Annotated in this window: 62 protein-coding genes and 1 other RNA gene (1 of these 63 running past the window's edge); 60 read left to right on the top strand and 3 right to left on the bottom strand. The window is 26.5% G+C overall.

The genetic code is table 11. The features are described from left to right. The 28 genes from HZY83_RS00825 to rpsI form a co-directional block, all read left to right on the top strand. Window positions 1-897, top strand: partial view of an RluA family pseudouridine synthase gene (locus tag HZY83_RS00825; protein ID WP_179942219.1) — the 3' portion only. It extends 3 nt beyond the left edge of the window; only the last 897 of its 900 coding nucleotides appear in the window; its start codon lies off the left edge, out of view; it ends in the stop codon at window positions 895-897. Between the two features lie 106 nt (window positions 898-1,003). Next, entirely contained in the window at window positions 1,004-1,870 is an 867-nt protein-coding gene (gene fba, locus HZY83_RS00820; RefSeq protein ID WP_179942218.1) for a class II fructose-1,6-bisphosphate aldolase, read from the top strand. Window positions 1,871-2,052: 182 nt separating this feature from the next. Continuing rightward, complete coding sequence (locus tag HZY83_RS00815) at window positions 2,053-2,856, top strand: TlyA family RNA methyltransferase (protein ID WP_179942217.1); 804 nt, start codon at window positions 2,053-2,055, stop codon at window positions 2,854-2,856. Between the two features lie 8 nt (window positions 2,857-2,864). Further along, complete coding sequence (recN, locus tag HZY83_RS00810; RefSeq protein ID WP_179942216.1) at window positions 2,865-4,571, top strand: DNA repair protein RecN; 1,707 nt, start codon at window positions 2,865-2,867, stop codon at window positions 4,569-4,571. After that, window positions 4,564-4,983 carry a YlbF family regulator gene (locus HZY83_RS00805; RefSeq protein ID WP_179942215.1) on the top strand — a complete coding sequence of 140 codons (420 nt, stop codon included), beginning with the start codon at window positions 4,564-4,566 and terminating at the stop codon, window positions 4,981-4,983. Before recN ends, HZY83_RS00805 begins: the two co-directional genes overlap by 8 nt. Next, window positions 4,983-5,864 carry a ribosome small subunit-dependent GTPase A gene (gene rsgA, locus HZY83_RS00800; protein ID WP_218925288.1) on the top strand — a complete coding sequence of 294 codons (882 nt, stop codon included), beginning with the start codon at window positions 4,983-4,985 and terminating at the stop codon, window positions 5,862-5,864. Before HZY83_RS00805 ends, rsgA begins: the two co-directional genes overlap by 1 nt. A 2-nt stretch (window positions 5,865-5,866) precedes the next feature. Beyond that, on the top strand, window positions 5,867-6,511 hold the full coding sequence (gene rpe / locus HZY83_RS00795) for a ribulose-phosphate 3-epimerase (RefSeq protein WP_179942214.1): 645 nt from the start codon (window positions 5,867-5,869) through the stop codon (window positions 6,509-6,511). Window positions 6,512-6,513: 2 nt separating this feature from the next. Next, a complete protein-coding gene (locus tag HZY83_RS00790; RefSeq protein WP_179942213.1) occupies window positions 6,514-7,149 on the top strand; it encodes a thiamine diphosphokinase in 636 nt (211 codons plus the stop codon). A gap of 13 nt (window positions 7,150-7,162) precedes the next feature. Further along, window positions 7,163-8,011, top strand: coding sequence for a sulfite exporter TauE/SafE family protein (locus HZY83_RS00785; RefSeq protein WP_179942212.1), 849 nt, complete (start codon window positions 7,163-7,165; stop codon window positions 8,009-8,011). Continuing rightward, entirely contained in the window at window positions 8,012-8,359 is a 348-nt protein-coding gene (locus HZY83_RS00780) for a DUF1634 domain-containing protein (RefSeq protein WP_179942211.1), read from the top strand. A gap of 160 nt (window positions 8,360-8,519) precedes the next feature. Beyond that, window positions 8,520-9,899 (top strand): cytochrome ubiquinol oxidase subunit I, encoded by a 1,380-nt coding sequence (locus tag HZY83_RS00775; RefSeq protein ID WP_179942210.1) that lies wholly within the window; start codon window positions 8,520-8,522, stop codon window positions 9,897-9,899. A 1-nt stretch (window position 9,900) separates the two neighbouring features. Further along, on the top strand, window positions 9,901-10,929 hold the full coding sequence (gene cydB / locus HZY83_RS00770) for a cytochrome d ubiquinol oxidase subunit II (protein ID WP_179942209.1): 1,029 nt from the start codon (window positions 9,901-9,903) through the stop codon (window positions 10,927-10,929). A 3-nt stretch (window positions 10,930-10,932) separates the two neighbouring features. Beyond that, window positions 10,933-12,639, top strand: a complete 1,707-nt coding sequence (gene cydD, locus HZY83_RS00765; protein WP_179942208.1) for a thiol reductant ABC exporter subunit CydD — start codon at window positions 10,933-10,935, stop codon at window positions 12,637-12,639. Then, complete coding sequence (cydC, locus tag HZY83_RS00760; protein ID WP_179942207.1) at window positions 12,639-14,357, top strand: thiol reductant ABC exporter subunit CydC; 1,719 nt, start codon at window positions 12,639-12,641, stop codon at window positions 14,355-14,357. The genes cydD and cydC overlap by 1 nt, the downstream gene beginning before the upstream one ends. 145 nt (window positions 14,358-14,502) lie before the next feature. Next, window positions 14,503-17,328 (top strand): excinuclease ABC subunit UvrA, encoded by a 2,826-nt coding sequence (gene uvrA / locus HZY83_RS00755; RefSeq protein ID WP_179942206.1) that lies wholly within the window; start codon window positions 14,503-14,505, stop codon window positions 17,326-17,328. Window positions 17,329-17,465: 137 nt separating this feature from the next. Beyond that, a non-coding RNA gene (gene ssrS, locus HZY83_RS00750) (6S RNA) lies at window positions 17,466-17,659 on the top strand. Window positions 17,660-17,793: 134 nt separating this feature from the next. Next, complete coding sequence (locus HZY83_RS00745) at window positions 17,794-18,561, top strand: tRNA threonylcarbamoyladenosine dehydratase (RefSeq protein ID WP_179942205.1); 768 nt, start codon at window positions 17,794-17,796, stop codon at window positions 18,559-18,561. Between the two features lie 102 nt (window positions 18,562-18,663). Beyond that, window positions 18,664-19,029: a helix-turn-helix domain-containing protein gene (locus HZY83_RS00740; RefSeq protein ID WP_179942204.1), complete on the top strand. Its 366-nt coding sequence runs from the start codon at window positions 18,664-18,666 to the stop codon at window positions 19,027-19,029. Window positions 19,030-19,080: 51 nt separating this feature from the next. Then, on the top strand, window positions 19,081-20,076 hold the full coding sequence (gene comGA, locus HZY83_RS00735; protein ID WP_179942203.1) for a competence type IV pilus ATPase ComGA: 996 nt from the start codon (window positions 19,081-19,083) through the stop codon (window positions 20,074-20,076). Window positions 20,077-20,131: 55 nt separating this feature from the next. Continuing rightward, window positions 20,132-21,097, top strand: a complete 966-nt coding sequence (comGB, locus tag HZY83_RS00730; protein WP_370520020.1) for a competence type IV pilus assembly protein ComGB — start codon at window positions 20,132-20,134, stop codon at window positions 21,095-21,097. 13 nt (window positions 21,098-21,110) lie between these two features. Next, window positions 21,111-21,452: a competence type IV pilus major pilin ComGC gene (gene comGC / locus HZY83_RS00725; RefSeq protein WP_179942202.1), complete on the top strand. Its 342-nt coding sequence runs from the start codon at window positions 21,111-21,113 to the stop codon at window positions 21,450-21,452. After that, window positions 21,427-21,864 (top strand): prepilin-type N-terminal cleavage/methylation domain-containing protein, encoded by a 438-nt coding sequence (locus HZY83_RS00720; protein WP_179942201.1) that lies wholly within the window; start codon window positions 21,427-21,429, stop codon window positions 21,862-21,864. The genes comGC and HZY83_RS00720 overlap by 26 nt, the downstream gene beginning before the upstream one ends. Continuing rightward, window positions 21,854-22,132 carry a type II secretion system protein gene (locus tag HZY83_RS00715; RefSeq protein ID WP_179942200.1) on the top strand — a complete coding sequence of 93 codons (279 nt, stop codon included), beginning with the start codon at window positions 21,854-21,856 and terminating at the stop codon, window positions 22,130-22,132. Before HZY83_RS00720 ends, HZY83_RS00715 begins: the two co-directional genes overlap by 11 nt. Further along, window positions 22,119-22,610 carry a prepilin-type N-terminal cleavage/methylation domain-containing protein gene (locus tag HZY83_RS00710; RefSeq protein WP_218925287.1) on the top strand — a complete coding sequence of 164 codons (492 nt, stop codon included), beginning with the start codon at window positions 22,119-22,121 and terminating at the stop codon, window positions 22,608-22,610. Before HZY83_RS00715 ends, HZY83_RS00710 begins: the two co-directional genes overlap by 14 nt. Continuing rightward, window positions 22,570-22,794 (top strand): hypothetical protein, encoded by a 225-nt coding sequence (locus HZY83_RS00705; RefSeq protein WP_179942163.1) that lies wholly within the window; start codon window positions 22,570-22,572, stop codon window positions 22,792-22,794. The genes HZY83_RS00710 and HZY83_RS00705 overlap by 41 nt, the downstream gene beginning before the upstream one ends. Before the next feature lie 222 nt (window positions 22,795-23,016). Then, the gene (gltX, locus tag HZY83_RS00700; protein WP_179942198.1) at window positions 23,017-24,474 is read left to right on the top strand and encodes a glutamate--tRNA ligase; all 1,458 of its coding nucleotides are present in this window, start codon (window positions 23,017-23,019) and stop codon (window positions 24,472-24,474) included. Between the two features lie 154 nt (window positions 24,475-24,628). Continuing rightward, complete coding sequence (gene rplM, locus HZY83_RS00695; protein ID WP_179942197.1) at window positions 24,629-25,066, top strand: 50S ribosomal protein L13; 438 nt, start codon at window positions 24,629-24,631, stop codon at window positions 25,064-25,066. A 17-nt stretch (window positions 25,067-25,083) separates the two neighbouring features. Further along, on the top strand, window positions 25,084-25,476 hold the full coding sequence (gene rpsI / locus HZY83_RS00690) for a 30S ribosomal protein S9 (RefSeq protein ID WP_179942196.1): 393 nt from the start codon (window positions 25,084-25,086) through the stop codon (window positions 25,474-25,476). Window positions 25,477-25,743: 267 nt separating this feature from the next. Here rpsI and HZY83_RS00685 read toward each other — a convergent pair whose 3' ends face one another. Then, the gene (locus HZY83_RS00685) at window positions 25,744-26,127 is read right to left on the bottom strand and encodes a rhodanese-like domain-containing protein (RefSeq protein ID WP_179942195.1); all 384 of its coding nucleotides are present in this window, start codon (window positions 26,125-26,127) and stop codon (window positions 25,744-25,746) included. 90 nt (window positions 26,128-26,217) lie between these two features. Here HZY83_RS00685 and HZY83_RS00680 point away from each other — a divergent pair, with 90 nt between their 5' ends. From HZY83_RS00680 to HZY83_RS00670, 3 genes are read left to right on the top strand one after another with little or no spacing between them, the layout of a single operon-like run. After that, complete coding sequence (locus HZY83_RS00680; protein WP_179942194.1) at window positions 26,218-26,976, top strand: TrmH family RNA methyltransferase; 759 nt, start codon at window positions 26,218-26,220, stop codon at window positions 26,974-26,976. Window positions 26,977-27,030: 54 nt separating this feature from the next. Continuing rightward, window positions 27,031-27,981 carry a magnesium/cobalt transporter CorA gene (corA, locus tag HZY83_RS00675; protein ID WP_179942193.1) on the top strand — a complete coding sequence of 317 codons (951 nt, stop codon included), beginning with the start codon at window positions 27,031-27,033 and terminating at the stop codon, window positions 27,979-27,981. Window positions 27,982-27,990: 9 nt separating this feature from the next. Beyond that, complete coding sequence (locus tag HZY83_RS00670; protein WP_179942192.1) at window positions 27,991-28,194, top strand: DUF1146 domain-containing protein; 204 nt, start codon at window positions 27,991-27,993, stop codon at window positions 28,192-28,194. A 58-nt stretch (window positions 28,195-28,252) separates the two neighbouring features. Here the strand turns inward: HZY83_RS00670 and HZY83_RS00665 are convergent, their stop codons facing one another. Beyond that, window positions 28,253-28,873 carry a LexA family protein gene (locus HZY83_RS00665; RefSeq protein ID WP_179942191.1) on the bottom strand — a complete coding sequence of 207 codons (621 nt, stop codon included), beginning with the start codon at window positions 28,871-28,873 and terminating at the stop codon, window positions 28,253-28,255. A 371-nt stretch (window positions 28,874-29,244) separates the two neighbouring features. On the opposite strand from HZY83_RS00665, the gene gpmA reads away from it, so the two are divergent. Both gpmA and HZY83_RS00655 read left to right on the top strand, forming a co-directional pair. After that, window positions 29,245-29,931 carry a 2,3-diphosphoglycerate-dependent phosphoglycerate mutase gene (gene gpmA / locus HZY83_RS00660; protein WP_179942190.1) on the top strand — a complete coding sequence of 229 codons (687 nt, stop codon included), beginning with the start codon at window positions 29,245-29,247 and terminating at the stop codon, window positions 29,929-29,931. Between the two features lie 2 nt (window positions 29,932-29,933). After that, entirely contained in the window at window positions 29,934-30,686 is a 753-nt protein-coding gene (locus HZY83_RS00655) for a hypothetical protein (protein ID WP_179942189.1), read from the top strand. Window positions 30,687-30,733: 47 nt separating this feature from the next. Here the strand turns inward: HZY83_RS00655 and recD2 are convergent, their stop codons facing one another. After that, window positions 30,734-33,064 (bottom strand): SF1B family DNA helicase RecD2, encoded by a 2,331-nt coding sequence (gene recD2, locus HZY83_RS00650; protein WP_179942188.1) that lies wholly within the window; start codon window positions 33,062-33,064, stop codon window positions 30,734-30,736. Between the two features lie 169 nt (window positions 33,065-33,233). On the opposite strand from recD2, the gene HZY83_RS00645 reads away from it, so the two are divergent. The 27 genes from HZY83_RS00645 to HZY83_RS00515 all read left to right on the top strand — a co-directional run. After that, window positions 33,234-34,019, top strand: a complete 786-nt coding sequence (locus tag HZY83_RS00645) for a Nif3-like dinuclear metal center hexameric protein (protein WP_179942187.1) — start codon at window positions 33,234-33,236, stop codon at window positions 34,017-34,019. Window positions 34,020-34,031: 12 nt separating this feature from the next. After that, complete coding sequence (mntR, locus tag HZY83_RS00640; protein WP_179942186.1) at window positions 34,032-34,421, top strand: transcriptional regulator MntR; 390 nt, start codon at window positions 34,032-34,034, stop codon at window positions 34,419-34,421. Window positions 34,422-34,438: 17 nt separating this feature from the next. Continuing rightward, window positions 34,439-35,371, top strand: coding sequence for a thymidylate synthase (locus HZY83_RS00635; RefSeq protein WP_179942185.1), 933 nt, complete (start codon window positions 34,439-34,441; stop codon window positions 35,369-35,371). A 15-nt stretch (window positions 35,372-35,386) separates the two neighbouring features. Further along, window positions 35,387-35,872, top strand: a complete 486-nt coding sequence (locus HZY83_RS00630) for a dihydrofolate reductase (RefSeq protein WP_179942184.1) — start codon at window positions 35,387-35,389, stop codon at window positions 35,870-35,872. Window positions 35,873-35,877: 5 nt separating this feature from the next. After that, on the top strand, window positions 35,878-36,711 hold the full coding sequence (locus tag HZY83_RS00625) for a DegV family protein (RefSeq protein ID WP_179942183.1): 834 nt from the start codon (window positions 35,878-35,880) through the stop codon (window positions 36,709-36,711). A gap of 17 nt (window positions 36,712-36,728) precedes the next feature. Next, window positions 36,729-36,992: an IreB family regulatory phosphoprotein gene (locus tag HZY83_RS00620; RefSeq protein ID WP_179942182.1), complete on the top strand. Its 264-nt coding sequence runs from the start codon at window positions 36,729-36,731 to the stop codon at window positions 36,990-36,992. 9 nt (window positions 36,993-37,001) lie between these two features. Continuing rightward, window positions 37,002-37,427: a Holliday junction resolvase RuvX gene (ruvX, locus tag HZY83_RS00615; RefSeq protein ID WP_179942181.1), complete on the top strand. Its 426-nt coding sequence runs from the start codon at window positions 37,002-37,004 to the stop codon at window positions 37,425-37,427. Window positions 37,428-37,452: 25 nt separating this feature from the next. Further along, complete coding sequence (locus HZY83_RS00610) at window positions 37,453-37,758, top strand: DUF1292 domain-containing protein (protein ID WP_179942180.1); 306 nt, start codon at window positions 37,453-37,455, stop codon at window positions 37,756-37,758. 6 nt (window positions 37,759-37,764) lie between these two features. Then, on the top strand, window positions 37,765-38,901 hold the full coding sequence (gene mltG, locus HZY83_RS00605) for an endolytic transglycosylase MltG (RefSeq protein ID WP_179942179.1): 1,137 nt from the start codon (window positions 37,765-37,767) through the stop codon (window positions 38,899-38,901). 172 nt (window positions 38,902-39,073) lie between these two features. After that, on the top strand, window positions 39,074-40,294 hold the full coding sequence (gene clpX / locus HZY83_RS00600; protein WP_179942178.1) for an ATP-dependent Clp protease ATP-binding subunit ClpX: 1,221 nt from the start codon (window positions 39,074-39,076) through the stop codon (window positions 40,292-40,294). Between the two features lie 12 nt (window positions 40,295-40,306). After that, window positions 40,307-42,610 (top strand): endopeptidase La, encoded by a 2,304-nt coding sequence (lon, locus tag HZY83_RS00595; protein ID WP_179942177.1) that lies wholly within the window; start codon window positions 40,307-40,309, stop codon window positions 42,608-42,610. Window position 42,611: 1 nt separating this feature from the next. Beyond that, complete coding sequence (yihA, locus tag HZY83_RS00590) at window positions 42,612-43,202, top strand: ribosome biogenesis GTP-binding protein YihA/YsxC (RefSeq protein WP_218925286.1); 591 nt, start codon at window positions 42,612-42,614, stop codon at window positions 43,200-43,202. 326 nt (window positions 43,203-43,528) lie between these two features. Then, complete coding sequence (gene asnS, locus HZY83_RS00585) at window positions 43,529-44,815, top strand: asparagine--tRNA ligase (protein WP_179942176.1); 1,287 nt, start codon at window positions 43,529-43,531, stop codon at window positions 44,813-44,815. Continuing rightward, window positions 44,815-45,348, top strand: a complete 534-nt coding sequence (locus HZY83_RS00580) for a DnaD domain protein (protein ID WP_179942175.1) — start codon at window positions 44,815-44,817, stop codon at window positions 45,346-45,348. Before asnS ends, HZY83_RS00580 begins: the two co-directional genes overlap by 1 nt. Next, window positions 45,332-45,979 (top strand): endonuclease III, encoded by a 648-nt coding sequence (gene nth, locus HZY83_RS00575; protein ID WP_179942174.1) that lies wholly within the window; start codon window positions 45,332-45,334, stop codon window positions 45,977-45,979. The genes HZY83_RS00580 and nth overlap by 17 nt, the downstream gene beginning before the upstream one ends. Before the next feature lies 1 nt (window position 45,980). After that, the gene (lspA, locus tag HZY83_RS00570; RefSeq protein ID WP_179942173.1) at window positions 45,981-46,430 is read left to right on the top strand and encodes a signal peptidase II; all 450 of its coding nucleotides are present in this window, start codon (window positions 45,981-45,983) and stop codon (window positions 46,428-46,430) included. Between the two features lie 140 nt (window positions 46,431-46,570). Beyond that, window positions 46,571-46,894: a YlxM family DNA-binding protein gene (gene ylxM, locus HZY83_RS00565; RefSeq protein ID WP_179942172.1), complete on the top strand. Its 324-nt coding sequence runs from the start codon at window positions 46,571-46,573 to the stop codon at window positions 46,892-46,894. A gap of 10 nt (window positions 46,895-46,904) precedes the next feature. Further along, window positions 46,905-48,260 (top strand): signal recognition particle protein, encoded by a 1,356-nt coding sequence (gene ffh, locus HZY83_RS00560; RefSeq protein WP_179942171.1) that lies wholly within the window; start codon window positions 46,905-46,907, stop codon window positions 48,258-48,260. Between the two features lie 3 nt (window positions 48,261-48,263). Continuing rightward, a complete protein-coding gene (gene trmL / locus HZY83_RS00555; protein ID WP_179942240.1) occupies window positions 48,264-48,740 on the top strand; it encodes a tRNA (uridine(34)/cytosine(34)/5-carboxymethylaminomethyluridine(34)-2'-O)-methyltransferase TrmL in 477 nt (158 codons plus the stop codon). Window positions 48,741-48,764: 24 nt separating this feature from the next. Further along, the gene (locus tag HZY83_RS00550; protein WP_179942170.1) at window positions 48,765-50,408 is read left to right on the top strand and encodes a formate--tetrahydrofolate ligase; all 1,644 of its coding nucleotides are present in this window, start codon (window positions 48,765-48,767) and stop codon (window positions 50,406-50,408) included. Between the two features lie 102 nt (window positions 50,409-50,510). Further along, complete coding sequence (locus HZY83_RS00545; RefSeq protein WP_179942169.1) at window positions 50,511-51,341, top strand: energy-coupling factor transporter ATPase; 831 nt, start codon at window positions 50,511-50,513, stop codon at window positions 51,339-51,341. Beyond that, entirely contained in the window at window positions 51,317-52,201 is an 885-nt protein-coding gene (locus tag HZY83_RS00540; RefSeq protein ID WP_179942168.1) for an ATP-binding cassette domain-containing protein, read from the top strand. Before HZY83_RS00545 ends, HZY83_RS00540 begins: the two co-directional genes overlap by 25 nt. Further along, on the top strand, window positions 52,194-52,979 hold the full coding sequence (locus HZY83_RS00535; RefSeq protein ID WP_179942167.1) for an energy-coupling factor transporter transmembrane component T family protein: 786 nt from the start codon (window positions 52,194-52,196) through the stop codon (window positions 52,977-52,979). Before HZY83_RS00540 ends, HZY83_RS00535 begins: the two co-directional genes overlap by 8 nt. A 14-nt stretch (window positions 52,980-52,993) precedes the next feature. Then, window positions 52,994-54,019, top strand: coding sequence for an L-threonylcarbamoyladenylate synthase (locus tag HZY83_RS00530; RefSeq protein ID WP_218925284.1), 1,026 nt, complete (start codon window positions 52,994-52,996; stop codon window positions 54,017-54,019). Between the two features lie 18 nt (window positions 54,020-54,037). Continuing rightward, window positions 54,038-54,985 (top strand): glycosyltransferase family 2 protein, encoded by a 948-nt coding sequence (locus tag HZY83_RS00525; protein WP_179942166.1) that lies wholly within the window; start codon window positions 54,038-54,040, stop codon window positions 54,983-54,985. 16 nt (window positions 54,986-55,001) lie between these two features. Then, window positions 55,002-56,564 (top strand): glycosyltransferase family protein, encoded by a 1,563-nt coding sequence (locus HZY83_RS00520; protein WP_179942165.1) that lies wholly within the window; start codon window positions 55,002-55,004, stop codon window positions 56,562-56,564. Next, a partial coding sequence (locus HZY83_RS00515; protein WP_179942164.1) for a leucine-rich repeat domain-containing protein occupies window positions 56,545-57,671 on the top strand: 1,127 nt, incomplete at its 3' end. The genes HZY83_RS00520 and HZY83_RS00515, both read left to right, overlap by 20 nt.

Genomic DNA, 57,671 nt, shown 5'->3' with positions numbered 1-57,671 from the left:
GAATTAAAAACAATTGTTTATAATAAAGATGCTAGTATAAGACTTGATAAATTTTTAATATCTGAGCTTAGTGATACATCAAGAACTAATATACAAAATTTAATTAGTCAAGGCTATATTTTAGTAAACGATAATAATACAAAAAGTAATTATAAACTTAAATTTAATGACAAAATTACAATTCAATTCAAAGAACCTGAAGAATTAGATGTAAAAAAAGAAAATATAGAAATTAATATTGTTTATGAAGATGATGATTTATTAATTGTAAATAAAGAAAAAGGAATGGTTGTACATCCTTCTGTAGGGCATAAAAATGGAACTTTAGTTAATGCCTTAATGTACCACGTTGATAAGTTATCAAGTATAAACGGTATAATAAGACCAGGAATAGTACATAGAATAGATAAAGATACATCAGGGTTGTTAATAGTTGCTAAGAATGACAAAACGCACATAAAATTATCTGAAATGATAGCTAATAAAGAAGTAAAAAGAAAATATTACGCATTAGTGCACGGAAATATAAAACATGATTACGGGACAATTGATGCACCAATAGCTAGGAATCCTCGCGAAAGAAAAGAAATGGCTATAATAGATGAAGGAAAAAAAGCAATCACTCATTTTAGAGTAATAGATCGCTTTGAAAAATTTACTTTATTAGAATGTGAGTTAGAAACTGGGCGTACTCATCAAATAAGAGTACATATGAAGTATATAGGATATCCATTAGCAGGAGATTTGGTTTATGGTCCAAGAAAAACATTAGATACTAATGGACAGATGCTTCATTCTAAATCATTAGAATTTGTACATCCAATAAGTAATAAATTAATTAATATAGAAACAGAACTACCTAATTATTTTAATGAAATATTGAAAAGATTAAGTTAATTGAAAATAACTTCATCTTTTTTATAAAATTTATATTTATTTTTTTCTTATTTTGTAGTATTATATATTATATAGTGCTATACACATATTAAGGAGGATATATAAAATGGTATTAGTACCCGCAAAAGACATGCTTGTAAAAGCAAGAAAAGAAGGATATGCAGTAGGTCACTTCAATATTAATAACTTAGAGTGGACAAAAGCTATTTTAGAAGCAGCTGAAGAAGCTAAAAGTCCAGTAATTTTAGGTGTTAGTGAAGGTGCTGCTAAGTACATGACAGGTTTTAAAACTGTAGCTGATATGGTTAAAGCAATGGTAGAAAGTATGAATATTACTGTACCAGTTGCCTTGCACTTAGATCACGGATCATATGAAGGAACAAAAGCAGCTATTGAAGCTGGATTTAGTTCTGTTATGTTTGATGGTTCACATTATCCATTTGAAGAAAATATTGAAAAATCTAAAGAAATGATTGCTTTAGCTCATGAGAAAGGTTTATCAATAGAATGTGAAGTAGGATCAATAGGTGGAGAAGAAGACGGAGTTATCGGAACAGGAGAATTAGCAGATTCTAAAGAATGTCAAATTATGGCAGAATTAGGAATAGACTTCTTAGCTGCTGGTATTGGTAATATTCACGGAAAATATCCAGAAAATTGGGCAGGATTAAGCTTTGAAACTTTAGAAGAAATATCTAAAGTGACAGGAGGTATTCCATTAGTATTACATGGTGGATCAGGTATTCCAACAGAACAAATTCAAAAAGCAATCTCTCTAGGAGTATCAAAAGTTAACGTTAATACAGAGTGTCAATTAGCTTTTGCAGAAGCTACTAGAAAATATATTGAAAATGATGGAGATTTAAAACCTAAAGGATTTGACCCAAGAAATCTACTTAAACCAGGATTTGAAGGAATTAAAGCAATGGTTCATTCAAAAATTGATATTTTTGGATCAAGAAACAAAGCATAATATAATGATTAAATGTAAAAGACTATTCGTAAGAATAGTCTTTTTTATGTTTTACTTAAATAAATATATTTTATATAAGATAATACAGTTAATTTAATAATTACTGTTCCACAGTAAATACATATAGATAAAAATATTTTATTATGATAAAATAAAATTATTAAATAATAAAAGAGGTATTTATGGGAAAAGAAAGAGCAGATATTCTTTGTATAAATCAAGGTTTATTTGAGTCTAGAGAAAAAGCAAAGAGAGCTATAATGGCAGGTATAGTTTATAATGATTGTAATAGAATTGATAAACCAGGTGAAAAAATAGATACTAATGTAGAATTACGTATAAAAGGAAAGAAAATGCCTTACGTAAGTAGAGGAGGATTGAAATTAGAAAAAGCTATAAAAGAATTGAACTTTAATGTAAAAGATAAAGTTATTTTAGATATTGGGTCATCTACGGGAGGATTTACGGATTGTGCTTTGCAAAATGGTGCAAAATATGTTTATGCTCTTGATGTAGGAACAAACCAATTAGTGTGGAAATTGAGAACAGATTCTAGAGTTAAAGTTATGGAAAAGACTAATTTTCGTTATTGTAATAAGGAAATGTTCCCGATGCCTGTAGAAAGAGTATCCATCGATGTTTCATTTATATCATTAACATTAATTTTGCCAACGTTAGCAGAAATTATTGAAGAAAATGGAGAAGTATGTGCACTTATAAAACCTCAATTTGAAGCAGGACGTGAAAAAGTAGGAAAAGGTGGAATAGTTAGAGATAAGCAAGTTCATTTTGACGTAATAGAGAAAATATACCTATTTGCCAATAGTTTAGGTTTTAGTGTGAAAAATCTTACATTCTCTCCTATTACAGGAGGAGAAGGAAATATAGAGTACTTAATGATATTAGAATATACAAAAAATAATATTTCAAATAAAGAAATAGATATAAAAAAAATAATTGAATTATCAAATAAACATTTCAAATAGGAGATTATATGTTAATACAATTAAATATAAAACAATTTGGTATTATAGAGAATGCTACTTTGGAATTGGGAAGAGGATTAACTGTTTTGAGTGGAGAAACTGGAGCAGGAAAATCTATGCTACTAGCTGCTATTTCTCAATTATCAGGACAAAGAACTTCTACTTCATATATAAGGCACGGAGAGGATAAAGCAACTGTAGAAGGTATATTTGATTTTCCAAGTAATGATAACTTGACTAGAATATTAGAAGAGTTAGATATAGAAATAGATGAAGATGTAATTATTATTAGAAGAGATATTTATAGTAGTGGAAAAAGTGTTTGTAGAGTTAACAATACAATAGTAAATTTAACGACATTAAAAAATATCACTTCATACTTATTAGATATTCATGAACAACATGATAATCAAATATTATTAGTTGAAAAAAATCATATAGCATTATTAGATTCTTATGGAAAAGATAATTTATATACTACTATGAGTAGCTATAAAGAAAAGTATAAAGAGTATAAAACTATTACAGAAAAAATAAATATACTTAAGAATCAAGAAAGTGAAGTATTACAAAAAATTGATTTTTTAAAGTATCAATATGAAGAAATAGATTCATTAGAATTAGAAAAAGATGAGGATATTTCACTACAAGAAGAAATAGATTATTTGCAAAACTATGAAAAAATAAATACTATAACATATGCAATATCAGAAGATTTATCTAGCGACTATGGAGTTCTTACATCTTTGTATAATATTAAAGAGAATTTAAACAAATTAAGTAAGTATAATAATAACTTTGAAGAAAAAAGCGAAGAAATAACTAATTTATATTATATTTTAGAAGATTTACAATATGATTTATCTAGATTCAATAATCATATAGAATATGATGAAAACAGGCTAAATGAAGTAGAATTTAGATTATCAAAAATAAAATCATTAGAGAAAAAATATTCAAAATCTTTAAATGAATTAATTTTATTTAAAGAAAACATAAAACAAGAACTTTATGATTTAGAGAATTACGAAGAAAATGTTAGTCACTATATTGAAAATCAATCTAAACTAGAAGCAGAACTTAAATTATTAGCGGATAAATTAACTAATATTAGAAAAGATGTTGCAAAAGAATTAGAAACAAAAATTCAAGAAGAATTGAAATTTTTATGTATGGAAAAAAGTATTATAAAAATTGATTTTAAAGAAAAAGATTATTCTAATGACGGAAAGGATAATATTAAAATACTTATAAGTGCAAATTATGGAGAACCTTTAAAATCATTATCAAAAGTTGCTTCTGGAGGAGAATTGTCTAGAATAATGTTAGCACTAAAAATTATTTTTTCTAGTAGTATAGATGCTATTTCTATAATATTTGATGAAATTGATACAGGAGTTAGTGGTAGAGTTTCGCAACGTATGGCGGAAAAAATGTATCAGTTAGCTGTTAAATCACAAGTTTTATGTATATCTCATTTACCTCAGACAACTTCACTTGCTGATAATAACTTATTAATAATTAAAGAAGTTGTTGATGAAAGAACTATATCTACAATAAAAGTTCTGACTTCCAAAGAAAAAGTAGAAGAAGTAGCTCGTATGATGTCTGGAACTACAAAAACTAAATTATCTTTACAGCATGCTTTGGAAATGGAAGAAATATCTAATTTTACTAGAGAAGAGATAACTAAGAGGGTGCTTAATTATGACTAATTATTTAGATGTATATGACGCTTTAGATGAATTTCTAAAAAAAATATATAAATCTGAATATTATAATGACTATATTAATGCTATGAGAAATTATAATAAAAATAAAGTGGCATTAGAAACTTATAATAAAATTTTGAAAATAAAAAAAAAATTAGAATTAATAAATGCAAAGTATAGTATTTACAGTATAGAATATATAGAGAAAAATAAGCAATATAATGAATTAAAGAAATATTTCTATGACATACCGGAAGTTATTCAATTAAGCAATACAGAAAGAAAATTACAAGATATTTTAGATGATATAATTGACTCAATATCAAGAAATTTTTCTAATAATATAGAGATTAAACAGAGTGATATTTTATCGAGAAATTGTATAGCTTGTAACTGTAATATTAAAGGAGAATAATGATAGAAGAAACAGGAAAAATTATTAAATCGTTAAGTGGTTTTTATTATATATTATTAGAAAATGGAGATATTATTACCAGTAGAGCTAGAGGAAACTTTAGGAATAATAACATTACACCTTTAGTAGGAGATATAGTAAATGTAAAAATTGAAGATGACTCTATTGGCTATATTACGACTATAAAAGAAAGAGATAATGAATTATTAAGACCTAAAGTTGCTAATATAGACTATAATGTAATTGTAACATCTGTAAAAGATCCAGATTTTTCTAGCAAGCTTTTAGATAAAATGGTAGTTTTAGCGGAGTATAGTTCAGTACCTAGTATTATAATCTTTACTAAATTAGACCTTTTGTCTGATGAATATTTGAAAAAATTTAACTCTATTATGGATTATTACAAAGAAATAGGGTATGTTGTACTAACAAACTCTAGTGAAGATATAGCTAAATTTAAAACTATTGTTAGTAATAAATTTATTTCTATTTCAGGGCAATCAGGAAGCGGAAAATCTACATTTATTAATAATTTATCCAATGGTGTACTTAACATAGAAACAGCAAAAATTTCAAAAGCTTTAGGAAGAGGTAAACACACTACAAGACATACAGAATTTCATAAAATAGATGATTTTTACATTGCTGATACACCAGGATTTTCATCTTTAGATATTACTTTTATATATAAAGAAGATATTAAATACTTGTTCAAAGAGTTTAGTGCTACAAATTGTAAATATCAAACTTGTAATCATATTGATGAGCCAAGTTGCCAAATAAAAATAGAGTTAGAAAATGATTGCAATAAATATTTCGATAGATATGAAAATTATAAAAATATGTTTAATGAAAAAAAAGAACAAAAAAGGAGATATTAATTATGAAAAAGATATTACCGTCTATTTTATCAGCAGATTTTGCTAATTTAGAAAGAGATATCAAAAATATGGAAAGCTTAGGAGTAGATTATTTTCATATAGATGTTATGGATGGGAATTTTGTTCCTAATATATCCCTAGGTTTTCCTATTATAGAATCAATAAGAAAAATTTCTAATAGTGTATTTGATGTACATTTAATGATAAATAATCCAGAACTTTATGTAGAAAAGTTCTGTGATATAGGTGCTGATATGGTATCTTTTCATATCGAGACAACAAACCATGCTGATAGAATATTACAATTAATAAAGGACAAAGGGAAAAAAGCTGGAATAGTTTTAAATCCACATACACCTATTAATTCAATAAAATACTTATTACATAAAGTTGATTATGTGTTAATAATGACAGTAAATCCTGGTTTTGGAGGACAAAGGTTTATTCCAGAAATGTTAAATAAGATAAAAGAATTAGATACTATTCGTAAAGAAAGTAACTATACGTTTTTAATAGAAGTAGATGGAGGTATAAATATTCAAACATCTAAAAAATGTAGAGAAGCGGGAGCAGATCTTTTGGTGTGTGGATCGTTTCTATTTGGTGCAGAAAATAAAGAGAATACTTTAAAAGAGTTATTGAAATAGTTATGGATAGATTACAAGTAACAGAATTGAATTTAATGTTTGGTGGCTTAGCTCCTAAATTTTTACCAAAAATGAAAAATTGGTGTGCAGTAGATTCAGGATTAGATTATTTATTACATAATGGTATAACTCCTCTAGCAGTTTATGGAGATTTTGATTCTTTAACTTCTATTTCTATATTTGATAGCAAAAATATTATATTTAGAAAAAAACATAGTCAAAATTTAACAGATGGAGAATTTGCTTTAGAAGAAATTATAAAAGATTTTCCTAATATACAAAAAGTTACAATTTATGGTGCAACAGGGAAACGTCTTGATCATTTTTATGGAAATATGCTATTACTTAATAATCCTAAGTATAAGCAATTAAATTTAACTATAATAGATGACAATAATTATATGTATGTAGTACAAAAAGGTAAACATGTTATTAAAAATAAAATATCTTATAAGTATATATCTTTTGTTCCTATCTATGAAAATACTATTATAAATATAAAAAATGCTAAGTATAATGCAGAAATTTTAACTCTATCACTTATTAGGCCTAGTGCAACGAGTAATGAGTTTGTGGAAAGTAAAGATATTGAATTAATAACTAATAAAGAATGTTTAGTAATTTATGCTAAGGATTAGCAAGGAGAATAGAATGACAGATATAATCTATTTAATAATATTATCGTGTTTTGCAGGATTTATAGGTTCACTAATAGGATTAGGAGGAGGATTGATAATTACTCCTGTTCTAACAATTTTATTTGATATAGACATAAAATATGCTATAGGTGCTAGTATAGTTGCAGTAATTGCAACAAGTAGTGGGGCAGCTGTTGCATTTGTGAAAGATGGTTTATCTAATATGAAAATAGGACTGTTTTTAGAAATATTTACTACGATAGGAGGAGTTATTGGAGCAATAGTTTCTGGAATTTTCTCATCTAAATATCTATATATATTTTTCTCTTTAATTTTAGCTAATGCTTTTTATGGGATGTTGAAGAAATCTGGAATAATAAAAAAAATAAATGTTAAAGATGAAAAAGTAGAAAATGATAAATATTCTGAAAAATTAGGTTTTGCTTCTCATTATTATGATAAAGCAGAAAATAAAAATATAGAATACAATGTAACTAATGTACCGCAAGGTTCATTGGTTATGTTTGGAGCAGGTTTAGCAAGTGGCTTGTTGGGGATAGGTAGTGGAACTTTTAAAGTTATAGCATTAGATAATTATATGAAATTACCTATTAAAGCAAGTACAGCTACTAGTAATTTTATGATGGGAGTAACTGCTTGTGCTAGTGCTTTAATATATTTCTTTAATGGGACTATAGATCCTTATATTGTTGGTCCGGTTGCCCTAGGTTCTTTAATAGGTTCAAGAAGTGGTGCTATAGTTATGCAAAATATTAATGCAAAATATACTAGATTAATATTTCTACCAATTTTATTGTTTACCGTTATAAATATGTTTCTAAAAGGATTGGGGGTAATATAGATGAATAATGATATTATGGCTAAAAGAATATCTTTTGTCTTAGTAACAGGGGTAATAATTAGTTCTATTTGTATAATTATAGGAATAATTTTGTCTATTATAAATAATGATTTTACATATGATTTGGAGCATTATGATTTTAAAATATTAAAATATGATTTAATTAATTTTGATGCTAGAGCATTTTTAATGCTAGGGATATTTATTCTTATTCTTACTCCTATTATTAGAGTATTTTGTATGTTAATACAGTATTATATTGAGAAAAATTATACTTATATTTCTATATGCTTTATAATATTAATAGTACTAGCTATAAGCTTATTTTTAGGGGCAACTCATTTGTAAACAGAAAATGTGTCTAAAGTGTGTCTGTTTGATGATTGTTTTTCTAAAATATACTTAAAATAAGTTATTTTTATTTATTATTACACTACAATATATTACAATTAAAGTGTAATAATTTTTTTATTTATTATTTAATATAAATTGTAAGGAGGAAATTAAAGTGGATTTATTATTACTTTCTAGGTTACAATTTGCTGCAACAACAATATTTCACTTTTTCTTCGTACCAATAACTATCGGTATGGTATTTTTAGTTGCTTTATTTGAAACAATGTACGTTAGAACAGGTGATGAACATTATAAAAGAATAACAAAATTCTTTGGACATTTATTTTTAATTAACTTTGCAGTAGGTGTAGTAACAGGTATTTTACAAGAATTCCAATTCGGTATGAACTGGTCTGAGTATTCTTCATTTGTAGGTGATGTTTTCGGACCTTCATTAGCAGTAGAAGCATTATTAGCATTCTATTTAGAATCTACGTTTATTGGAATTTGGATTTTCTCATGGGAGAAAATTAATAAGAAATTACATGCTATGTGTATATGGCTAGTATCTATAGGTACTATTTTATCAGCATTCTGGATCTTATCAGCGAACTCGTTTATGCAACGTCCAGTAGGGTTTAAAATAGTTGAAAATGATGTAATTGGTAAAAAAGCAGAGATGATTGATTTCTGGGCAATTATTACAAACAGCTACTTGTGGAATCAATTCCCACACGTAATAGCTACATCATTGACTATAGGTGCGTTTTTAATCGCAGGTATAGCATGTTGGAAAATTAGTAGAAAACATGAAGTTACAATGTTTAGAAAAGCTTTTAAAGTTTCTATAGTTGCGGGTCTTATTGGATCTGTAGCATTATTATGGAGTGGACACTCTCAAATGCAATATTTGGTACGTGAATACCCAATGAAAGTTGCTGCAGCTGAGGCACTTTATGAAGATTCTTCTGATCCAGCACCATTTACAGTTTTAGCTAAAATTAATGAAAAACAACAATCATCAGAGCCAATTTTAGAAGTGCCAGGATTGCTAAGCTTTTTATCATATGATAAATTTGAAGGATCTTTAAAAGGAATGAAAACCTTACAAGCAGAAATGGATGAAAAATATTATCCTGTAGTAGGAGAACATTTAAATTACATTCCTGAAGTCACATTAATATTCTATACATTTAGATTAATGTCAGGAGTAGGTACATTATTATTCATATTAGGATTAATTGGTACTTATTATGCATTTAGAAAAAATAAAAATGAAAGCAAATGGTTCTTAAAAGTTATGCCATGGACTATATTATTTGCAGAATTAGCAGCTGCATCAGGATGGATTATGGCAGAGATGGGACGTCAACCATTTATAATATTTGGCTTAATGCCAACTAGTGTAGGAGTTTCTCCTATATCAGCTAATTCAGTACTATTCTCGTTAATTGTATTCTGTGCATTATATACAATTTTAGGGTTAGCACAATTTATCTTATTTAGATATATGATGAAGAAAAAAGAATCAACTGTAGAGGAGGTAATATAGTATGGATTGGTCAGTAGCATTACCCAATATATGGTTTATTTTAATAACAGTATTATTCACTGGATTTTTTATTCTAGAAGGTTATGATTTTGGAGTAGGAGTATTATCTCAATTACTAGGACGTAATGATTTAGAAAAAAGAGTTTATTTTAATACTATAGGTCCTTTCTGGGATGCAAATGAAGTTTGGTTGTTAACAGGTGGAGGAGCTATGTTTGCAGCTTTCCCTATTTGGTATGGAAAGCTATTTAGTGGATATTATATAGCTTTTGTCTTAATGTTGGTAGCTTTAATTCTACGAGGTGTTTCGTTTGAATTTAGAGGGAAATTAGGAGATAATAAAAAGTGGATTAAGGCATTTGATCTGGCGATGCTAATAGGAAGTATTCTTCCTCCAATTTTATGGGGGGTAGCAGTAGCTAATTTTATGACTGGAGCTAAACTTGACGAGAATAAATCTTTAACAGAAGGATTTTTAGGTTTATTATCACCATTTACAGTGTTAGGTGGTATAATGATGTTACTTCTTATGTTAGTTCATGGGGCACAATTCTTAGCTCTAAAAACAGAAGGGGATTTACGTCAAGGAGCTAGAAATGCATCTAGTTTATTATTTCCATTTGCAGCTGTAGTAACTTTAATTTTTGCAGTTTGGGCATTATTTAAAACAGATATATTTACAAGAAATTATTACATAGGATTAGTACTAGCATTAATTGCAGTAGCTTGCTTTGTTTTATCTTTTGTTCAAAATAAACAAGGTAAAGATTTAATGGCATTTTTATCAACAGGAGCTACGTTAGGATTTTTAACAATTAGTGTTTTTGTAGGATTATTTCCAAGAGCTATTATCAATAGTGAAGATGTATCTAAATCATTATTCATATATGATGCGGCTAGTGGTGAATACACATTAAAACTTATGACAATAATTGCATGCTTTATGTTACCTTTTGTTTTAGGGTATCAAGTATGGTCTTACTATGTATTCAGACAAAGACTTAAGAAAGATGATAAATTGGAGTATTAATTAATGATAAAAAAAGCTAGGAAGAAAAAAGTAAAACTTCCTGTGAAAAATAGCTTAAATTTTCTATTATTAATTTTGTCAATACTAGAAGCAGTTTGTATAGTTGTACAAACTGCTTTTTTAGCTAAAGCTATAGTATTTTTATTTGATGGTAATTATAATATAGAAAAAGAAGCATTTTTATTTTTCATAGGTTATATACTGAGAACAGTATTTTTACATTTACAACAATATTTTACAGAATTAGAAGCAGTTAAATTGGAAAAAAAATTAAGATATAATCTTCTTAATAGTTATTTAACTAACGGATTAGATTTTGTTCAAAAAGAAGGAACTGGAAAATCTGTTACATTATCAATTGAGGGTATAGGACAAGTAAAAAATTTTTTTGAGTTAAATGTATCAAAAAGAATTAGAAGTGTAATAATTCCTACTTTTATAGTATTTTTTATTTTTTATACAGATCGTATTTCTGCCATAATGATTTCTTCATTTTTACCAGTTATAGTTATTTTTATGATATTACTTGGAGTTACTGCTAGAGATATGGCAGATAAGCAATATAAGAAATATAGAATGTTATCAAATAATTTTATAGATACCATAAGAGGTATTGAAAGCTTAAAATTTTTAGGTATTAGTAAAAATTATTTACCAGTAATGGAAGAAAAAAATAAAGAATATAGAAAAAGTACAATGACTACATTAAAATATGCATTTTTAAATAGTTTTGCATTGGATATCTTAACTACTTTGGCTATTGCATTTTTGGCAGTTAGATTAGGTATATTGCTATTAGAAGGAGATGTATATTTATTACCATCTCTTACTGTATTGCTTATAGCCCCTGAATTTTTCCTGCCTATGAAGCAAGCTGCAACAGATTATCATGCTTCATTAAATGGTCAGGTAGCATATGAAGAATTACTTAGAATAATAGAAAGTAAACCAAACTTTAAAAATAAATTTAAAGATATTAAAAGTTTTGAATCAATAAGTTTAGAAAATGTAGAAGTAAAAAAAGAAAATAGTATTATACTAAAAGATATTAATTTAACTATAAATAATGGTGATAAGATTTGTATTGTAGGTCATAGTGGTAGTGGAAAAACTACTTTGATTTCGATATTAGCAAGCTTTTTAGAACCTACTGAAGGTATTATAAAATTAAACAATGAAGATATAGAGCTTAAAAATTCTAATTGGATAAGTAATATATCATATATTTCACAATTTCCTTATATATTTCCTATGTCAATTAAAGAAAATATCTTATTTTATGCTAAAAGTAAGGTATCAGAAGAGCGTTTAAAAGAAATATGTAGTATTGTAGGATTAACTGATTTTATTGAGAAATTAGATAATAAATATGATACCTTAATAGGAGAAGGTGGTTTAGAGTTAAGTGGTGGTCAAGCACAAAGAATAGCTATAGCAAGATCATTACTAAGTGATCATAAAATAATTATTTTAGACGAACCAACGAGTCATTTAGATATAGAAACAGAATTTGAAATAAAAGAAAAATTATTGACATTATTTGAAGATAAGACAGTAATTATTGCAACACATAGACTGCATTGGTTGAATAATATGGATTATATAGTTCATATGGATAAAGGAAAAATTGTAGATTTCGAAAAATTAGATATCTATAGAAATTCTTTTAAATATGATAAATTAAAATCTGTATTGATAGGAGGTAAGTAATGAAACAAAATTCATTAATCTTAAAAGATATAAAAAGAAATAAAAGTCAAATGGCTTTAATAATAATTTTAGGCTTACTTTCTGCAATGAGTGGAGCAGCATTAATGTATGTTTCTGGTTTTTTGATAAGTAAATCTTCACTAAAAATAGGTAATATATTGATGTTACAAGTTCCTACAGTACTTACAAGAACATTCTCTTTATCTCAATCAGTATTTTCTTACATTCAAAGATTGGTAAGTCATGATTTAGTTTTAAAAATTATTGAAAAAATGAGAAGTAAAGTATATATAATTTTAGAACCTATGGCATTAAGATTAAAAAGAAGTTATAAATCAGGTGATTTATTGGGGCTTATATCTGAAGATATAGAACATCTACAAAATGTATATTTAAAGAGCATATTTCCTAGTGTTATATCATTATTACTTTATGTAATATTTATTACTGTAATGTTTGGATATGATGTATCATATGCATTATTAGCTACGCTTTTTGGATTATTTATAATATTTATTATTCCTTTTATGTCGTTAATAGTTACTAAAAATAATTTGACTGTTATGAAAAATGCAAAATATGAGTTATATAAAGATTTTACAAATGCTATATTTGGAATATCTGACTTAGTTTCTGCTAGTAAAGAAAAAGAATTTATAAAAGGATATAAAGAAAAAGAAGATGTTTTATTAAAGAAAGAACATAAAACTAAAATTTTTATACATTTAAGAGAAGTATTAGTTCAAATATTGGCAGCTGCAGTTGCATTACTAATGATTTACAGTTGTAAAAATATGATAATAAATAACACAATAGAAAATGTTTATATAGCATCTTTTTGTATGGTTACTTTGTCAGTATTATCAGTAGTAGTTATGACTGGAGATGCTATATCACAAATACCAGCTTATCAAGTTTCTATAGATAGAGTTAAAAATTTTTATAGCGAAGAAAAAAATATAACTGATAATAATTTGAAAAAAGAAGAAAGTGACCACATAATAGAAGTAAATAATGTTAGCTTTTCGTATGACGATAGAACACCAGTGTTAAAAGACTTAAATTTAAGTATTAAATCTGGAGAGAAGGTAGCTATTTTAGGACGTAGCGGAGTAGGAAAGTCTACATTAATAAAATTACTAACAGGAACTTATACTGATTATCAAGGTAAGATATCTATTATGGGTTATGAACCTAACGAAAAATTGTTAGGTAGTAAGATTTCTTTATTAAACCAAAAACCATATTTATTTGATATGTCTATCAAGGAAAATATCGAATTAGCTGTATTAGATGATAATTATGATGAATCCAATATAAAAGATAGTTTAGAGAAAGTTCAGATTAAAAATTTAATTGAGAAATTACCTAATAAATTAGATACAAGTGTGTATGAATCTGGTGGAAGATTTTCTGGTGGTGAACGCCAACGTCTTGCTTTTGCAAGAACGTTAATTCAAAACAATGAGTTACTGTTGTTAGATGAGCCTACTGTTGGATTAGATCCAAAAACGGAAAAAGATTTATTGAAAACTATTTTTGAAAATAGTAAGGATAAAACAATTTTATGGATAACACACCATATGAATTCTATAGAAGATATGGATAAAATCATTTTTATTAAAGATGGTAAAGTTGAAATGGAAGGAAATCATGAAGAGTTATATAGAACGAATAGTAAATATAAAAAACTTTATGATTTAGATATGGGTTATTAATTAAATTTATTTTGTTATTAAAATTTTATACACTCTATTGTTATTTATAACAATAGAGTGTATTTTTGTTGTTTTGATTTAATGAAAAATTAATAGAACTATGTTATTATATAGAAATATAATGTAAGATGGGAAGAGTTATAATATGCAGAAGAAAAATAAAATTGTTATTCAAGGTGCACGAGAAAATAATTTGAAAAATATAAATTTAGAAATACCACGTGATAAATTTGTAGTTATTACAGGGCTTAGTGGTAGTGGAAAAAGTTCTTTAGCATTTGATACTATATATGCAGAGGGACAAAGAAGATATGTAGAAAGTTTGAGTGCTTATGCTAGACAATTTTTAGGTAATGTTGATAAGCCAGATGTTGACTTAATAGAAGGATTATCACCAGCTATATCCATTAATCAAAAAACAACTTCTAAAAATCCTCGTTCTACTGTAGCTACAGTTACAGAGATATATGATTATTTAAGACTATTATATGCACGTATAGGAGAGATATATTGTTCGAATCATAATATAAAAATAGAAAGTAGTTCAGTTAGTCAAATAGTAGATTCTGTTTTAAAATTACCAGAAAAAAGTAGAATTCAAGTAATAGCTCCTATCGTAAAAGAAAAAAAAGGAACTCACAAGAAAGTTTTTGAAAAATTAATAAAAGACGGTTATTTGCGTTTTAAAGTAGATGGAGAAAATTATGAGTCAGATTCATTGCCGAATCTAGAAAAAAATAAAAAACATAGTATAAGTGTAGTAGTTGATAGAATAATAGTAAAAGATGATATTCAAAGTAGATTAGCAGATTCAATAGAAACTTCATTAAATTTATCTGATAATGGATTAGTAGAAATTGAAGATATTAAAGAAAATAAAGTATATTTATATTCTACTAAGCATAGTTGTAAATATTGTGATTTTACAATAGGAGATCTTGAGCCAAGAATATTCTCATTTAATAATCCTCAAGGAGCATGTTCAGAATGTGATGGGTTAGGAATGCATGAAACTGTGGATATTAATAAAATAATAGATTGGGATATATCTATTAACGATGGAGCAATATTATTATTTAATAATGCTACATCAGTTTATTATCCTAGTCTAATTAAGGCAGTTTGTGAAAAATTTAATATTGATATGACAACAACATTTAAAAAGCTTCCTAAAGAACAGCAAGATGTAATTTTTTATGGAGATAAAGAAACAGAAATAATGCATCAATATGTTAGTGATGAGGGTATTACTAGAACAAGAATGACTTATTTTGAAGGAATAGTTAGTATTATATATAGACGTTATACATCGGGAATGACAAGAACTTCACGAGAAGCTATGGCTAAATATATAAAGGAAGATAAATGTAAAACTTGTAAGGGTCAGAGATTGAAATCAGAAATATTATCAGTATACGTTGCTAAAAATAATATAGCAGATATTTGTAAAATGTCTATAAAGGATAGTTATGACTTTTTTACAAATATACAATTAAGTGATAAAGATTTTACAATAGCTAAATTAGTGCTAAAAGAAATAACTTCTCGCTTAAAATTTTTGAATGATGTAGGATTGGATTATTTAACGTTAGATAGATCGTCAGGAACATTATCTGGAGGGGAAGCTCAACGAATTAGATTAGCTACTCAAATAGGATCAAAATTAATGGGAGTAACATATATTTTAGATGAACCATCTATTGGATTACATCAAAGAGATAATGAAAAATTAATTAATACTATGATATCAATGAGAGATTTAGGTAATACTGTTTTGGTTGTTGAACACGACGAGGATACAATGCTAGCGTGTGATTATATTGTAGATATAGGCCCTAAAGCAGGAGATCATGGTGGAGAGGTTATAGCTACTGGGACACCAAAAGAAATAATGGATAATATGAATTCTATAACCGGTGCTTATCTTTCAGGTAGAAAAAAAATAGAAGTTCCTAAAAATAGAAGATTAGGTAATGGTAATTTTATAGAAATAAAAAAAGCTAGTCAAAACAATTTGAAAAATGTTAATGTAAAAATTCCTTTAGGAAAATTTATAGGCGTTACTGGAGTTTCAGGAAGTGGCAAGTCAACATTAGTAAATGAGATATTGTATAAATCAGTTAAAAATATTTTAAATAAGGAAGACATAGATACTAGTGTAGTAAAAAGTGTAAAAGGTGTTACAGAAAATATTGATAAAGTAATAGATATTGATCAAAGTCCAATAGGTAGAACGCCTAGAAGTAATCCTGCAACATATATAGGTGTATTTGATGATATAAGAGATTTATATGCAACTACTAATGAAGCTAAGTTGAGAGGCTATAAAAAAGGTAGATTTAGTTTCAATGTTAAGGGAGGACGTTGTGAAGCTTGTACAGGAGATGGAATTTTGAAAATTGAAATGCATTTTTTACCAGATGTCTATGTTCCTTGTGAAGTTTGTAACGGTAAGAGATATAATAGAGAAACTTTAGAAGTTAAGTACAAAGGGAAAACTATAAGTGACGTCTTAGATATGACAGTAGGAGAGGCAGCAGAATTTTTTAGTAATATACCCAAAATACAAAATAAAATTCAAACAATGGTTGATGTAGGATTAGAATATATTTGTTTAGGTCAAAGTGCTACTACATTATCTGGTGGAGAAGCTCAAAGGGTTAAATTAGCAAGTGAGCTTTATAAAAAATCTACTGGAAAAACATTATATATTTTAGATGAACCCACTACCGGGCTACATATTGATGATATAAGCAGATTAATTAAAATTATTGATAAGTTAGTAGACGGAGGCAATACAGTTGTAGTTATAGAGCATAATTTAGATGTTATAAAATGTTGTGATCATTTAATAGATTTAGGTCCAGAAGGTGGTCAAGGTGGAGGTAAAATATTAGCAGAATGTTCTCCTGAAAAACTAGCTACAATAACAGAGAGTTATACAGGACAATTCCTTAGAAAATTACTATAAATTTTTACAGAAAAATTTATAAAATATGATTATATCAGCTTTGAACAAAATTAATTAATTATAACTGAATTATAATTAATTGTTAAAAATTTTAAAAATATATTGTTAAGAATAAAAAAATATGATAAAATATATTTATAGAACTTGAGTATTCGTAGGGCTTATCTATATTCGGGCCTAACACTTTCTCTAAGGGAATAAGAATCATCTATAAGTATTATATGCTTGGCCTCTTTTTATGACGCTAAGACTAAAGAAAGTAGTGCTATTATACCCACCTGATTATATCAGGACCAAATTTTATAAGTTTCTACGATACTTCGGTCTGATGACTTAGAGCTTGTCTAAGTCATTTTTTAGTTGTAAATTTTTATTACATAATAAATATAAATTTACAATATTTGATAAATAAGTAATAAATTTTCTTTTATAATAACAATAGTATAAAATAAGCAGGAGGTAAAGGTGTTACATCAATTTTCAAGAAATGAATTAGTAATTGGCCAAGAAGGTTTAGATATATTAAAAAAAAGTAGAGTAGCAATTTTAGGAATAGGTGGAGTAGGTTCTTTTGCAGCGGAAGCTTTAGCTAGAAGTGGAATTGGATCTTTAGTACTTATGGATAAAGATGATATTGATATAACTAATGTAAATAGGCAGATACATGCTAATACTCTAACGGTAGGGAATAGTAAAGTAGAAGAAATGAAAAAAAGAATTTTGGCAATAAATCCCGAATGTGAAGTAATAGCTTTAAAAAAATTTTATACTGAAGAAAGCTATAAAGAATTTTATGAAAAACCCCTAGATTTTGTAATAGATGCTTGTGATACTGTAACATATAAAATTCATTTAATTAAGTATTGTTTGAAAAATAAGATAAAATTCATTTCTGTAATGGGTGCAGCTAATAAATTAGATCCTACAAAGTTTCAAATTTCTGATATAAGAAAAACAAAAATATGTCCGTTATCTAAAGTTATTAGATTAAAACTAAAAAAAGATAAAATTTTAGGGAAAGTTCCAGTAATATATTCAACGGAGAGCCCAATGATAGCTAAAGAAGAATATATTTCAAAAATAGGAAATCAAAAGTCAGATATTAGAAAAGTAAAAACACCACCATCATCAAATGCTTTTTGTCCATCTGTAGCAGGGTTGATTGCTGCTGGGTATGTGTATAAAAATTTATTAGAAAATATTACTATTAGAACTATAGAAAAAAATAATTAAATACTCTAAAATTTATTGTTAAAATTAATGGATAATTTTTGGTAGTGCTTTGATTTTTTTTGCTAAACATTATATAATAAAATTGTATGGGGAGGGATAATTATGCAAGCCAAAGATTCTGTATTATCTAACAACTTAAAAAAACTAAGAAAACAACATGGTTATTCAATGGTAGAATTAGCTAACACATTAGGTTTATCATCTCACGGAGTTTATGCTAACTGGGAATATGGAAGAAATGAGCCTAATATAAACACTATTATATCTATAGCTAATTTATATAAGATTACCATTGATCAACTTTTGGGTTATTCTGGTGATAATAGAGATGTTATTGTAGGTGATATTCACGAAGAAGTCATAGAGTTAATAAATGACTTGACTATTGATGATGTTAAATTAATAAAAGATTTAATAGAAAGATTTAGTGGATACTCTTTTTCTAATAAGCGTAATGCACAAAATTAGTTATTCGTTGTTACCAAAAGAGAGTCTATGAAGGCTCTCTTTTTTAGGTAGGTGATATTTATAAATATAAAAAAACAAATGCAAGATATTTTAAATTTTGCTATTGAAAATAAAGCAAGTGATATTCATATTTACCCCACACTAAATGACACTAATAAAATAAAATTTAGAATTCAAGGAGAGTTAATAGAAAATATAAAATTAAGTAATCACGAAATAGAAAGTGTTATTTCCCTTTTAAAATTTAATGCCAATATAGACATAGCTCTAAATAAAACCCCTCAAAGTGGCAAATTCAAATACAACTTTAATAATAAAATATATTATTTAAGAGTTTCAACACTACCTTTATCAGAAATTATGGAAGGTTGTGTTATAAGAGTTTTTACTGATGAGATTGATGATGTTAAGTATAGTTTATTTTCAGAAGATATAGAGAAAATTGATTCATTAAAAAAATATGCTAATGGATTAATTGTATTTTCCGGTCCTACTGGTAGTGGAAAATCAACTTCGATGTATAAATTAGCAAAAGATATCTCTAACTATAATAAACAAATAATATCTATTGAAGATCCTGTCGAGAAAAATATAGACAAGATAGTTCAGATGCAAGTTAACGAAAAAGCAGGAATAAACTATGATAATGCTTTAAAATCAATTTTACGTTGTGATCCTGATGTAATAATGGTAGGTGAAATAAGAGATAAAATAACAGCTAAGTATGTAATAACAGCGAGTTATTCTGGACATCTATTATTAACAACGATACATTCGGAAAATTGTGTAGGTGTTATTAATAGGCTCTTGGATTTAGGAGTGAGCCTTGAAGATTTAAAACAAACTTTATTATGTATTATATCTCAAAGATTAGTAAAAACTAAAAATAATGAAAGACAATTAATAACAGAAATTTTAGATAAAGAATCTCTCTATAACTATTTACATAAAAATGAAGTCAATTTTATTACTATGCAAGAAAAATTTGATATTGCATATAAAGAAAGGATAATATCTCATGAAGAAAAAGAAAAATGGGGATATTAAAAAATTATTATCTAAAGATGATAAAATATATTTTATTAAAAGACTTCACTAATTAATTAAGCATGGATATATGCTAGAAGAATCTATAGAATTTTTGATGATTCAATATGATGTTCCAGATGAACGCATTTTAATACTAAGAGAAGATATGGCGAGAGGGAAAAAATTATCTTATATTTTAGATGAGCTATCTTATCCTCAGTCAGTAGTTAGTAGAATGCAGTTTGCTGAATATTACGGCAAAGTAGAGAGTATGCTTTTAGAAATAGAGAATTATTTATTAATAGAAAAAAATCAGAAAGATAAAATTTTAAAGACTATTCGTTATCCAGCAATTTTAACTACAATGCTCATAATCCTTCTTATAATTTTCAATTTATTAGTTATCCCTCAATTTCAAAACATTTACACAACTTCAAATATAAAAATGGATGTACAAGTTACTATACTTATTAATATCTTATACTATTTGCCTAAAGTACTTGTAGGTTTACTTATTACATTAATTATTTCTATTTGTTATATTTGGTATACTTTTAAATATAAACCAAATATCTTTTTAAAAATTATTCCTAAAATACCTTTAATTAATACTTATTATAAATATTATTTTTCTTATCAATATGCTTCAGAAATTAGTCTATTTTTAATGAGTGGATTTTCTGTAAAAACTTCTTTAGAGGAAATAATAAAAAAAGACTATAATTTTTTCTTTACTGTATTTTCTAAGAAAATTGAAAAGGAACTTATTTTAGGAGAAAATTTTGAAAATGCAGTGAAAAAAGTAGTTTATTTTGATAATAATATTAGTAAATTTATAGTACACGGTATAAGAAATAGTATGTTAGATAAAGAATTGAAACTATACAGTGATATAATGCTAGATTCGTTTATTAAATTAATAGATACGAGATTAAAAAAAGTTCAACCCATACTGTTCTTTTTATTAGCATTTGTCATAATGGGATTATATTTAACGATACTATTACCGATATTTAATATGACGAGTACATTAAAATAGAAAGGAAAAGAATATGAATAAATTAATAAAATTTTCGAAAAAGTTTTCAAAAAAAGACGGTTTTACATTGATAGAAATGTTAATCGTAATTTTTATTATAGCAATATTACTATTATTAATAATCCCTAATATTACTAAGAATCTGGATACTGCAAAAGATAAAAGTTCAGAAGCGTATGTAAAAACAGTACAATCACAAGTTACAGCATATGAAATTAATGAGAATGATGCAGATGTAACTTTTGAAAAACTAGTAAATAAAGGTTATTTAGAAGGTTCTGTCGATGAAGCTAGTAAAGCTCCTAATGGAAAGACAGTGATAATTAGTAATGGGAAAGCAAGTTTACAACAATAAAGGTTTTAGCCTATTAGAAACTATAGGTGTATTATTTATTATAAGTGTGATAATTATAATTTTATCTTATAATCCAGTAAAAATATTTGATAAATATAAAGAAAGACTTGCAGTGAATGAAATTGTATCAGATATTTATAAAGTTCAGACTAGAAGTTTAGTTAGTGATAAAAGCAACTATATTCATTTCTTTGAAGAATCTAATAAGTACATAGTATACTGTGATTCAATAAGAGAAGATAGATATATAAATGCAGATGGTTTATCAGGAACTGGAGATAGAGATTTAAAATTCAGATATAATAGAGGAAATGTTAATATCGCTAATACTATTTTGGTAAAATTTAAAAATAGCACTTATGAAATAATAATACATTTAGAAACGGGGTATATAACTGTAAATGAAAAATAATTCAGGCTTTACATTATTAGAAGTTTTAGTAGGAATATTTATATGCTCTATAATATTAATATTCTTAATACCTAATTTAGTCTTAGAATATGAAAATTTGACTGATATGGAACAAAAATTAGAATTAAAATGTATACTGTATGAAGAAATAACTATTAATGACAATAAAGAGTTCGAACTAATAAGGGATAATTACAAAATAGTTGTTACAGAAAATAGAGCAACTATAGAAAATTTAGTTACGGGTGATTTTCTTGAATACAAATAATAAAGGATTTACTTTTATAGAGGTAATAATTTCAGTGTTATTGTTATCTATTCTGATATTATTGTTATCGTATATTATAAATTTAAGTTCAAATATATCAAAAAGATTTTTAAATTATAGCGATTATGAGTATGCTATGATGCATAAGAAAATTTTTGAAATATATGATAATTCGTCTAAAATGGAGATTATAGGAAAAAACATATACTTCATAAATGAAAAAGATGATACTGAAGACAAAATTGTATTTACTAGCAGGAAGATATATAAACAGAGAAAAAATCCAGATAAATATTCTGCTAGAGGATATAGTCTTCTATTGGAAAATATTAAAGATTTTTCTTTTGATATAAGTGATGAAGTATTAACAGTTAATATTAGAGATAGAGAAAATAAACTTAGAAAATTGAAATTAAAAATAAAAAACGAACAATCCGATGAAAATAAAGAATCCGAAAAAGGAGAGGAAGAAGATTAGTAAAATAGATAATATAAAAACTAATAATAAAGGTAGTGCTATAGTGGTTTCTCTACTTGTTTTAAGCTTAGTTGTCATAATAATCGTCAGTGTATCTAGTATATATGTAAATAAGGTTCAAAGTTTAAAAAATATAAATGATTATTATGATAAATTAATTACTAATAAATTAGATTCTAGATAATGACGATAAGGTCCTGTCTTAATATATTATTTAAGGCGGGACTTTAATAATTTAAAATAATATTCAGCTTATAATATTTATAGTACACAATTAAATATTTTTTTTAAAATTTTTTCACAAGATAAACTTTAAAATATCTAAAAAATGATTAATTTGTTAGTTGAGATTAAGTTACTAATATAGTATAATTAAATGTAAAATAAAAAATGAGGAAGAATAAAAATGAGTAAAGTAAGAGTTAGATATGCCCCATCTCCAACGGGTAATTTGCATATAGGTAATGCACGAACAGCATTGTTTAATTATTTGTTTGCTAAACATTACGGAGGAGAGTTTGTTTTAAGAATTGAAGATACAGACTTTAAACGTAACAAAGAAGAAGGTGAGAGAAGCCAACTTCAATATATGAAATGGCTAGGTTTAGACTACGATGAAGGTATTTATAAAGAAGGTAATTTTGGACCTTACAGACAGTCAGAAAGATTGGATATTTATAAAAAATATGCAGAGCAGTTAATTGCTGAAGACAAGGCTTATAAATGTTATATGACTGCAGAGGAGTTAGAAGCGGAAAGAGAAGAACAAATAAAAAATGGCTTACCTCCTCGTTATAGTGGGAAGCATGCTCATTTAACAAAAGAAGAACAAGAAGCTTTTGAAAAAGAAGGAAGAAAGCCATCTATTCGTATTAGAGTTCCGCAAGATAGAACTTATAGTTTTAATGACATGATTAAAGGTGAATTAAGTTTTGAAGGAAAAGATTTTGGTGATTTTGTTATTTTAAAAAATGACGGAGTAGCTACTTATAATTTCTGTGTTGCAATTGATGATTATTTGATGGAAATTTCCCATGTTTTAAGAGGAGATGATCATATATCAAATACACCTAAGCAATTGGTAGTATATGAAGCTTTAGGATTTAAAGCACCTACTTTTGGTCATATGACACTTATAGTTAACGAAAATAAGAAGAAGTTATCAAAACGAGATGAAAGCATTATTCAATTTATTGAACAATATGATTCTTTAGGATATTTACCAGAAGCTATTTTCAACTTTATAGCGTTGTTAGGATGGTCTCCAGAAGGAGAAGAAGAGATATTTAGTAAATCTGAATTTGAGAAAATATTTGATGAAAGTCGTCTAAGTAAATCTCCAGCATTCTTTGATAATCAAAAATTAACTTGGATAAATAATCAGTATATTAAAAAACAACCTTTAGAAAGAATAGTAGAGTTATCTATACCATTTTTAATTAATAATAATGTTATAACTAAAGAAAAATTTGAAAATAATAAAGAGTGGTTTAATAAATTAATTGCATTGTATCAGCCACAAATGAGTTTTGGTGCAGAAATAGTTGATTTATCTAGTATGTTCTTTAAAGAGGAATTAACATTTGGAGAAGAAGAGAAAGAAATTTTAAGTTTAGATTCTTCTAAAGAGGTATTTAAAACATTAATAGATAAAATATTAGAATTAGAAGAAGAATTTTCATCAGATAATATTAAATCATTAATAAAAGAAGTTCAAAAAGAAACAGGAATAAAAGGTAAGAATTTATTTATGCCGATACGTGTTGCAACTACAGGGCAAATGCACGGTCCCGAATTAAATCTTAGTTTAGAGTTATTAGGAAAAGAAAAAGTGGTTGCTAGATTAAGAGATTCTTTAATTTAATAAAATATTTTATGAAGTAAACAAAAAATATTGACAAGGTATATAAAATAATGTTATCATATTCTGTGATATTGTTTATATATCTTCACGAGTAAGCCCCGGAAAACTTAGTCGTTATGACAGATTAAAACAACATCTTAGGAGGAAATGACATATGCGTCAAACTTATATGGCAAAGCCATCAACTGTAGAAAAAAAATGGTATGTAATCGATGCTGAAGGACAAACTTTAGGTCGTTTATCATCAGAGGTAGCATCAATACTTAGAGGGAAACATAAACCTACTTATACACCTCATATTGATACTGGAGATAATGTAATAATTATCAATGCTGAGAAAATTGTATTGACAGGGAAAAAATTAACTGACAAAGTTTATCGTCGTCATACAATGCACCCAGGTGGATTAAAAGAAAGAACTGCTGGTACTATGTTAGAAAAATATCCAGAAGAACTTTTAGAATTATCTATCAAAGGTATGTTACCAAAAAATACTTTAGGTAGAGCTCAAGGAATGAAACTTCATGTTTATCGTGGAGCTGAGCACCCACATGCAGCACAAAAACCAGAAAAATATGAATTACGTGGATAATTAGGAGGAAAAATTAAATGGCACAAGTAGAATATCGCGGAACAGGACGCCGTAAAAGTTCAGTAGCACGTGTAAGATTAGTACCAGGAACTGGGAAAGTAACTATTAATGATAGAGAAATGCGTGAATACTTACCATTAGAATCTTTAATATTAGATTTAATGCAACCATTAGAAAAAACATCAACTACAGGAAACTATGACGTTTTAGTAAATGTACATGGTGGAGGATATACGGGTCAAGCTCAAGCAATCCGTCACGGAATTGCTCGTGCATTATTAGAAGTAAACCCAGAATATCGTAAAGATTTAAAACCAGCAGGATTGTTAACTCGTGACCCTCGTATGAAAGAACGTAAAAAATACGGTCTTAAAGGAGCTCGTCGCGCGCCACAATTCTCAAAACGTTAATATATTGGCTTTTAACTATGTTAAAAATAAAAAACAACTCATAAAATATGAGTTGTTTTTTATATATTATGATTTAGCTTAGTAATTATTTCTTGCTCTACAATATATTTTTTGAGTATTAATTTTAAAAAATATTATTGATATAATAATGTAATTTTATTAAACTATTATTATATATTAAATAGAAATTTTTAGAAATAGAGACTTATTTTATAAAAGTAAAAACACTTATCTCTTATGAATAAATTTCATAGAGATAAGTGTTTTTTATTTTTTAGTCTTCAAATTTTCTTCCCAAGCTTGCAATCCATTTTTTAGCATATAAATATCATTATATCCATTTTTTTTAAGTGTTAGAGCAGCTCTTGGGGCAAGAGATCCGTTTTTATCACAAAGATATATAGGTTTATCTTTTAATAATGAAGAGTATTTGAATGCAAGCTGTGATAATGGGATATTTCTAGCTCCGTTAATATGAGCATATACAAATTCGTCTTTTTCACGAACATCTACCAATTGTACTTTGCGTATATTTTGTTTAAATTCAGCATATGGTAATTTTTTCACGGCACGATTAACTCTATAATAATTATAGCCACCAACAGAAGCTAAAATTATTAATATTATTAATAAACTTATCAAAAATTGCATAGAATCCTCCTAGATATGATATAATAACTATTGAAAATTATATCATATTATTATTTAATTTACAATGTAATGCCTAGGAGTTTTATTATAATGAAGATAACATCAAGTAGCAATAAAAAAATAAAAGAATTAATAAAGTTAAAAGATATTAAAGAAATAAGAAAGAAAAAAAAATATATTGTAGATGGTTTGCATCTAGTAGAAGAAGCTGTAAAAAACGATGTAGCTTTAGAAATATTTGTATCAGAAAACTTTTCTAAAGATTTAAACTTTGTTAAAGATAATATTGAAATTAATATTATAGATGAAAAGTTAACTGATCTTATTTCTTCTACTGTTAATAATCAAGGAATATTTGCAATTTGTAAGATTGTAGATAAAGAATTATTAATTAATAATTATAGTAATATTATTATTTTAGATAGTATTCAAGATCCTGGGAATCTTGGAACTATAATAAGAACTGCAGATGCTTTTGGTTACGACTGTGTTATTTTAGGAAAAGGTACTACTAATATGTATAGTCAAAAAGTTATAAGGAGTATGCAAGGTAGTAATTTTCATATTGATTGTTTTGATAGTATCAATATTATTGAATTTATGGATAAGTTAGAAGGGTTTGAAATATATGCTACTTCGTTAGAAGGAAGTTGCTATTTGGAAGAGATAAATGAGAAACCTAAAAAATCGGCAATTATTTTTGGTAATGAAGCTAATGGAGTTTCCAAAGAGATTCTAGCTAAGGTAAACAATCCTATTAAAGTAAATATGCCGGGTTTAGCTGAAAGTTTGAATGTAGCTGTAACTTCTGGAATAATTATGCATTATATAAAGAATGTACTAGAATAAGGTTGAATAATTAATTATATCTATGTTATTATAGAATATGTTGGAGGTGGAGTAATGTTAAAAATTATCGCAGTAGATAAATCAGGAAAATTGCATACTGATTTAGTATTAGAAGATTTAAAGAGTAGTAATATTGCTTGGTATTGGGTTGATTTCAGTACACCTAAAAAAGAAGAGATAGAACTATTATCAACTTTTTTCAAATTTCACGAACTTTTAATAGAAGATTGTTTAACATTATTAAAAAGGCCTAAAATTGAGATAACTAGGCAACAAATATTTCTAGTTTCTCATGTTCTAAAAAATATAGATGCAGACTATGAAACATTGAATATGTTTATAGGGCATAATTATATAGTAACATTCCATTTATCGCATATTCAATATATAAGTAGAGTAGTATCAAAAGTTCTTAGACATGGTAAAGAATATACTCCATTACATGTTGTACATATGTTAATTTCAGAAATTGTTGAAGGTTATCAACCTCTAATATCTAAAATAGAAAATAGGTTAGATGAACTTGAAGAAAATGATGCCCATACAAAAGGTAGTAAAATTATGGACGAAGTCTTCGATCTTAGAAGTGATTTGTTAAAACTTAGAAGAGGGCTTATGCCTATGCGTGAATTACTTCATAGATTTTTAGTATCTCGTCGTGTAGAAATGACAGAGAATGATAGAAAGTACTTTCATGATATATATGATGATTTAGTTCAACAAACAGAGATAATAGAGGCTAATAGGGAATTGGCTAGTGATATACGTGAAAATTATATGACATACAACTCTTTTAGATCGAATAATATTATGATGACACTAACAGTTATATCTACAATTTTCTTACCATTAACTTTCTTGGCGGGAGTTTATGGAATGAATTTTACTAATATGCCAGAGTTACATACAACGTATGGATATTATATTTTGTGGATAGTTATGATTTCTATTGCAGGGGGTATGCTTTGGTATTTCAAGAAAAAGGGTTGGTTCGATATTTTTTAGAGAGGTTTTATGAATTATTTAAAGTTAACTGTATTGTTTGTAATTATTTTAGCTGTTAATAAATGTTTGTTAAAATTGGACTACACTAAAATATTTAAAAAGAACAGTGTAAAAGAGATATTTTTTATAAATATGATATTGTCTGTAATTATAGGTTATTTATTTTATCAAGCAATTATACTAATATATGAATTGTCTACTAATTTAGTATGATGTAAAAAAACGATAATAAAGTGCATTTTTATACTTTATTATCGTTTTTTTAGTAGTTTTATATTTCGCGATATACTCCAACACATTCGCCAATAACGAGAACATCTCTAGTAATTATTGGTTCATAGTCTGAATTACAAGGTTGTAATACTACATTGTCTTTTGTTTTGTAGAATTTTTTTAATGAGGCTTCATTTGAATCTGTTAACAAAACTGCAGCAATACGCCCATTTGCAACTATTGATTTTTTTCGAATAAATACTATGTCCCCATCTAATATACCTGCCTCAAGCATACTATCTCCTTTTACTCGTAAAGCAAAATCTGCTTTTGTAGTTTGATCAACATACATATAATATTCGAATTCTTCTTCTGCATAAACACCATCACCAGCACAGATAGTCCCTAATATTGGAATTTTATTAACATTATCAATTAATTCATCATCATTTTCATATATAGGTTGTTCTAAATTACGGTTATCAGTTAGTCCTAGCAACCAATTAGGATCAACTTCTAAGCACGCAGCTATCTTGTATAACTTATCTTGTTTGGGAATGTATTTTCCTTTTAGCCAATCACTAATAGATGAGGGAGTAATGCTTGTCATACGTGATAATTCTATTTGTTTAATATTTTTTGTTTTCATGGATTCTTTTAGTCGTAGATGAAATGCCATTAATTATACAACTCCTATTTTGTCTTTAATATATATTATAAAGTAAACCGTAAGAAAAAACAATGATTTTTATAAAAAATAAAGAAAACTTTATAAAAAACTTGATTTTCGGTTATCCGTATGATAATATATAAATACGGAAAACTTAAAAGATAAAAAGGAGAATTATGGTATGTTTTTATATTGGTTAGTAGCAGTAATAATAATAGTTAGAATTTCAGCATTTTTTGAAGAAAATAAAATTAAAATAGTAAAAAGAAAACCTAAAAAGTTATATGTTAAATAAAAACGTTTTAAACAATAAAGTTATTGAAAAAACTTCTTTAAAAGTTTATAATTAGTTTATAACATTTTAGGAGGAATATTAATAAATGAAATTAGTTTTAACAAGACACGGAGAAAGTCAGTGGAATTTAGAAAATAAATTTACTGGTTGGGTAGATGTAGATATTACGGATAAAGGTCGTCAAGAGGCAGTATCTGGAGGACAAAAACTAAAAGATTTAGGATTCCAATTTGATGTAGCGTATACTTCATATCAAAAACGTGCAATCAAGACATTGAATATTATTTTAGAAGAAATGGGACAATTATGGATTCCAGTTAATAAAAGCTGGCGTTTAAATGAAAGACACTATGGAGCTTTACAAGGTTTAAACAAAGCAGAAACTGCTGAAAAATATGGTGATGAGCAAGTTCATATTTGGAGAAGAAGTTTTGATGTAGCTCCTCCACAAGTAACAAAAGAGGATTCAAACTATCCAGGTAATGATGTAAGATATGCAAATATCCCAGAAAACGAATTACCTACTGGAGAAAGTTTAAAACTTACTATAGATAGAGTTTTACCATATTGGAAAGAAGTAATATCAAAAGATATTAAAGAAGGAAAAAATGTAATTATTTCAGCACATGGTAATAGTCTAAGAGCATTAATTAAATATTTATTGAAAATATCAGATGAGAAGATTTTAGATCTTAACTTACCTACTGGTACACCACTTATATTTGAAATTGATGAGAATTTAAATATAATTTCTGCTCCAGAATTATTTTAATTATGAAAAATATTAAATATTTTGTGATAGCTGTTTTTCTATTAATTTTGCAAGGTTGTTCTAATAATGCAGACAAAATGTCCTCAGAAGAAGCTAACAACATTATATCATCTATAAATGCTGAAACTTTAGAAAAAATAGAAATTGATAGTAACAATTCTCTTTTACTCTATGTAAATAAAGAATTTATTACTAAAGAAGATTTTGATAATATAATTTCTACAATTAAAGTAGGTAATAGTAATGGATTATCTGCTTTTAAAAAAGATAATGTTTCTGAAAAAATTTCAAATATACAAGTAGTTTCTAAAAATGGAAATAAAGCTACTTTTAAAACAGGTAACGTAGATGATATAAAATTTAATATCGAAAATAATAAATACTCTGATAATTATGTAAAAGAAACCTTTAATGAATTATCTCAGATTATTATAAGATTTAATGAATTAGCTGGTAGAATAGAGGTAGATTTAAAGCAAAATAACTTAAATGATGCTAGAGTTGATGAATTTAATAAAACATATACAAAATTAAATAAATCTATTGAGAAAGCTAATCTATTAACAAGTGAAAATACTAATTTTGATAATTTATCTCAAATATTAGATAAAGTTAAAGTTGTAGAAAGTAACATTAATACTATAAAGCAATCTGTGGAAAAAGGAGTGTCTACAGGACAATCTAATTTTATTAATAATAGCTATCTTTATATAAATGATTTAGATAAAATAGCTAGAGAAATTGCTAACTTATAAATAATAAAAGAAAATCCTTAAGCCTTATCAAAAGGTTTAAGGATTTTTTAATTATCTATAAAATCAAAAGGAGTTATATCTTCCATTCCAATCATAGAGTCAATAAAATTAATATTTTTTGGAGTTAAAATAAATTCGTTATCACTTAAATCATAGCTATTTTCATTCTCGAATAAAAAATAATTTTTCAAATAAGATTCTCTAATTATAATATTATTTCCATCGATAGCATAGTAAAAAATACTAGGATTACCACAAAGTATAAGTTTTTTCTTTGTTCTAGTTATAGCAGTATATATTAAATTTTTATTTAACATAAATTTATAATTATCAACAAGAGGAACTATAACATATTCAAACTCGGATCCTTGTGATTTGTGAATAGAACAAGCATATGAAAGAGTAATTTGAGATAAATCTTGTTTTTCGTATGTAACAAAATTATTATCGTAATCTACTACTATTTTATATTTATTATTTTCTTTATATATATCGTATATAATACCTATATCTCCATTAAAAATATTATCTTCGGGTCTATTAACTAATTGCATAACACGATCATCAATTTTATATATTAATTCACCATACTCTACTAAAATATCATTATCATTAAAGTTATTTTGAATCATTTTATTAATTTCAGTAATACCGTAAAAACTTTTATATATTGGAGCAATTATTTGTATTTTATCATTTGTAGTATTTTCTAAAATACCGTTATAAATTTTTGATATATTTTCTAGTAAATCATCTTTTCTAGTTATAATAAATTCTCTATCATTAAAATTTTCTAAAATATCAACATTTATGTTATTCTTTATAGAATGTGATAAATTTATAATGCTAGAATTTTCTGCTTGTCTAAAAATTTTATTTAATTTTGTCGTGGATATTTTTTTACTATTAATTAAATCGTTTAGTACATTACCCGGAGCTATAGAAGGTAATTGATCATTATCACCAACTAAAATAATTTTAGCATCTTTATTTATAGATTTTAGCAAATTACTCATTAGAAAAATATCAATCATACTAGATTCATCAATTATTACTAATTTTGAATTTATTTTTTTATCTGGAGAAAATTCTCTCATATCTGTATCTTCACTAGTCCATCCTATAGCTTTGTGAATAGTTGAGGCACTAAAACCCGTACTTTCTGTCATTCTTTTGGCTGCTTTTCCAGTAGGAGCACATAAAGTTAGAATATTTGATTCATTGTCTAAAATTTGTGCGTAAGAGTAATTATTAAGTTTTTGGAATAATCTTATTATTCCTAATATAATAGTAGTTTTACCAGTCCCGGGACCACCAGTTAATATTGAAAAATTATGATGAACAGAATTTTTTATAGCTTCAATTTGGGTGGTATCATATTTTATGTTTAACTCATTTTCAATTTCTAAAATATATTTGTCCACTAAACTAGGTTTATAATCTTCAACTGAAGATTCATTATTAATTCTATTATTAATATCTTGATATATATAGTATTCTGAATAATGTATTTCTGGCAAAAAAATATCATTTTCGATATTTGATAATTGGCCAGTATCTAAACAATATTCTAATGCATCAATAATTTTATTTTTGTCAATTTGTATATTACGTGCTTTATATAGAGTATTATAAGTATGATACAATAGACTATTTTTCTTTATATAAGTATTTCCGCTTCCATAACAATAGTTACTTATAGTATAAACAAATCCAGCGGCAATTCTCTCTATATCATCAGCTACAATACCTATTTTTTCTGCTATTTTGTCAACTGTTGTAAAATTGATACCTTTTATATTACTAATAATAGAGTACGGATTATTTTTTAGTACTTCTAATGTACGTGACTTATATTGATTATAAATTTTCATAATCATATTATTACTTAAATTAAATTCATTTAATTTTAATATTATATCTTGAGTTTGCTTATTACTAATAATAGTTTCATAAATAATTTCTTTTCTAAGTGTAGGTATACCTTTTATGTTAAATAAAGAATCTTTATTAGCATATATTTTGTCTAAACAATCAACTCCTAGACTATCTACAATTAATTCAGCTGTTTTTTTACCAACCCCTTTAAATGTAGGCCCAGATAAATAAGCAATAACAGTTTCTTTATCTTGTTTTATTATTACTTCAGCAGTTATAGCAGATAACTGCATACCGTATTTTTTATGTTCAACAAGTTCTCCTCTGAATGAGTATAATTCATCTTCTTTAAATTCTATATTTTCAAATGTACCTGTAACTGTTAAATAATCACTATCAGTAAATTCATAATTTTCATTTAGAAATACCGATAAAATATAGTAATTATTATTTTGATTTTGAAAAACTATTTTGTTTAGATAACCTTCTATATTTAACATATACTACCTCTAGACTAATGTAATACATTTATATTATAATAATTGATTGTTATTGTCTAGTATTATAATATTTTATCTTATGTAAATATTATAATTTCATTACAAAAAAGTTTATGTACTACAACTTTTTTTATGATGTGATATAATTACAATAATAAGGAGATATATTATGGTAAAATTGAAAAACATTTATGAAGAAATAGTTAAGTTAGCTGATGAAAATTTAGCTGAAAAATGGGATAATGTGGGAATAATGTTGGGAGATAATGAAAAGAGTGTTAAGAAGATTTTAATATCTCTTGATGTAACAACATCTGTAGTGACAGAAGCTATAGAAAAAAAAGTTGATTTAATAATTTCTCATCATCCTTTAATATTTAGTCCTTTATCAAAAATTAATTATAATGATTTTAAAGGTAGAATTATTAGAGATTTAATAAAAAACGATATAGCAGTTATTTCAGCCCATACTAATTTGGATTCTGCCAAAGAGGGACTTAATAACTATATGGCTAAACTGTTAAATTTACAAAATACTAGTGTACTAGTAAAAAATCCAGAAAATAGTGATGTAGGATTAGGAAGAGTAGGAAATTTACCAAATATGATGTCTCTTGATAATTTCATAACCTACGTCAAAGAAAAATTAAATTTAGATTTTGTAAAATTGGTAAAAGCGAATGATAACAATATTAATACTGTCGCTATTCTTGGTGGTTCTGGAGGAAGTTTTATTTACGGATTACCAAATGTAGATATTTATTTAACAGGTGATATAAAATATCACGAAGCTATTGATGCAAAAGAGATGCAGCAAAATTTATTAGATATAGGTCACTTTGCTGAGAAAGCTAGCAAGAATTTATTGAAATCATATTTAGAAAATATAGATTTATCAAAAGAATACGATGTTTTATTATCAGAAGTAGAGTATGAACCATTTGAAATAAAATAGGAGGACAAAAATATGAGTAAAGCTACTCCTACTATGGAAGATTATATAGAAGTAATTTATTACCTAGTAAAAGAAAAGGGGTATGCAAGATCAGCCGATATTGCATCAAAATTAAACGTATATCCTTCAACAGTGACCAAGATGTTAAAGAAGTTAGACTCTGAAGGTTATATCTTATATGAAAAATATAGGGGTATTGCATTAACTCAAAAAGGAAAAAATATGGGTGATTATGCATTAAGGCGTCACAATATATTGGAGGACTTTTTGAGGGTAATAGGTGTAAAAGAGAAGAATATTTATGATGAAGTTGAAGGAATAGAACATCATTTAGGAAGAGATTCTATTAATAAGATACAACTTTTAACTGAATATTTAAAAGAAAATAAATATAAAATTTAGTAGATTGGAAAACATATATGGCAGATAAAGAATACTTAAATTTATGTAGATACATTTTAGATAACGGTGTATTAAAAGCTGATAGAACAGGGGTAGGTACCAAAAGTATTTTTGGTTATCAGATGAGATTTAATTTATCTAAAGGATTTCCATTACTGACTACCAAAAAAATTAATTTTAATTTGATATGGTCAGAATTATTATGGTTTATAAAAGGAGATACAAATATTAAGTTTCTTTTAGAAAACAACAATAATATTTGGAATGAATGGGCGTTTAAGAAATGGATAGAAAGTTCAGATTACACTGGTCCAGATATGGAAGATTTTGGTCATAAATCGCTATCTGATCCTGAGTTTAATAAAGAATACCAAAAACAAATGAAGAGATTTAAGGAACTTGTTTTAAATGATATTGCTTTTGCTGAAAAATATGGTGATTTAGGTAATGTTTATGGTAAACAATGGAGAGATTTTAATGGTGTAGATCAATTAAAAAATGTTATTAATCAAATTAAGAATAACCCCGCATCAAGAAGAATAATATTATCTGCTTGGAATCCAAATGAAATTGATGATATGGCTTTGCCACCTTGTCATACTATGTTTCAATTCTATGTGTCAGACGGTAAATTGAGTTGTCAATTATACCAACGTAGTGGAGATGTATTTTTAGGAGTACCATTTAATATTGCTTCTTACTCATTATTGACTATTTTAATAGCAAAAGAATGTGGTTTAGAACTTGGAGAGTTTGTCCATACTTTAGGAGATGCTCATATTTATACAAATCATTTCGATCAAGTTCAACAACAACTTGAAAGAAAACCTTATAATTTACCAACGTTATGTATCAATAACTTTGATACTATTTTTAATTTAAATATAGATGATGTGTGGGTAGAAAATTACGAGTGCCACTCGTTTATCAAAGCGCCAATAGCTGTATAAGAATGGAGAATAATTATGATATCTTTAATAGTAGCATATGATAAAAATAGATGTATAGGAAGTAATAACACTATTCCATGGAATTTAAAAGAAGATATGAAAAGAGTTAAGTCATTAACCACTAATCAAACAATATTAATGGGAAGAAAAACATACGAAAGTATAGGGAAACCTCTTCCTAATAGAATTAATAGAGTTTTAACTAATAATAGTGATTATGTTGCTGAAGGAATAGAATTATTTTCTAATATAGATGATGCTTTGAGAAATGTTACTACAGAAAAAATATTTATCTTTGGTGGAAGTACAATATATGAGCAACTTATAGATGTATGTAATGAGATTTATATAACGGAAGTTGATGCAGATATAAATGGAGATAGCTATTTTCCTAAATTAAAAGAAGAAGAATGGCTTTTAATTAGTGAAGAAAGTTTTAAAAAAGATATTAATAATGAATATGATTATAAATTTCTTTATTATAGAAAAAAAGAGGTGTAGTTATAATGGCTAAAATAAAAATAGTTACTGATAGCGCAGCAGATTTAACAAAAGAAGAAATAGAAAAATATAATGTTGAAGTGATTCCTTTAACAGTTACTATAGATGATGAAGAATTTGAAAACATTGATAATAGATTATATATAGAGAAAATGAGAACGACTGATAAATTTTCTACTAGCCAACCAGCTGTAGGAAAATTTTATGAAATATATGAAAAATGGACTAAACAAGGTTACTCTGTTATATCTATTCATATTTCAGATGTAATAAGCGGTACTGTAAATACTGCAATGTCAGTAGCAGCAGAATTTGATAATGTTTATGTGATTAATAGTAAATCGGCATCTAGTGGAACGGCGTATTTTGTAAAAGATTGTGCTAAGTGCATTTCTGAAGGTATGCAAGTATTAGATATAGTTAATTATTTAAATAACAAAGTAAATAAAGTTATTACATATATAACTATAGATAATTTAAACAATTTAGTAAAAGGTGGTCGTATAAAAAAGACAGCAGGTCTTATAGGAAGTTTGCTAAACATTAAAATTTTAGCTAAATCTACCGACAAAGAATTAACACCATTAGAAAAGGTTAGAGGTAAGAAGAAACTCGTTCAAGCATTAATTAGTAATATGAGTGCTGATATTAAAAATCAGACAATAAAAACGATAAGTTTACCACATGCTCTGTCTTTTGAGTATGTAGAGTTAATAAAAACTGCAATATATGAAAATTTTAACTATAAAGTAAAAGATGAAGATATTTTTGTAACGACACCTATAATATCTACTCATACAGGAGAAGGTGCCGTAGGAGTTTTAATAGAGTTAGCATAATTTTTAGGAGGTAACTCATGACAAAATTTGACAATACTGATATTTTTAATAAAGCAGAATATAATAGAGAATTTATTAAGTTAACTTTAGATAATGTTATAGATATTATAGAAAGTAAAGGGTATGATCCTGTTAGTCAACTTATGGGATATATAAAAACAGAGAATCCGGTTTATATACCTAGATACAACGGAGCTAGAGAAAAAATTATTAAAATACCAACTGAGGATTTATTAGAATATTTAATTCATTATTTTGTAAATAATAGAAACTTTGATTAAGGAGATGCGATGATAGGTAAGAGAATTATGGCTCTTGATTACGGAAGTAAAACTATAGGGGTAGCTGTAAGTGATGCTTTACATATTACGGCTCAAGGTGTAGAAACTATACAAATTAATGAAGCCATAAAAGATTTTAAAATAAAAAGAATAAAAGAATTAATAAAAGAGTATGACGTATCCAAAATAATAGTAGGATTGCCTAAAAATATGGATAATAGCATAGGATTTAGAGGAGAAGCTACTCTAGAATTTGTAGAAATTTTGAAAAATAAACTAAAAAATATAGAAGTTATTTTACAAGATGAAAGACTTACTACTATGGGAGCTGAAAGAATTTTAATAGAAGCAGATTTATCTAGAAAAAAACGTAAAAAGGTTATAGATAAAATGGCAGCTGTTTTAATTTTACAGACTTATTTAGATTCAAAATAATATTAATATATAAAGGAGAAAAGAAATGAACGAGAAAGATTTAGATAAAATGAATGTAGGAATGGACGAAGAAGTTTATACATTGAGTGATGAAGAAGGCGTAGAAAAAGAGTATAGAAAAATATTAGAATTTACTAATCCTACGAATAATAATTTATACTATATTTTTACAGAAGAAGCAAATATTGATACTGAGGAACTTCAAATATTCCCTATGGTTTGTATTGAAGAAGGAGATCAAGTTAAATTTGAACCTGTAGAATCTGACGAAGAATTTGACATGATTTCTGAAGTATTGGATATATTATATTCTGATTCTGAGGAGAATTAATAAGCAATGAGAGAAGATAAGTTGAAGCGTCGTGATGAACTACGAGCAAAAAACAGAAGAAAATCTAGAGATATTTTACCTACTATTTTGATAGGAATTATGTTTTTATTGATAGCTATTTTATCATATACATATTATTTAACAACGCCAGTAGATAAAGATAATCAAAATAAAGTTATTGTAGAGATTAAAGAAAGTTATGGAAGTAGTATAATAGCGGACAAGTTGTATGAACAAAAATTAATTAAAAGTTCAAATATGTTCAAAGTATACGCTAGACTACATCCTAATAGTAACTTTTATGTAGGTAATTTTGAACTTAGTCAAGATATGAATATGGCAAACATTTTTGAAAAATTAACAGATAAGAGTAAATCTAATTCAGGTGTTAATTTGTCTATTATAGAGGGAGATAATATAGAAAAAATAGCTGTGAAAGTAGAAAAGGTTACAGATATATCAGCAGATACTTTCTTATCTAAAGTAAATGATGAAAAATTTATTGCAGAATTAAAAAATGAATATCCTGATCTTATAACAGATTCATTAGATAATCCAAATATTAAATATAAATTAGAAGGATATCTATATCCAGCAGCTTATAATATAGATAACTCTAATAAATCTAATGTAGAAACATTAATAAAACAAATGATAAAAACAACTAATGATAGAGTGATTCCTCAATATAATAAAAATAGCAAGGTGTGGAGTATGTCAGGTGTTAATAAAAATATAAATATTCATCAATATGTAACTATGGCAAGTATTTTAGAAAAAGAATCTACAGCAGATACAGATAATAAATCTATAGCTGGAGTTTTCCTGAATAGATTGAAAGTAAACATGCAATTACAAACAGATCCTACCGTATATTATAGTGTAGGTAAAAATACTGGAGCGTTGACTGTACAAGATTTAGCTAATACAAATCCTTATAATACGTATACTAATTTAGGATTACCTCCAGGACCAATTGCAATGCCTAGTCAAAAATCTTATGAAGCCCTTAACAATGCTACACAACACGATTATTTATACTTCTTGACTGATAAACAAGGCAAAGCATATTTTGCAAAAACTTATGCAGAACATGAAGAATTAGCTAGAAAGTATGTAGAAGGATATATTTCAACTAATTAATATGAGTTTAATGTTTTATAAATTTTTAGTAATATATTTAAGTTAATATGGGTAACGAAATAAGCTTGAACAATAATTTTGTTCAAGTTTATTTTGTTGTGTACCACACCTGCATTAATTGACTTTTAATTCAAATTAATTTATAATTAGTTATATTTTGTGAGGTAATAATATGGATAAAAATAACAATGTACAATGCTCATTTTGTGGAAAAAATTCAGATGAAGTTTTTAAAATGATAGCAGGTAGAGAAGTATTTATTTGTGATGAATGTGTTGACTTATGTTATGATATGATAGATCAACAGAAAGTTTTAGAAGATAGTGTAAGCTTAGATAATAATTTTAAATTGCTTAAGCCTAAAGATATTTTTAAAAATCTTAATGAATATATAATTAGTCAAGATAAAGCTAAAAAGTCTGTAGCTGTAGCTGTTTATAATCATTATAAAAGAATAACTTCTAGTAAGGAAAGAGAAGATATTGAGCTTCAGAAGAGTAATATTGCTTTGATAGGTAGTACAGGGTCAGGAAAAACTTTAATAGCCCAAACATTAGCTAAAATGTTAGATGTTCCTTTTGCTATAGCAGATGCTACCACTTTAACAGAAGCTGGATATGTAGGAGAAGACGTAGAAAATATCTTATTGCGACTTATCCAAAATGCGAATTATGATATAGCTCGTGCTGAAAAAGGAATTATATATATAGATGAAATTGATAAAATCGCCAAAAAAGGAGAAAATGTTTCGATAACTCGCGATGTTTCTGGAGAAGGTGTGCAACAAGCATTATTAAAAATTTTAGAGGGCACTATAGCAAGTGTTCCACCTCAAGGTGGCAGAAAGCATCCGGGTGAAGAGATGATAAAAATAAATACAAAAGATATACTTTTTATTATTGGTGGTGCTTTTGCAGGAATTGAAGAAATTATTAAACGCCGTTTAGGTGATAAAATAATAGGATTTTCTAAAACAGATATTGCTGGAGAAGATGATTCAAAAGAATCTATTATTTCTAAAATAAAGCAAGAAGATTTAGTAAAATTTGGAATTATTCCAGAATTTATAGGAAGAATACCTATTATATGTTCTTTAGAGGAATTAACAGAAGAGGATTTAGTTAAAATCTTAATAGAACCTAAGAATTCAGTAGTGAAACAGTACAAATATTTGTTTGAACTAGATGGCATAGAACTAATATTTGAAGAAAAAGCTTTATTAGCTATAGCAAGAGAGTCTATAAAAAGAAAAACAGGAGCAAGAGGATTGCGTTCAATTATAGAGGAAATATTAATGGATGTTATGTTTGAAGTTCCTAGCAAGAAAAATGTTAGTAAGTGTACAGTTACTGAAGAAAATGTAAAAAATAAAACAAGACCGCTATTAACATAAGGAGAATTTATTTTGAATAAATATTATTTATTAGAACATAAAGAGTTTTTTGTTCCAGGTCATAGTTATATTCTGGAAGTTTACGATAAAAACTTTTTGAAAATTTTTGAAAATCTAGAAAAAGACAAAAAAATTAATGTTTTTGTTACTAGTAATAGGAAACCGCTAGATAACTTTAATGAAAATTCAGATGAAGACAGTATTTTTGATGAAAATGGATTTAATAAATATTTTGGAATGTATGGAGATATTAGCTACGATAAAAAAAGTAAATTGTTTACATATGCTTGTGAAGGTGTAGCTGAAATTAAAAGTGGTGTTTATAAGGACAATATAGTAGAGTATTTGGATATAGAAAAATCAAAACTAAGAAATACAGATTTTGATCAAAATGAAACTTTGAAAACATTGAAAATATTGTTTAAAAACTTCCAAAATATTAATAAAACAGATGTAGGATTTCATAATATAAATGATTTAAATAAATTTATTAACAAGAACCTTAAATATTTTCCATTAGATGAGCTTACTATGAAAAAAGTAGCTTTTACACTTGACTTGGAAAAAAAGGTTAAATTTGTTACAGATGCTATTGAGAAATTTTTAGGAATAGCAGAATATAAAAATGAGATAGATACTAAGGTTAGAATAAATATTGATAATCAGCAAAAAGAATACTTCTTAAGAGAACAAATGCGAGTAGTGCAAGAAGAGTTAAAAGAATTGTCTCCCGATGAAGATGATATAGAAAATCTTAAAAAGCAAATTTTAGATTTAAAGCTAAATAAATCGGACGAAGATTTGTTGTTAAAAGAGTTATCTCGATTAGAGAAAACTCCTCCAATGGCACCAGAACACGCAATAATAAGAAGTTACTTAGAAACTGTTCTCTCTCTACCTTGGAATATTTCTACTGATGATCAAATAGACATAAAAAAATCAGAGAAAATATTAAATGCTGATCATTATGGGTTAGAGAAGATAAAAGAAAGAATTTTAGAATTTTTGGCTGTAAAAAAATTACGTGCAGATATGAAATCTCCGATTTTATGTTTGGCAGGACCTCCTGGAGTAGGAAAGAGTTCACTTGTTAAATCTATTTCTTCTGCTATGAATAGAAATTTTATTCGTATATCTTTAGGAGGTGTACGAGATGAGGCAGAAATAAGAGGTCATAGAAGAACTTATGTTGGTGCATTACCAGGTAAGTTGATTCAATCTTTAAAGAAAGTTAAAAGTAAAAATCCCGTTATTTTATTGGATGAAATAGATAAAATGGCATCTGACATAAAAGGAGATCCTGCTGCAGCTATGTTAGAAGTTATAGACCCAGAGCAGAATAATGAATTTGTTGATCATTATTTGGATATACCTTTTGATCTGTCTAATGTATTATTTGTAGCAACAGCAAATAACATTTCTCTAATTCCAGCACCACTTAGAGATAGAATGGAAGTTATTGAATTAGGATCGTATACAGTAAAAGAAAAAGAAAATATTGCAGCTAAATATTTAGTAAAAAAACAATTAAAAGAAAATGGATTAACTAATAAGAATGTATCATTTACAAAACCAGTAATTAATAAAATTATTAATGGTTATACTTATGAAGCAGGAGTTAGAAATCTAGATAGAATAATAGGTAAAGTATGTAGAAAAGCAGCTTTAAGAGTTTTAAGTGGTGAAGAAAAGATAAAGTTAAATGTAGATAAAATCACTGAATTTTTAGGACCAGCCAAGTATGATTTAAAAGATAAGAATGTTACTCCACAAATAGGAATTGTTAATGGTTTAGCATATACCTCTGTAGGTGGAGATACCTTGGAAATAGAAACAAGTATTTCAAAAGGTAATGGTAAAATAATTCTTACTGGTAAGCTAGGAGAAGTAATGAAAGAATCTGCTCAAACAGCTATATCATATTTACGCTCTAATTCAGAAAGTTTAGGTTTAGAGGATATAGATTTTAGTAAGATAGATATTCATATTCACGTGCCAGAAGGTGCAGTTCCTAAAGATGGTCCTTCAGCAGGTATAACTATAACAACTTCTCTTTATTCAAGCTTGACTAAAAAGTATGTTGATAACAATATTGCTATGACTGGAGAAATTACATTACATGGAAGAGTACTACCTATTGGAGGAGTAAAAGAAAAACTACTAAGTTCGGAAAAAATGGGTATTAGAAAAATTATTTTACCTTTGAAAAATAAACCGTATATAACAGAAATACCTACTGAAATCTTAGAAAAGTTAGATATTAATTTTGTGACAAATATTACAGAAGTTTTTGATATAGTTTTTAAAGGGGTTTAATATGGTGAAGTTAAATACAAATAATGTAGAATTAATGATTAGTGCTGTATCAAAGAAGCATTATCCAAAGCATAATATGCCTGAGGTAGCCATGTGTGGTAGATCAAATGTAGGGAAATCATCTTTTATAAATACTATTCTTAATAGAAAAAATTTTGCAAGAGTTTCTTCAAAACCAGGAAAAACAAGAACATTGAATTTTTTCAATGTAGATAATAAAGTTGCATTGGTAGATGTTCCAGGTTACGGATATGCAAAATTATCAAAAAAAGAAAAAGAAAAATTATATGATATGATTGTTGAATATTTTGTTAATAGCGAAAAGTTGAGTTTTGTTCTTCATCTTATAGACAGCAGACACAAACCATCTGAAGATGATATAATGATGAATGAATTTTTAAATTACTATGAAATACCTTTTGTGATAGTTTTAACTAAAGTTGACAAAATATCTAAAAATGATTTAAGTAAAAATCAGAATAAAATAAAAAATAGTCTAGATTTAACTTATAACATAGATATAGTACCTTTTTCTTCTGTAAAAAAATTAAATATTAATAAAATTTTAGATAAGATAAATGAAATTATATAGATAAAAGTGAGAGATTTTCTCTCGCTTTTTTTGTTAGATTTAGAATCTTTATGATGGTAAATGTATATATTGAAATTATTGATAAAAAGAAAAATGTATTATATAAACTAATATAGAGATATATTTATTAAAGTTTGATATTGAATTAAACTAAAATAAAAAGCAATTAAAAAATTAATTTTTTATGAATTAATCAATATAAATAATATTTTTAATTTTGCTTATCATTCTAAAGAAAGAAATCTGAAATTAAATATAATATATTGTAATTTAACTAATATTTTGCTATATTATAAATATCTAGTTTTTTGTAAGGAGATAAAAAGGTGAATATTAACAATTTAAAAGAAAAAATTGGGGAACAAGTTACGTTAGGAGCGTGGATTGCCAATAAAAGAAGTAGCGGAAAAATTGCGTTCTTTCAGTTAAGATATGGAGCAGGATTTATACAAGCAGTAGCTTTAAAAGAAGCATTAGGTGATGATAGATATCAAGTGTTACGTCATCTGACTCAAGAAACTTCTATTAAAGTTACAGGAATTATTAAAGAAAATGAAAGAGAGATTTCTGGAATAGAATTAGAAATTACTGATTTTGAAGTTATTAGTGTAGCAACAGACTATCCTATTACCCCAAAAGATCATGGAGTAGAATTTTTGGCGGATAATCGTCATTTATGGATACGTTCTAAAAAACAACATGCTATTTTGACTATAAGAAATCAAATAATTAAATCAACATATGACTTTTATGAACAAGAAGGATTTTTAAAATTAGATCCTCCTATTTTAACTTCATCAGCTCCAGAAGGGACTACAGAGTTATTTAATACTCAATATTTTGATGAAGAGGCATATTTATCACAGTCAGGACAACTTTATATGGAAGCTTGTGCTATGTCTTTTGGAAAAGTGTATTCGTTTGGTCCAACATTTAGAGCTGAAAAATCAAAAACTCGACGTCATTTAATTGAATTTTGGATGATAGAACCAGAAATGGCTTTTTGTAATCATGATGAAAGTTTAGATATTCAAGAAAAATATGTTAACTATTTAATAAAAGATGTTCTTAAAAAGAATATAACGGAACTAAAAGTACTAGGAAGAGATATAGAGGCGCTAGAATCAGCAACTGGGAAATTTCCACGTATAAAATACAAAGATGCAATAAAATTATTAAAAGATAATGGCTTTGATGACATAGAGTATGGACAAGACTTTGGTTCTCCTCATGAAACTTTTATTGCTAATAGTTATAACAAACCAGTATTTATAACACATTGGCCAAAAGAAATAAAGCCATTTTATATGAAAGAAGATCCTAATGAAAAAGGGGTAGTTCTTTGTGCGGACTTAATTGCTCCAGAAGGATACGGAGAAATAATTGGTGGTTCACAGCGTGAAGATAATTATGATATATTATTATCAAATATAGAAACGCATGATTTAAATATAGAAGCTTATCAATGGTATCTTGACCTTAGAAAATATGGTTCTGTGGAACATTCTGGATTTGGATTAGGATTAGAAAGAACAGTGGCTTGGATTACTGGTAACGGTCATGTTAGAGAAACTATACCATTCCCAAGATTACTTAATAGGCTAACTCCATAATGATGAAAAACTTGAAATTAGAAGGTCTTTATGTAAATAAAGACTTATTACTAAATTTTAATAACTACAAAATAACTGCTGATGAAATGCTTTTTTTGTTACAAATTAGTTATATTTCTGAACAAGGAGATCGTCAATTTGATGCTAAACAATTTTCAAAAGAATTGTCAATAACAGAAGAACAATTGTTATCAAAATTACAATCTCTTTATAAAAAAAATATAATTAAAATTAGTGAAACTAAAAGAATAATATTTTTAATATCAAATCAAGAAGATAATTATTATACTTTGAAAGAGTTACTGTCATTAACTGAAAAGTGGGTGAATAGAATATTAACGCCGCAGGAGATAGATATTATTGGAACGTGGATAGATAATAAGTTCACAAAAAAAGATATTCAAGAAGCATTTAATATTTCTAAAAGTGTCAAAAATATCAAGTATATAAATTCTATATTAAATAATACTACTGCTGAATTAAATGACGACATAAATGAGGATGATATTCTAAATTATGACTGGATTAAATAATAAAAAAAATATCAATAAAATTCAAAGATACTTAGATAAAAATTATCCAAATGTAGAATGTGAATTAAATTTTACTAACAATTTGGAATTGTTGATAGCTGTCCTGTTATCAGCACAATGTAAAGATGAGTATGTTAATAGAGCGACAGTAAATTTATTTCGAGACTTTAAAACTATTGACGATTATGCTGAAGCAAGTGTTAATGATATAGAAGAATATATAAGATCATTGGGGCTATACAAAGCAAAATCTAAAAATATTAAGCTATTAGCAGAAATGTTAAGAGACAATTATAACTATATTATTCCTACAACGAGAGAAGAGTTAATAAAATTACCAGGTGTAGGAAGAAAGACTGCAAATGTTGTGATGTCTGTAGGTTTTGATATTCCAACTATTGCAGTGGATACCCATGTAGAAAGAATTTCAAAACGTTTAGGTCTAGCGGAGGACAAAGATACACCGTTAACTGTTGAGAAAAAATTGATGTCTATTTTTCCTAAGAAAAATTGGTCAAAAATTCACCATCAATTAATTCACTTTGGACGTTATAAGTGTAAGGCTAAGAAACCAGAATGTCTTAATTGTGAATTAAAAGATATTTGTAAATATAATAAACTAGGAGATTAGTATGTTCTTAATTTTTCTTTTTGCAATTATTTTTGTTGCAGTAGATCAAATATCTAAATATTTTATTCTTACAAATATGACTTTAGGAGAAAGTATTACAATAATAAACAACTTTTTCTTTATAACTTCTCATAGAAATAGAGGAGCAGCCTGGGGAATTTTACAAGATAGTAGGTTATTTTTTATAATAACTACTATTTTGTTTCTTGTGGCAATATTTATCTATATTTTAAAATCAAAGAAAAATTTTAATAAATTTGATTACATTATTTTTTCTCTAATAATAGGAGGAGCTATAGGTAATTTTATAGATAGATTGAGATTAAGAGAAGTAGTTGATTTTTTGGATTTTAATATATTAGGATATAATTTTCCAATATTTAACTTTGCAGATACTTTTATTTGTATAGGAGCATTATTGTTAGCGATAAAAATATATAGAGAAGAATAGTTAAAGAAGTAGGATAAAATATAAACGTATTAGTATAATATATTTTATTTTACTTCTTCTTTATTTGCTATTACATATACAAATTAAAGACACTGTGGTAAAATATTAAAAAGGTATTTATATTTTTGATGGAGATAATTATGGAATTAGATAAAATAATTAAAATATCGCAACTATATGACTTTTATGGTGATTTACTTAGTGATAAACAAAGCTTGTATATGAAAAATTATTTTTTTGATGATTTATCTTTAGCAGAGATATCAGAGAATTATGGTATTTCTAAACAAGCTATATCTAACAACATCAAAAGAACTATAAATGAGTTAGAACAATTTGAACAAAAGTTAAATTTAATAAAAATAAGTAATGAAAGATTGTTTTTACTTAATGAAATAAAAAAAATAAATAATGATAAAGATATTGATATTTTTGTAGAGCAACTAATAAAATTAGAAGATTAGGAGAAAATTTATGGCATTTGAAAATTTATCAGAAAGATTACAAAATACAATTGCGAAAATAACTGGTAAAGGAAAAGTTACAGAATCAGATGTAAAAGAAATGATGCGAGAAGTCAGATTGGCTTTGTTAGAGGCTGATGTAAACTTCAAGGTCGTAAAAGATTTTGTAAAAAGAATTAGTGAAAGAGCTGTAGGTAGTGATGTTATGAAATCATTAACTCCTGCTCAACAAATAGTTAAGATAGTTAATGAAGAGTTAATAGAACTTTTGGGCGGAGAATCATCAGAATTAACTCAAGGGAAAAAAATGACTACTGTTATGATGGTAGGATTGCAAGGTGCAGGAAAGACTACTACTGCTGGGAAATTAGCATTAAAGGTTAAGAAAACATTAAAGAAAAAACCTTTGTTAATTGCAGCAGATGTTTACAGACCAGCAGCTGTTCAGCAATTACAAACATTAGGAAAACAACTAGATATTCCAGTATTTTATGTAGATAAGGATCCCGTAGATATAGTAAAAGACGGGTTAAAATATGCTGAAGAAAATTACTTTAATTATGTGATAATAGATACAGCAGGTCGTTTACATATAGATGAGCTATTAATGGAAGAGTTACAAAATATTAAAAATGTCACTAATCCAAATGAAATACTTTTGGTTGTGGATTCAATGATAGGACAAGAAGCTGTAAATATAGCAACATCATTTAATGAACAGTTAGATATTACAGGTTTAGTATTAACTAAATTAGATGGAGATACTAGAGGTGGTGCGGCTCTATCAATAAAATCTATAACTGATAAACCTATAAAACTTGTTGGTATGGGAGAAAAAATGAATGATTTGGAATACTTCCATCCAGAAAGAATGGCATCTAGAATTTTGGGTATGGGTGATGTTCTAACTCTTATAGAAAAAGCTCAATCTAGTATAGATGAAGATGAAGCAAAGAAAATGCAAGAAAAAATGCTTAATCAAACATTTACATTTGAAGACTTTCTTACACAGCTTAATCAAATTAAAAAATTAGGCTCATTAAAAGATATACTAGGAATGATTCCTGGAATGGGGAAACAACTTAAAGGTATAGATATGTCACAAATAGATGAGAAACAATTTATCTATATAGAGGCAATAATAAAATCTATGACTATAGAAGAACGTCAAAATCCAGATATTATTAATGTACCTAGAAGAAAAAGAATTGCTCAAGGTAGTGGAAGACCTATAAGTGAAGTTCATAAACTTATCAAACAGTTTGAAGAAATGAGAAAAATGATGAAACAGTTCGGTGGTATGATGAATGATAAATCAAAAAGAAAGGGATTAGGAAGAATGTTTGGAGGGAAGCTTCCTTTTTAAATAATTATGAATAATATAGTACTTTTTCAACCAGAAATTCCTGCTAATACAGGAAATATTGCTAGAACTTGCGTAGGTACAGGAACAAGATTACATTTAATTATGCCTATAGGTTTTTCTATTGATGACAAGCACTTAAAAAGAGCGGGTCTTGACTATTGGGAACACTTAGATTTAGTTATTTGGGATAGTTTGGATCATTTTTTAGAAAATACGGATAGTAAAAATTATTTTTTAATCACTAAGTTTGGTAACAAGGTATATTCTGATTTTGATTTTTCTAATGAAAATAATGAAGAATTATATTTTATTTTTGGACGAGAGACAAAAGGTCTTCCAGAAAGCTTTAGAGAGAAGTATAAAAATCAAACTTTAAAAATCCCTATGACAGATAAAGTACGCTCTTTGAACTTGTCAAATACTGCAGCTATGCTAATATATGAAGCATTACGACAACAAAATTTCAAAAATTTGATTTAATTTATAATTAATTAGGAGAGTAGTATGAAGACTGATTTTCAAATTTCAACAGAAAGTAATAAGAAAAATATAATAGATATTGCTAATAAGATAGGTATTAAAGAAGAAGATTTAATATTGTATGGTAATTATAAAGCAAAAATAAAAGTAGATAATTTAGAATACAGTAATAGTAATTTGATTCTTGTTACAGCAATTAATCCAACTGCTGGTGGCGAAGGAAAATCTACTGTTACTATAGGATTATCAGACGGACTAAATAGAATAGGGAAAAAATCATGTGTAGCACTTAGAGAGCCTTCTTTAGGTCCAGTTTTAGGAATGAAAGGAGGAGCCGCTGGAGGAGGATATGCTCAAGTAGTACCTATGGAAGATATTAACTTACACTTTACTGGAGATATGCACGCAATTACTACTGCTAATAATGCAATTTCTGCAGTTATTGATAATCATATTTTTCAAGGTAATGAGTTAGATATTGCTAATGTTGTATTTAACAGAGTACTAGATATGAATGATAGAGCTTTAAGAAATATTGAAATATCAGTTAATAATGATTTTAAAAGAGAAGATAACTTTGATATTACAGTAGCTAGTGAAATAATGGCAATTTTATGTCTTTCAGAAAATATACAAGATTTAAAAAATAAAATATCTAACATGATAGTAGCATATACATCAAAAAAAGAACCGTTATATATAAAAGACTTTAAAATAGAAGGTGTAATTACAGCTATTTTAAAAGATGCTATTAAACCTAATATAGTTCAAACTTTAGAAAATAATCCGGCTATTATTCATGGTGGACCGTTTGCTAATATAGCACATGGTTGTAATTCTATTATAGCAACTAAAACTGCTCTTAAATATGCAGATTATGTAGTTACAGAGGCAGGATTTGGTGCTGATCTTGGGGCAGAAAAATTTTTCAATATAAAATGTAGAAAAGCTAATTTAAAACCTAAGGCAACAGTAATTGTAGCTACTATAAGAGCATTAAAATTACATGGTGGAACTTCAGGTGAAGATTTAACAGCAGAAAATATAGAAGCATTAAATAGAGGATTATCTAATTTAGAAAAGCATATAGAAAATATTAAAAAATTTAATGTTCCTGTAGTAGTTGCTTTGAATGTTTTTGCTACAGATACGGTAAATGAATTATCATTTATAGAAAAGTGGACAAAAAATAATAAAATTATATATTCTAGAGTAGAGGTCTTTTCTAAAGGAGGAGAAGGAGCTACAGATTTAGCTAATAAAGTAGTTAAATTAATAGAAAGTAATAATCAAAAATTTAGATACCTTTATAATGATGATCAATCTATTTTAGAAAAAATAGAGACAGTATGCAAGGAAATATATGGTGCAACTGCAGTAGAATTAACTCCAGAATGTCTAGAAGAGATAAATAATATTAACAAATTAGGATTTTCAGAATTACCTATATGTATGGCAAAAACACCGCTATCTCTATCGGATAATCCAAATTTAAAAGGGAGACCTGAAAATTTCACAGTTAAAATCACAGATATTAAGTTAAAAAGCGGAGCTGGATTTATAGTTGTGTACACTAATAAAATATTAACAATGCCAGGATTACCTAAAACCCCAAATGCACTAAATATTGATATAGATGAAAATGAAAATATCGTGAATATTTTTTAAATATAATTAAAACTATATAATGAAGTCTAGTATTGTCATTATATAGTTTTTAAATTTAATATGTGTTATAATAAGATGATATACTTTAGAGAGGGGCTATTTATGCTAGAATTTAGAGATGTATCTTTTAGATACACTAGCACAGATGACTATATATTAAAAAATATTAATTTTAAAATTAACACAGGAGAATGGCTGACTATTTTGGGAAGTAATGGTAGTGGTAAAACAACTTTGCTAAAATTAATTTACGGTCAAGTAAAGCAAAATTCAGGTAGTATTTATTATAATAACGAAGAACTTACAGATGATAATTTCTCAAATATTATTAATGATTTAGCAGTAGTTTTTCAAAATCCTGACAGTCAATTTGTAGGTAACACTGTAGAAGAAGATATTGCCTTTGGTCTTGAAAACAGAAACTTTTCAAGAGATGATATGGAAAAGATAATAACCGAAATGCTCATTGCTGTTGATATGGAAAATCTAAGAAAAAAAGAACCGAAAGATTTATCTGGAGGTCAAAAGCAACGTGTAGCTATAGCTTCTGCATTAGCTCTATATCCTAAAATATTGATCCTAGATGAGGCAACGAGTATGTTAGATCCTAAAGCAAGAAAACAATTATTAAAGTACATAAAGAAACTACAACTTGAAAGAAATATTACTGTAATATCAATTACTCATGATGTTGATGAAATAAAATATAGTGATAGCATTATATTACTTAATAAAGGAAATATAGTAATTAACGATAAATCTGCTAACTTGTATAATTTAGTATATTTATTAGAAAAATATGATATAGCAATCCCTTTTTTAGAAAAATTAAAAAAAGATATTAATCAAATTTGTAATAAAGATATTTTTATTGAAAAAGATAGTAAGGAGGATATAATTGAGAAGTTATGCAAGTTAATTTCGAAGAAGTAAATTTTGTTTATAATCCAGAAACTCCTTATGAAAATAAAGTTTTAAAAAATGTTAGTTTAGAAATTCCTAGTGGAAGTTTCACTGCAATAATAGGAAAGACTGGTAGTGGTAAGTCAACTTTGATAGAGCACATTAATGGAATATTAATAGCTAATAGTGGGTCTGTTAAACTAAATAACTTTACAATAGAAAAGAAAAAAACTAGAAAAGAAAATAAATTATTAGAGAAAAATTTAGTTAAAATAAGAGAAAAAGTAGCAATGCTGTTTCAATTTTCAGAACAACAACTTTTTGCTAATACAGTCTTAGAAGATATAATGTTTGCTCCAATAAATTATGGAATTTCTAAAGAAGATTCTGAAAAAAGAGCTTATGAACTAATAGAAATGATAGGATTAAACAAAGAGTATTTAAAAAAATCTCCTTTTGAATTATCTGGAGGAGAGATGAGAAAAGTTGCTTTATGTGGTGTTTTGGCACAAAGTCCAGATATTTTGATTCTGGATGAACCTTTTATAGGATTAGATTTTAAAAGTAAAAATGAATTAATGAACCTTATAAATAAAATATATAGAGAACAAAATATAACTATTGTATTTATAACGCATGATATGGAGTTTGTATTAAAATATGCTACAGACATTGTTATAATGAAAAATGGAGAAGTTGTAGTAAAAACAAAAGATAAAGATGAATTTGTTGATATCCTTTCTAAGGAGGAGTACAACTTATCATTGCCTGAAATAATAGATTTTCAAAATGCTTTAAAAGAAAGAGGAGTAGTTTTATCAAAACTACATTATGATTACGAAAGCTTACTAAAAGATATTATGAGTAGATTGGAGCAAAAAAATGAATAATTCTCTTTTTAGTAAGTATATAGCAGCAAATACTATCATTCATAATTTAGATCCTAGAGTTAAATTAATTGGAACGATTGTTTATTTAATAAATATTTTTATAGCTAGAACGATAGCAGAATTCATTATTTTATTTATTTTTTTATTTGTAGTAGAGTATTTAGCACAAATTAATTTAAAATACCTACTGTCTGGATTTAAGTCAATATTATTTATAGTATTTTTCACAGGGATAATTCATATTATTTTTAACAAATCAGGAGATATAATACTAACTATTTCAAGCTTCAATCTTTATAGTGGAGCAATATATAACATTATATTAATATGTATTAGGTTTTTCTTAGTTGTAGCTATAATGATTATATTTATGATAACTACTTCTCCTACAGAACTAATGTCATCAGTAGATAAGGGACTCGAGCCATTAAATAAATTAGGTATTAATGTAGCTACGTTTTCTTTGCTGTTATCTATATCAATAAGGTTTATTCCAACTATAGGGGAAGAAACTAACAGAATAATAAATGCACAAGTTTCAAGAGGAGCTAATATACGTGCTTCAGGAATTATTGAAAAAGTAAAGAATTTTATTCCTATATTAATTCCTATATTTATCGCTACTTTAAAAAGAGCAGATGAATTAGCTACAGCTATGGAAGTAAGAGGATATAATCCTGATATGAAGAGAACAAAATATAGAAAACTAGAGTATACCAATTATGATTATTTAGGATATTTTATAATATTACTATTAACATTATTTATTGTTATATAAAATTAGGAGTATAGATGAGTATAAAAACAGAAATAATAGAAATAAATATAGATGATAATCAAATTTTTGAAAAATTAAAAGATTACTATAAAAAAGGTAAACTGGTAGCCATCCCGACAGAAACTGTTTATGGACTCAGTGCTGATGCTACTAATGACAAAGGTACTAAAAATATCTATAAAGCTAAGGGCAGACCTAGCGATAATCCTTTAATAGTTCATTTTGCTAAGTTAGAACAATTAGACAATATTGTCAGTCTTGACAATGAGAATGTAAAAAAATTAATAAGTGCTTTTTGGCCAGGTCCTATGACTGTAATTTTACCTATTATAAATAAAGGAATAATATCAAAAAATGTTACAGCAGGATTAGATACTTTAGCGGTTAGAATGCCTAAAAATAAAGTAGCTAGATTAATTTTAGAAAAAACTAATGTTTTACTAGCTGCACCTAGTGCTAATACTAGTGGAAAGCCTTCTCCAACAAAATTTGAACATGTCTATAATGATTTGAATGGAAAAATAGATGTAATAATAAAATCAGAAATATCAGAATTAGGATTAGAAAGCACCGTTATTGATTGTACCAAGTATCCTTTTGCTATAGTTCGTCCAGGTAGTATAACAAAAGATGACATTGAAAAAGTATTAGGAGAAGGATCGATTTATTATAACAATCAAGAAGATGTAACAAAGATAATATCCCCAGGTATGAAGTATAGACATTATTCTCCTGATGCTGACTTAATAATTTATACAGGTAGTGAAGATAGTTTATTAGATATTTTAAAAAACAAAGGTTCAGAAATAGGGTTTATAACTTATGAAAATATGAAAAATAAATTAGAAAACTTTAGTGTGAATATAAAATATTTAGCTGACAGTGAAGAAAATATTGAAGAATGTAATAAAAATCTGTATAATATTCTAAGGGAGTATGATAATGAAAATGTAGAGAAAATATATATCCTAGATATATTAGAAACAGATAAATCAAAAGCACTTGTAAATAGACTAAGAAAAGCAAGTAGTAAAAAATAATAATTAGAGGTTAAATTTATGTCGAAAAAATTGTATGTCGTTATACCTTGCTATAACGAAGAAGAAGTTTTGTTTGAGACAGCTAAAAGAATAAAAACGAAAATGAACAGTATGATGGATGATAATTTAATTTCATCTGATAGTAGAGTTGTCTTTGTAAATGATGGTTCCAAAGATAAAACTTGGGAAATGATAGAAGAATTACATAATCAAGATGATATTTTTAGTGGAATTAATCTAAGTAGAAATAGAGGTCACCAGAATGCTCTTTTAGCAGGACTTATGACTGTAAAAGATTATTGCGATGTGTCAATTTCTATGGATGCTGACTTACAAGATGATATTAATGCTATGGACAAAATGATGAAAAAGTATTTGTCAGGTAAAGATATAGTTTATGGAGTACGTTCTGCTCGTAAAACAGATACATTTTTCAAGAGATTTACTGCTGAAGGTTTTTATAAAGTAATGGAAAAACTAGGAGCAAATACAGTATTTAATCATGCTGATTATCGCTTAATGAGTAAAAGAGCTTTAGAAGGTTTAGCAGAATTTAAAGAAGTTAATTTATTCTTACGTGGATTAGTTCCTATGATAGGATATCCTACGGATATTGTAACTTATGAAAGATCAGAACGTTTTGCTGGAGAAAGTAAATATCCATTATCAAAAATGCTATCTTTTGCATTTGAAGGAATAACATCATTATCTGTTAAATTGATTAGATTTATTACTATAGCAGGATTTTTAATGATTTTTGTATCTATTATATTCTTTGTTTATAGCATATTGAGCTATTTATTTGGTAATGTAAGTAAGGGTTGGTCTAGTTTAATGATTTCTATATGGTTTATAGGAGGAATGATTATGATGTCATTAGGTATTGTTGGAGAATACATAGGAAAAATATATCTAGAAACAAAAGAAAGACCAAGGTTTATTGTTGAAAAATTTTTAAATAAATAATTTGCTAAGGAGCCTTATGAAAAAAGAATTAATTTCAAAATTTCTAGTATCATTAGTAGCCATTTTATTTTTTATATTAATGGCATTAAATTCTTTTTTAGTATTGACTAAAACAGCAATATTTCCTAGTGATTATCAAGAAACACTTTATTATTCACACGATAATACTATACTGAACATTGTATTAGTTATATTGTTCAGTATAGCACTATTTTTTTTGTCTAAATATATCAAAAAGATAATAGGAATAAAAAGATTTGTTTTGTTAGCAATGATTTATTTATTCATTGTGAGTTTATTGTTTGCAATACTAAGACGAGATTATGTTCAATATGATCCTTTTAATGTTATAGACCAAGCTAGCAATTTTTTAAGAGGTAATTATACTGGCTTAGAAAAAGGTAATAATTATTTATACATTTATTCTCATCAAATAACTACAGTATTTATGTTTCAAATATTGTTTGCAATATTTGGACGAGTTACATTTATATTATATTTACTGCAATGTTTTTCAATAAGTTATATATTATTTATGTTATACAAAATATCAAATATTTTATTTAATAATGAAGATACTGCTTATATAACAGTTATCTTAACATTATTTAGTTTTCCATTAGTATTTTATGTAGCATTCATATATGGTACATTACCAGGAATGTTTTTAACTCTTTTGGCATTTTATCATTTTATAAAATATTATAAAACAAAAAATTGGTATGATTTAGTAATAGTACTACTTTCTATAAATGTTGCTATTTTATTAATTGGTAACAATCTTATAAATATGCTAGCTATATTTTCTGTTGCAGTAATTCTACTAATAAAGAAATTTGATAAAAAGATTTTATTATTTATGATATGTACTCTTATATTTATGACTGGAGCAAAGAGTACTATAGAAAATTATTATTCAGTAGCGTCTCAAAAAGATATTCCCAAAGGAGTTAATAAGATATCTTGGATAGCGATGGGAATGCAAGAAGGAGATAGAGAAGCAGGATGGTGGAATAAATTTAATTATGATATTATGACAGAAGAAGACTATGATAATGATAAAGTAGTTGAAATTTCGAAAAAATCAATTATGCAAAGAGTTGATGTTTTTCAAAAAAATCCTAAATATGCACTTGATTTTTATGTTAGAAAATATGAAAATCAATTTATAGAACCTACTTTTCAGAGTTTAGTTATAACAGTGCCACAAAAAGATGTTGAAGAAGGAAATATATTAATAGCAATAAAAAATAAAATATTAAAAGAGTTATATTTTGGTACTACTAATAAGATTTTGTTTTTTATAATGAAGATTATGCAAATCTTTATTTATGTATTTACAATGGCTTTTGCTCTAATAACTTTTAAAAAGAAAAAAGAAAATTACCTGATTATTCCTATATCATTTATAGGTGGAACTATATTTCATATGGTTTGGGAAGCAAAAAGTAGATATATATTCCCTTATTTTATTTTTTTAATACCATTGGCTGCTTATGGATTTAATATTACTAAAGATATAGTTGTAAAATATTATAATAAGAAAAGAGGAAAAAATTATGTTGAAAAAATTTCTTAAATCTATAACAAGTATAGGACTTCTTATTTGCTTGGTTAGTCCTAGTATTAATGCAACAGATATCTACGTACCATTTCCTCAAAAAGAAGAAGTAGACCAAACAGAAGAAATATATTTTCGTGATTTAAATTTAAAAGAAGCAATATTAGAATATTATAAGTTTCATATAGATAAAGAATATAGAGATGACAAAATTACAAAAGGTATGATGAGTAAATTTACAACTCTATATTTGCCATGGGCTAATATTTTCTCTCTAGAAGGCTTAGAAAATGCAGTTAATTTGAAAAATCTTAATTTGGCGAATAACTTTATAGAAGATATAACTCCTATATCGAAAATTACTACATTAGAAGATTTAAATATAAATAATAATAAAATAAAAGATGCAAATAGCTTAAGTAAGTTGACAAATTTGAAAAAATTGTCAATAAGAAAGAATATAATAACTAACTTAGAATTTTTGAATAATATACCTGTTGAAGAATTAGACATATCATATAATGGGATATTAAAAAATTCAATAGCAGAAGAAGTAGATTTATCTAAAATTAGAACTTTAAAAATAACAGGTTTAGGTATAGAAAATATTAATTTTTTAAAAACAGCTACAAAATTAGAAAGCTTATTCGCAGAGGAAAATAAAATAAAAGATTTATCTCCTATAGCTAATTTAACAAACTTGAGAATGTTATTTCTTGATAAAAATAATATAGATGATTTATCTGCGTTAAAAAATTTAGAAAAACTAGCAGAGTTAAGTCTTGCAAAAAATAATGTTACGGATATAACTTCTCTTGAACATAAAAACGAATTGTACAGATTAATATTAGATGGAAATAAATCACTTAGTAATATTTCTATTTTATCAACGGCAACAAACTTATCTAGCTTGTCTATTAGTGATACTATAGTTTCTGATATAAGTTCATTAAATAACTTAAAATATATTTTTTATGTATCACTTATAAACACTAATGTTTCCAAAGATAGTCAAGACAATTTCAGAGAATATAATGAAGATTATAAAAAGACTCAAAATATTGATAAAAAGGTAGAAATTGTAGGAAATACAGTAGGCAAATATTTCACAATAAAAAATTATAT

This window comes from Gemella sp. GH3, assembly GCF_013415425.1.
Lineage (GTDB): Bacteria > Bacillota > Bacilli > Staphylococcales > Gemellaceae > Gemelliphila.
The sequence above is the reverse complement of the archived record's forward strand: the minus strand, read 5'-3'. Positions and strand labels throughout refer to the sequence as shown.

Bases quoted from the DNA above. Each gene is read 5' to 3' on its own strand.
- lspA (WP_179942173.1), top strand. From the start codon at position 45,981: ATGTTCTTAATTTTTCTTTTTGCAATTATTTTTGTTGCAGTAGATCAA.
- fba (WP_179942218.1), top strand. From the start codon at position 1,004: ATGGTATTAGTACCCGCAAAAGACATGCTTGTAAAAGCAAGAAAAGAA.
- recD2 (WP_179942188.1), bottom strand. From the start codon at position 33,064: ATGTTAAATATAGAAGGTTATCTAAACAAAATAGTTTTTCAAAATCAA.
- nth (WP_179942174.1), top strand. From the start codon at position 45,332: ATGACTGGATTAAATAATAAAAAAAATATCAATAAAATTCAAAGATAC.
- cydC (WP_179942207.1), top strand. From the start codon at position 12,639: ATGAAACAAAATTCATTAATCTTAAAAGATATAAAAAGAAATAAAAGT.
- HZY83_RS00790 (WP_179942213.1), top strand. From the start codon at position 6,514: ATGGATAGATTACAAGTAACAGAATTGAATTTAATGTTTGGTGGCTTA.
- rpe (WP_179942214.1), top strand. From the start codon at position 5,867: ATGAAAAAGATATTACCGTCTATTTTATCAGCAGATTTTGCTAATTTA.
- HZY83_RS00740 (WP_179942204.1), top strand. From the start codon at position 18,664: ATGCAAGCCAAAGATTCTGTATTATCTAACAACTTAAAAAAACTAAGA.
- ruvX (WP_179942181.1), top strand. From the start codon at position 37,002: ATGATAGGTAAGAGAATTATGGCTCTTGATTACGGAAGTAAAACTATA.
- HZY83_RS00545 (WP_179942169.1), top strand. From the start codon at position 50,511: ATGCTAGAATTTAGAGATGTATCTTTTAGATACACTAGCACAGATGAC.
- cydD (WP_179942208.1), top strand. From the start codon at position 10,933: ATGATAAAAAAAGCTAGGAAGAAAAAAGTAAAACTTCCTGTGAAAAAT.
- rpsI (WP_179942196.1), top strand. From the start codon at position 25,084: ATGGCACAAGTAGAATATCGCGGAACAGGACGCCGTAAAAGTTCAGTA.
- recN (WP_179942216.1), top strand. From the start codon at position 2,865: ATGTTAATACAATTAAATATAAAACAATTTGGTATTATAGAGAATGCT.
- HZY83_RS00625 (WP_179942183.1), top strand. From the start codon at position 35,878: ATGGCTAAAATAAAAATAGTTACTGATAGCGCAGCAGATTTAACAAAA.
- cydB (WP_179942209.1), top strand. From the start codon at position 9,901: ATGGATTGGTCAGTAGCATTACCCAATATATGGTTTATTTTAATAACA.
- HZY83_RS00705 (WP_179942163.1), top strand. From the start codon at position 22,570: ATGAAAATAAAGAATCCGAAAAAGGAGAGGAAGAAGATTAGTAAAATA.
- HZY83_RS00525 (WP_179942166.1), top strand. From the start codon at position 54,038: ATGTCGAAAAAATTGTATGTCGTTATACCTTGCTATAACGAAGAAGAA.
- HZY83_RS00645 (WP_179942187.1), top strand. From the start codon at position 33,234: ATGGTAAAATTGAAAAACATTTATGAAGAAATAGTTAAGTTAGCTGAT.
- HZY83_RS00715 (WP_179942200.1), top strand. From the start codon at position 21,854: ATGAAAAATAATTCAGGCTTTACATTATTAGAAGTTTTAGTAGGAATA.
- mltG (WP_179942179.1), top strand. From the start codon at position 37,765: ATGAGAGAAGATAAGTTGAAGCGTCGTGATGAACTACGAGCAAAAAAC.
- HZY83_RS00520 (WP_179942165.1), top strand. From the start codon at position 55,002: ATGAAAAAAGAATTAATTTCAAAATTTCTAGTATCATTAGTAGCCATT.
- HZY83_RS00610 (WP_179942180.1), top strand. From the start codon at position 37,453: ATGAACGAGAAAGATTTAGATAAAATGAATGTAGGAATGGACGAAGAA.
- HZY83_RS00805 (WP_179942215.1), top strand. From the start codon at position 4,564: ATGACTAATTATTTAGATGTATATGACGCTTTAGATGAATTTCTAAAA.
- HZY83_RS00530 (WP_218925284.1), top strand. From the start codon at position 52,994: ATGAGTATAAAAACAGAAATAATAGAAATAAATATAGATGATAATCAA.
- HZY83_RS00680 (WP_179942194.1), top strand. From the start codon at position 26,218: ATGAAGATAACATCAAGTAGCAATAAAAAAATAAAAGAATTAATAAAG.
- HZY83_RS00630 (WP_179942184.1), top strand. From the start codon at position 35,387: ATGATATCTTTAATAGTAGCATATGATAAAAATAGATGTATAGGAAGT.
- HZY83_RS00665 (WP_179942191.1), bottom strand. From the start codon at position 28,873: ATGGCATTTCATCTACGACTAAAAGAATCCATGAAAACAAAAAATATT.
- HZY83_RS00720 (WP_179942201.1), top strand. From the start codon at position 21,427: ATGGGAAAGCAAGTTTACAACAATAAAGGTTTTAGCCTATTAGAAACT.
- HZY83_RS00550 (WP_179942170.1), top strand. From the start codon at position 48,765: ATGAAGACTGATTTTCAAATTTCAACAGAAAGTAATAAGAAAAATATA.
- HZY83_RS00685 (WP_179942195.1), bottom strand. From the start codon at position 26,127: ATGCAATTTTTGATAAGTTTATTAATAATATTAATAATTTTAGCTTCT.
- mntR (WP_179942186.1), top strand. From the start codon at position 34,032: ATGAGTAAAGCTACTCCTACTATGGAAGATTATATAGAAGTAATTTAT.
- HZY83_RS00785 (WP_179942212.1), top strand. From the start codon at position 7,163: ATGACAGATATAATCTATTTAATAATATTATCGTGTTTTGCAGGATTT.
- gpmA (WP_179942190.1), top strand. From the start codon at position 29,245: ATGAAATTAGTTTTAACAAGACACGGAGAAAGTCAGTGGAATTTAGAA.
- ffh (WP_179942171.1), top strand. From the start codon at position 46,905: ATGGCATTTGAAAATTTATCAGAAAGATTACAAAATACAATTGCGAAA.
- HZY83_RS00635 (WP_179942185.1), top strand. From the start codon at position 34,439: ATGGCAGATAAAGAATACTTAAATTTATGTAGATACATTTTAGATAAC.
- HZY83_RS00780 (WP_179942211.1), top strand. From the start codon at position 8,012: ATGAATAATGATATTATGGCTAAAAGAATATCTTTTGTCTTAGTAACA.
- HZY83_RS00815 (WP_179942217.1), top strand. From the start codon at position 2,053: ATGGGAAAAGAAAGAGCAGATATTCTTTGTATAAATCAAGGTTTATTT.
- HZY83_RS00670 (WP_179942192.1), top strand. From the start codon at position 27,991: ATGAATTATTTAAAGTTAACTGTATTGTTTGTAATTATTTTAGCTGTT.
- HZY83_RS00620 (WP_179942182.1), top strand. From the start codon at position 36,729: ATGACAAAATTTGACAATACTGATATTTTTAATAAAGCAGAATATAAT.
- ylxM (WP_179942172.1), top strand. From the start codon at position 46,571: ATGGAATTAGATAAAATAATTAAAATATCGCAACTATATGACTTTTAT.
- yihA (WP_218925286.1), top strand. From the start codon at position 42,612: ATGGTGAAGTTAAATACAAATAATGTAGAATTAATGATTAGTGCTGTA.
- corA (WP_179942193.1), top strand. From the start codon at position 27,031: ATGTTAAAAATTATCGCAGTAGATAAATCAGGAAAATTGCATACTGAT.
- HZY83_RS00655 (WP_179942189.1), top strand. From the start codon at position 29,934: ATGAAAAATATTAAATATTTTGTGATAGCTGTTTTTCTATTAATTTTG.
- rplM (WP_179942197.1), top strand. From the start codon at position 24,629: ATGCGTCAAACTTATATGGCAAAGCCATCAACTGTAGAAAAAAAATGG.
- rsgA (WP_218925288.1), top strand. From the start codon at position 4,983: ATGATAGAAGAAACAGGAAAAATTATTAAATCGTTAAGTGGTTTTTAT.
- clpX (WP_179942178.1), top strand. From the start codon at position 39,074: ATGGATAAAAATAACAATGTACAATGCTCATTTTGTGGAAAAAATTCA.
- comGC (WP_179942202.1), top strand. From the start codon at position 21,111: ATGAATAAATTAATAAAATTTTCGAAAAAGTTTTCAAAAAAAGACGGT.
- HZY83_RS00535 (WP_179942167.1), top strand. From the start codon at position 52,194: ATGAATAATTCTCTTTTTAGTAAGTATATAGCAGCAAATACTATCATT.
- gltX (WP_179942198.1), top strand. From the start codon at position 23,017: ATGAGTAAAGTAAGAGTTAGATATGCCCCATCTCCAACGGGTAATTTG.
- HZY83_RS00580 (WP_179942175.1), top strand. From the start codon at position 44,815: ATGATGAAAAACTTGAAATTAGAAGGTCTTTATGTAAATAAAGACTTA.
- uvrA (WP_179942206.1), top strand. From the start codon at position 14,503: ATGCAGAAGAAAAATAAAATTGTTATTCAAGGTGCACGAGAAAATAAT.
- HZY83_RS00540 (WP_179942168.1), top strand. From the start codon at position 51,317: ATGCAAGTTAATTTCGAAGAAGTAAATTTTGTTTATAATCCAGAAACT.